Source organism: Enterococcus hailinensis (assembly GCF_045862035.1).
GTDB lineage: Bacteria > Bacillota > Bacilli > Lactobacillales > Enterococcaceae > Enterococcus_A > Enterococcus_A hailinensis.
Genome location: NZ_BAAFRV010000018.1, coordinates 1 through 40,600, shown reverse-complemented (window position 1 = coordinate 40,600; position 40,600 = coordinate 1). Strand labels below are relative to the sequence as shown.

Below are 40,600 nucleotides of genomic sequence, written 5' to 3'. Positions count from 1 at the left end.
CCACCTATATATTGTTCCTCTACTTGGGATATTAAATTCTTCCCGAAGGGAGGAACCTGATTCTCCGGATAATAATTATGTTTTGCCATTAGAAAAACACCTCCAAATTTATTTTACTAAATTTGAGGTGCTCTTTTTTAATTGTATCTAATTATAGTGTCAGTTCCTAAATTTAAGCTTGATCTTCTTTTATTGCTTCTTCGATTGCTTGCCAAGCTTCTTCTTTTCCTTGTTTTGTTTCTGAAGAGAAAAGAATAAAGGTGTCATTGTTATCAAAGTTCAATTTCTTTTTGATTGCACTAGTGTGCTTATTCCATTTGCCACGAGGAATTTTATCCGCTTTTGTTGCCACCACGATGACTGGAATATCATAGTATTTAAGGAATTCATACATTTGGATATCTTCTTTACTTGGATCATGACGAACATCGACTAACGATACGACCGCTCTTAATTGCTGACGGCTCGTAATATATGTTTCAATCATCTTTCCCCATTTTGCTCGTTCCGTTTTAGAAACCTTCGCATATCCATAACCTGGAACATCGACAAAATGCAATGCATCTTCAATCAAATAAAAGTTTAACGTTTGAGTCTTTCCGGGTTTTCCGGAAGTCCGTGCTAAATTTTTACGCTCGATCAATGTATTGATAAACGATGATTTCCCTACGTTTGAGCGTCCAGCTAAAGCAATTTCTGGTAAATCTGTTTCAGGATATTGCGCTGGAGAAACAGCACTGATTACGATATCCGCATTATTGACTTTCATTTTTTCACGCCTTTCAAAAAGGGTCCACAAATTATTTTGTGAACCCTCCATTTGCTAACCTGCTTTTTTTTCGTCATTTTGGTATTGAATCAACGGTTCGCCTAGTCCTTCGACAGAATCTTTTGTTACAGTAACTTTTTCGATTGTTTCATCAGAAGGAATATCAAACATCACGTCCATCATTACATCTTCAATAATAGAACGCAGTCCACGAGCACCAGTATTGCGCTCAATTGCCTTATCCGCGATTGCTCGTAAAGCATCCTCATCAAAGACTAATTCTGTTTCATCGTAAGATAGTAATTTTTGATATTGTTTTACTAAAGCATTCTTAGGTTCTGTTAAAATCCGAACCAAATCTTCAGTCGTTAATTTTTCCAAAGCAGTCGTTACAGGTAAACGTCCGATAAATTCAGGAATCAAACCAAACTTCAATAAGTCTTCCGGAATGATTTGTTGCATGATACTTGCTTCTTCATCGATTTTTTTATTATTTGTACCAAAACCGATTGTTTTTTCACCTAGACGATTTTTTACGATCGTTTCGATCCCATCAAACGCTCCGCCAACAATAAATAAGATATTTGTCGTATCGATTTGAATAAATTCTTGATGCGGATGTTTACGTCCACCTTGTGGCGGAACACTTGCAACAGTGCCTTCAAGAATTTTAAGTAATGCTTGTTGGACGCCTTCACCAGAAACATCACGTGTGATCGATACATTTTCGCTCTTACGAGTGATTTTATCGATTTCATCGATATAGATGATTCCTTTTTCTGCACGCTCAACATTGTAGTCAGCTGATTGCAATAATTTCAAAAGAATATTTTCTACATCTTCCCCGACATAGCCCGCTTCAGTCAAACTAGTTGCATCTGCAATCGCAAATGGAACATTCAACGTTCTCGCTAAGGTTTGGGCCAAGAATGTTTTACCTGAACCTGTCGGCCCGATCAAACAGATATTACTTTTTTGCAATTCGACTTCATCGACTTCTTCAGCTTCTGTATTCACACGTTTATAGTGGTTATATACTGCAACTGATAAAGCTCTTTTAGCACGATCTTGTCCAATAACATATTGATTCAACACATCAAGTAATTCTTTTGGCTTAGGTACATCGATAAACTCACGAATAGCTTCTTCGTGGAATTCTTCATCTATGATTTCTTTACAAAGGTCGATACATTCATTACAAATATATACTCCCGGACCTGCAACAACTTTTTTTACTTCTTCTTGGGTTTTGCCGCAAAATGAACAACGAACTGTTTCCCCTGCGCCTGTGCTCTCATACATGGCTTTCACCTCTTGCTTCTTTATCTACAAGTGTTTCCACGATTGCAGTCTTTATCTATAATACCACAATAGCTCTAAAAGACAAATAAACCATTTGGAATTACAAGGATTTCTAAAGAAAAAAGTTCTCGTATGACGAGAACTTTTTTCTTTATTTAGCATACCAACCGATACCTTCGTAACGCCAGCCTTTTTTCACTAAATTATCTTTTTCATTTGTATTCAATGTGTAGTGATGGGTCCCAGTTTTAGCATTTGGATTATACAAACGCAATAGTTTGTTTGATCCACCGGAGTACCAAGAGATTCCTTCATAACGCCAGCCTTTTTTCACTAAATTATCACGTTCATAGGAATTCATTGTATAGTGATGATCGCCTGCATTTTTATTATATAGACGATAGACCGGGCTACCCGATGTAGGCGCATTCCAACCTATTCCCTCATAACGCCAACCTTTAGACACAAGATTGTTTTTTTCTGCCACATTTTGCGTGTAGAAATGTTCTCCGCTATTCGGATTGTATACTCGATACATTTGAACACTGTTCACAGGTGTAGTATTGGGGCTACTAAACGTTGAAGTATAATCAGCATTAATATCAAAATTACCACTTATTCCAGGAAATGATAGTATTGAAGACCACTGCCATGCTCCGTACTGTGTATATAAGTTAGTGCTTGAAAGATTATAAGGATATGCTGCTACCCATATATTTTTATTTCCAATAGTTGTAGCATTGATTTTATTTGTTGTAATCCAGTTTAGTCCGATGTAATGACGCACATTACCGTAACCTAAATTTTTTAGTTGATTTTCAAATGCACGTGAATTATTTGTATGATTTCCTTGGCCAGCAATTTGCGGTTCTTCAATATCATTGACCATCACTGTACCACTACTTAGCCCAAAGCTTTTAGCTGCCTTCGCAAAATAATTGGCTTCTGCGACAGCTTCTGCATCTGTTTTAAACCAACTATAATGATAGGCAGAAACTTTCAAACCAGCTGTCATAGCATTATTTATTTGGCTTTGAGCATAGGGATTAATATAACTCGTTGACTCTGTCAATTTAATAACTACACCTGTCACACCGTAGCTCTTCATTTTTTGAAAATCAGCAACAGAAATCGTTCCATTATGAGAAGAAATATCAATAAAACTTTTACTTGGTGTATTTGTATTAGTCACTGAGACCGCAGGGATTGCGCTAAAAAGTTGAATAGATGGATATAAATCTGAACGACTCCTCAATGTCGGCATGATGCCTACATCACCTGTGTATCCACCAGTATTCCCCTCCGCATCATCACTGCTATTCACTGTACTTTGTTCCGTCATTTGCTCTGCAGTCTCTTCTGATACAGAAGATGAATTAGATGTCGATTGTTCTATGGATTCATTCGTTTGTGCAATAGTTTCATCAGTAGCTACTTCTGTAGTACTTGCTGTTTTTACCTCACTAGCGATTGTCTCTTCTGCTTTAACTGTAGTAGAGAGTGCTAAACAAGCCACTGTCAAAAAACCTAATCCTAAAATTGTTTTTTTCATTTTTTCCTCCAAATTAATTTATAAAGATTTTTCTTATAAAATAAATACAAGTTAGCTGAAATTATCAAATCATTAATCATATTGTATCAAATTAAGAGACTGTTTTAAAGAGATTAATTATTTCCAAATTTTTAAGCAAAAAAAAAGAGCGGATCTCTCCGCTCTCTAAAAATACAATTATTTTTCTACTGCTGTACCTGTTACGATTTCAACAGCTTTTTTCATTTTGATATCGTGTTCTAACATATCTTCTGTTAAGACGCGACGGATTTGTTCTTCTGGCATTTGGTACATGTCAGCTAATTCTTTGATTTCAGCAGCAACATCTTCCGCTGAAGCTTCGATTTTTTCAGCTTCAACGATTGCTTCCATCACTAAGTTTGTTTTAACACGGCTTTCAGCTTCGCCTTCAAATTGTGTATGAAGATCTTCTTCTGTAGAGCCAGTTAATTGATAGTACATTTCAGGAGAGATTCCTTGACGTTGCATGTTGTTCAAGAATTCATCCATTGAACGGTGTACTTCGTCATGTACCATTGAATGTGGAAGTTCAACGATTTCAGCATTTTCGACTGCTTGTTTAATCGCAGCTTCGTCTTTTGCTTCTTTAGCAGCTTCTGCTTTTTGTTTTGTTAATTCATCACGGTATTTTGTTTTTAATTCGTCTAAAGAATTTACTTCTTCATCAACGTCTTTAGCAAAATCATCATCTAATTCAGGTAATTCTTTTGCTTTTACTTCATGGATTGTTACTTTGAAGACTGCTTCTTTACCAGCTAAATCTTCTGCTTGGTAATCTTCAGGGAAAGTAACAGTTACATCTAAGCTTTCACCGGCTTTATGGCCAACTAATTGTTCTTCAAATCCTGGGATAAATGAACCAGAACCTAATTCAAGTGAATAGTTTTCACCTTTTCCGCCTTCGAATGCTTCGTCGCCGACGAATCCTTCAAAGTCGATAACAGTTGTGTCGCCATTTTCAGCAGCAGTATCTTCTTTAATAACTAATTCAGCTTGTGCTTCTTGTTCAGATTTCAAACGTGCATCAACATCTGCTTCTGAAACTTCCACTTCTTGTTTAGGAACTTCAAGTTCTTTGTAATCACCTAATTTAACTTCAGGTTTTACAGTAACTTCAGCTTTGATAACCCATGCTTCGCCTTTTTCCATGCTTTCAACATCGATTTTTGGTTGAGAAACAGGATCGATTCCCGCTTCTTTTACCGCAGCTTCATAAGCAACTGGTAATACGTCGTTCAAAGCATCTTCGTACAATGCTTCTTCGCCGTACATACGGTTAAATACTTGGCGAGATACTTTTCCTTTACGGAAACCAGGTACGTTAAGATTTTTTTTCACTTTGTTGAATGCATTTGTTAAGCCTTTTTGAATCTCAGTTTGTTCAATTGAGAAAGTTAACACACCATCATTGGTGCCTGTTTTTTCAAATTTTGCAGTCAAGTTTGTTCCCTCCGAATACTAATATACTTGCATTTTGCATACTATTAAATATTACACTACTGATTGTGAAAAGTAAATATAAAGCTTTTACTCTCAACGCTTTTTAATGATAACCCAACATCAGTTCTTTTATCTTTTGACGTAGTGCTTCAATTTGCGGATTTAAGTCTGCTTCAATTCCGGCATAATCAACTAGATAGCTATTCACCCATGCTTGTGCGTCATTATAAGAACTTTGTAAAGGATAAAGAAATACCATCTCTAAATTGACTTGTTCTATCAAATTACTTAATAAAACAGGGTCTTCATCCAGCAAAATTGTGGTCAATAACTCATCAATTGTTTGCTGAAGCGTCGTATCAAACCCGGTATCCACAGGAATTAATTCTACGACTTCTTCCTGAAACGTTAAATAGCGAAATCTTTCATTTACGCCTAGACGCGCCAAACTTTCAAATAAATAGCTACGAACCAATGGGGACACTGCCGAGTTCAACATAAAATCAGCAGCCCAAAATTTCAACCGTTCATTGGTCAGACCCCTAACTTTACGGATCAACAACAACTGTTCCATATTGCTTAGCTTTGGTAACTCTTTTAATTCATCTTCAATTACTTTCATCGCTGCTTGCTGCTGTTTTTGATAAAAATCTTCTTGGTCATCGATTCGAAATAACCATAGATTCTTCTGCTCTTCGGTAATCGATTTTACTTTTTGGGCTTGCCATAAAAACTCCCGCGCTGCAAAAAAACGATGCACCAATAGTTGTATTTGTATATATAGATCAATGGATTCAACACTTTCCAAATAATCTTCAGCTGCTTCTTTAGCATATTCCATAGCAACCCCGAATTCACCTTGTTCGACTGCTAAACTTGCAATCAAACGATTTAATTTGGGCGATGGGTTCTCTTGATACGCTAATTTATAATTTTCTAATGCTATTTTGTCTTCACCATTAGCAAAAGCTTCTTCAGCTAATGTTAAGTAATAATGATCGTTATTCGGAAATTCGATCGGTTTCATTCGTATATAATTCCTCTCTAGCTGCTAACAAGTTTATCGTAACGACACTCGTGTCTGAAAAATAATCCCCGATGTGCTGTTTATTTGGCGTAAAAATCGTCACTAGATAACCTAGCATGAACAATGATCCTCGTAAGATAAAACGACAAGCACCTTCTCGTACAAAGATTGTTTTCCAACTCAACGTTGCCTCATTAAAGCAAACTACTTGAATACCAAAAATCATCTTACCAATCGTTTGTCCATGATTCATTTTAGTCATTACGATAAAATAAACTAAATAGATTACTAATGCCAGCGCACCATAAATAGTTGTTAGCTCAGAACTTTTATCCCAACCAATAAAATAAGCTGGAAGCCCTAGCGCAACTGATTGAATTGCTGTAATGCAAAGTAAATCGATCAAATAGGCAAACAAACGTATCCAAAATCCTGCATAAAAATAATTGGGATACTGATGAAATTCAGGCTTCTGCATCTTTTTTTTCAGTAATGTTTCGACCGGCCCAACAGCTGGACGCTGGCGTGTTTCTTCGACCATCTTTATTCACCTCCATAAAGATACATTGCTTTAGGAGCTTGAGGTGTACCTACACTCTCAACAATCTTTTTCACTAAGTCTTCTTGGGAAGGTTTAATTCCTTGAAATTCTGCCAAACTACTGCCTAGCCATGTATTGATAAAGTTTGTAGCACCTGTTGTATAAGTCACAACTTGCGCATCACTTAATTTTTTATCTTTTTTCAATGCTTGTAGCGCCTGATCGGGATAACCGATTTCGTCCACTAATCCATTATCTACAGCTTGAGACCCATCATAGATACGACCATCTGCTAACTTACGGACATCCGTTTCATTCATCTTTCGGCCTTCAGCGACTACTTTTACAAATCGTCCATACATACTGTCAACAAAAGCTTGCAAGACTTCTTTATCTTGTTCAGTTTGTGGTCTTGAAGACGAACCAATATCTTTTAACGCTCCACTTTTGATGGTTGAATCAGCAATTCCTAATTTCTCCATTAACCCTGAATAGTTCATGCTAGACATGATCACACCGATCGACCCCGTCATGGTGTCTTCCGTTGCAAAAATTTTGTCAGAACTTGCAGCAATATAGTACCCACCGCTAGCAGCTTGACCTTCCATCGTTGCATAAATCGGAATTTTTTTATCCTTTTGAATGTCCTTTAATGCCCGTGTTATTTCAGCAGTCTCATAGACAGATCCGCCAGGCGAATTAATTTCCAGTAAAATACCCTTTACTTGTGGATCTGCTTTTATAGCAGCTAATTGTTTCATAAATAATTCATGGTTATAACCACCTGAAGAAAACAATCCGCTTGTTCCATCATCCACGATTGTTCCTTCAACTACTAATTTAACGATTTTCTGATCACTTGTTCCTGCTTCTTCGACTTGTTCTTGGACATCATCGTTTCCATAAAGCAACTCATTTATTTGTCCCATCTGCTTTTCATTTTCTGATTTTTGCGTAATCGATGACGATACGATTGAAAATACCAACAATACAACTGCAATAATAATTGCTACCCAACGCCGTTTATTCATTTCATTCCTCCTAATTTAATATAAATTACGAATAACCAATACTTTTTCGATTGGTCCATTACTGTTCATTTTTTCAGCCTTTTCTGTTAGTGAATATCCGCCAAAAGATTCGTGAGTTAATGGATCTTCAATTTGAAAAGATTGTGCCTCTTCGACACTCAAGGCGTCAGGGCTGATTTCTTGGATACTGTCCCATCCAGTGTCCAAAAATATTTTCATTTCATCGTTTATTTCTGGCTCATTTTCAAGTTGCGCCAAAAATTTACGTAATTCTCCTACAGTTAAATTATCCGGTTGATTCATTTATTTTCCCTCCTTGATTTAGATCGTTCCGATAGAATCAATGTATGACTAGATCAGCTACTTATTACCCATCCAGTGTACCATACCATTTTAGCTTATTCTTCGATCAGAAGAAATGAAAAAATCTCTTCCCTTTCGTGTAACAAAAACTAATAAATCGTATATACCAATTCAATTAAAATAAAAAAATATTTGACTTACCCAAGCATTTATATTATATTATTGTTTGTTTCCGGTATTAAAAAAATGAAATCTTAAATGTACCAATAAGATAGCGCCAGGCCTTATAACAGGTGACGAGGATGAAGTTTATCGAAAGATTCGGCGGATGACTTCAGGGTTGCTGTGCTCTAAAGATTATTTTAAAAACTTGATAAAAGAACAAAAAAATAATCAGACAGCTCGGAAACATATAATGATAGGAAAGTAGGAAAACATTATGTGTGGAATCGTAGGGATCGTAGGCAATCAACAAGCAACTAGTATTTTAGTGAATGGATTAGAAAAACTTGAGTATCGTGGATATGACTCAGCTGGTATTTTTGTAGCAGACCAAAGCGAAGATTTCTTGATTAAATCGCAAGGACGAATTAAAGAACTATCTGACAAAATTAGTGAAGACGTTCATGGTACTATCGGCATTGGACATACTCGCTGGGCTACTCACGGTGAACCGAGTGAAAAAAATGCTCATCCGCACACTTCACAAAGCAAGCGCTTCGTTTTAGTTCATAATGGCGTAATTGAAAATTATGATGACTTAAAAAACAATTTTTTATCAGAAGATCATTTCTATGGCGAAACAGACACCGAGATTGTTGTTCATTTGATCGAACATTTTGCTGATCAAGGATTAACTACAAAAGAAGCTTTTCGTAAAGCCTTAGCAGAAATCCACGGCTCATACGCCTTTGGATTGATCGACAAAGAAGATCGCGAAACAATTTTTGTCGCTAAAAATAAAAGCCCCTTATTGATCGGACTTGGAGATGGTTTTAACGTAATCTGCAGTGATGCAATGGCGATGTTGGAGCAAACAAATCAATTTGTTGAAATCAACGATGGCGAAATGGTCATTGTCACAGAAGATCATGTTGAAATCGAAGATGCTGCTGGTAATGAGATTCAACGTGCCCCTTATGAAGCAAAAATTGACCTTTCTGATATGGAAAAGGGCACTTATCCTTACTACATGTTAAAAGAAATCGATGAACAACCTGCTACAATGCGTCGGATCATTAGTGAATATACTGATGAAACAGGAACTGTCGTTATTGAAAAAGCGTTGTTACAAAGTTTATTGGATAGTGACCGAATCTATATCGTGGCCTGCGGGACAAGTAATAATGCTGGCTGGGCAAGTAAACAAATTATTGAAAGCTTAGCCAACATTCCCGTAGAAATTCATTTATCAAGCGAATTTGGTTATAATATGCCATTACTCTCAGAAAAACCATTCTTTATCTATTTGACTCAAAGTGGTGAAACTGCAGATAGCCGTCAAGTATTAGTCAAAACGAATGAACTAGGACACCCTTCACTTACAGTCACAAACGTCCCAGGCTCGACATTATCTCGTGAAGCTAGTTATACGATGTTATTACACGCTGGCCCCGAAATTGCTGTTGCATCTACAAAAGCATATACGGCACAAATTGCTGCTTTAACTGTTCTAGCAAAAGCTGTCGGTGAAGCTAAAGCCATCAGTGCAGCTAAAGAATTTGATTTAACAAAAGAATTAGGAATTGCCGCAAATGCAATGGATGTCATGATTGCTGAAAAAGCCATGATTGAAGAAATAGCTGAAGAATACTTAGCAACGACTCGTAATGCGTTTTATATCGGACGCGCTGAAGATTACTACGTCTCAATGGAAGTTGCGCTAAAATTAAAAGAGATTTCATACATCCAGGCAGAAGGATTTGCTGCTGGTGAATTAAAACATGGAACGATTGCCTTGATTGAAGAAGGAACACCCGTTATTGGTATTATTACCGAAGCTGTGACAGCCCCACATACTCGTGGCAATTTACGTGAAGTAGAAAGTCGTGGAGCACATACTTTAGTTATCGCATCAGAAGAATTGAGCAAAGAAGGCGATCAAATTGCGCTTCCAGTTGTTCATCAATTTTTACGTCCGCTAGTATCTGTCATTCCAGGACAATTGATCGCTTATTACGCGACACTTTTACGTGGCTATGACGTTGATAAACCTCGAAATCTAGCAAAATCCGTTACCGTCGAATAAGCAAAAAGGTTGAGAAAATTTCTCAACCTTTTTTTATTAAAAAAATAGCACCTTGATCAAAATGATCAAGGTGCTATTTCAATTAATCTAATCCGATTTCTGCTCGAACAACAGCAGCAATTTTTTCGACATAGTAATCGACTTTTTCGTCCGTTGGCGCTTCAGCCATTACGCGTAATAACGGTTCTGTTCCTGAAGGGCGAACTAAAATACGACCGTCGCCATTCATTTCAGCTTCTGCTTCTTCAATGGCTTGTTTGATTGCTGGGACATCCATCGCGCCATATTTGTCACTCACACGAATATTCACAAGTTTTTGCGGATAAATCGTTACTTCACTAGCTAATTCAGATAATTTTTTCCCAGATTGTTTCATGATGTTCAGTAATTGGATTCCAGTTAACATCCCATCGCCTGTAGTATTATAATCTAGGAATAAAACGTGTCCTGATTGTTCTCCACCGAGATTATAATCATTTTTACGCATTTCCTCAACAACGTAGCGGTCACCGACTTGCGTAATCACATCTTCTAAACCAATATCTTCGATCGCTTTATGAAAACCTAGATTACTCATTACTGTTGTGACAACAGTATTTTTCTTCAGACGTTTACGCCCGGCTAAATATTTGGCACAAATAAACATAATGCGATCACCATCGATGATATTACCTAATTCATCTACTGCGATCACGCGGTCGCCATCTCCATCGAAAGCTAAACCAGCATCTGCTCCTTTTTCAACGACCATCTTAGCCAATTCTTCAGGATGGGTCGAACCAACACCGGCGTTGATATTCAACCCATTTGGTGAAGTCCCCATTGTATAAAAATCAGTTTCTAAATCGGCAAATAAACGATTGACACTTGTAGCAGTTGCTCCATTAGCTGCATCTACACAGACTGTCACGCCTGATAAATCTCCAGAGATTGTTTGAACCAAAAATTGAGAATATTTCAACAGACCTTCATGGAATTCATCTAATGTACCTAAGCCATCAGCTGATGGACGTGGCAACGTGTCTTCTTCCGCATCGATTAATGCTTCGATCTCTGCTTCTTGTTCATCGACTAATTTGAAACCATCTCCACCAAAGAATTTAATTCCGTTATCTTCTGCTGGATTGTGAGAAGCTGAAATCATAACGCCGGCTGAAGCTTTTTGCAATCTTGTTAAATAAGCAACTCCTGGCGTTGAGATGACACCTAATTGAAAGACTTCGATTCCGACTGATAATAGTCCAGAAATCAAAGCTGTTTCTAATAGCTCGCCTGAAATACGCGTATCTCTTCCGACTAACACTCTTGGACGACCATCACTTTCATGATGCTGACTTAAAACATATCCGCCGCAGCGACCTAGTTTAAAAGCTAATTCTGGTGTTAACTCTTTATTCGCGATTCCGCGTACCCCATCTGTTCCAAAATATTTACCCATTAATTTATAATTCCCTTCTTCATCTAGTTAATTGGTTGATTGAACTGTTCTCTCTTGAGAGACACTGGTTGTAGTAGTTGTCGTAGAACTCTCAACTGTAGTAGAACTTGATTTTTCACTTGAAGAATCATTTCCAGTTGAGTGATTCGACTCACTCACCATTGAACTAGAATGATTCGTACTGCTTGATTCTGTTTCTTGTGTTTCTTTGAATGTCGGTGCTACTTGGGCACTCACTGTCTTAGGATCCACTTGGAAATCACCAGATACAGGTACATCAATAAACTTCTTGACTGTTCCTTGTATCTGACTGACATCAACTGGAATGCCGATCGAATCAATCTTATCGATCACTGATTGTGCTCCACTAATCGTTGCCGTCGTCCGATTTAAATCGATTTGGACACTATCGACATTTGAAGGAAGATTCCCTTCTTGAATCGGATATAAAGATACTTCTTTACTAGGTGTTTCGATTTCAAAAGTAACAACTACATTTTGTGGATTCGATTGGATCGCCAAAGCTTCACCGCTAGAGTTCAACGCTTGGACTTGTGCTTCAATGCTGTCTTGATCCGTTGTTAATTTACTACTGTCCACCGATGCCACTACACGATCGATTTGTTTCATCGTATCCTCACCCGTAGTGATTTTTACTTTACTGGGTTTAACGGACATTTCACCGATTTTTAAGCCATCATTACTAGTTGTACTGCTTAAAACAGGCGAAACACTGTATTCTTCGGTCTTTTTCTTTTCAATAGTTACAGAAATAGTTTTTGGTTCGATCTGCGCATATAATGAGCTCGATAAATTTTTAGTTTTCAATTTAACTTCATGCGTTCCTGGACCAAGATTTGACAGATCAGCAACGATCGTAAAATCGCGTGTATCTGAATCAACTTCTTTATTTAATTGAATTCTATTTGCTCCGTTTAATTTAACAGAAACAGTAGAAGAAAAACCATGAACAAAATATTTATCCGAATCATATTGCACATCAATTGGTACATTATCGATCGATTTTTCATAGTTAGTATCCGAAGAAAAAACTTGACTAACATTTTGACTATTCACGTTGAAGAATAAAATCAAACTAAATAATAAAGAAATCAACATATACGGCAAGTTGCTTTTTTTAAATTTAATTTTCATTTTTTGCCTCCTTTAGTCAATCCTTCCAAAAAGGTTTGTAAGAGACTTCTTTTGTTCAGATCTTTTTCATCCGGTAATAATTCCCGACGCATCACTGCTAAATATTCTTCTTGCGATAAATCATGCATGAAATCATTATTCAACGTGATACTAACACCGCCAGTTTCTTCAGAAACAATAAAAGTTAATGCATCACTGACTTCACTGATACCGACTGCGGCACGATGACGTGTCCCAAACTCCTTTGGAATCAGCATACTATCTGACAATGGTAAATAAGCGGAAGCAACAGCGATTTTTCCATTTTTTACAATTACAGCACCATCATGCAACGGCGTGTTAGGAATAAAGATATTGATCAACAATTCGCCAGTGATGTCTGCATCGAGATCAATCCCAGTTTCAATATATTCTTCCAAGCCAGTAAAACGCTGAATTGTTACTAAAGCACCAATTTTACGTTTTGACATGTACTGGATCGCTTTATCGAAAGCTAGAATCATCCGTTCGTCATCGCGCTCTTCTTTCTTGCTTGGTTTGAAAAACGAACTTCGACCTAAATGCTCCAAGCCTCGTCGAACTTCCGGTTGGAAGATGACGATTGCTGCAATCACTCCATAAGTGATGATTTGATTCATCAACCAAGATAGCGTATGTAGACCAATCAATTCTGCTAGGATTCTTATTCCAATGAAAATTGCGACACCTTTGATCAATTGGACAGCTTTTGTTCCACGAACAATTTCAAACAAGCGATAAATTAAATACCAAACGACAAAAATATCTAGCAGGTTAACGATAATATCCCAAGTTGAAAGATTCTCAGAAAAAAGGCTCAGCCAATAATCAGCTTTAAATAATTCCATTAGATGACTAGGCATATGTAACCTCTCTTTCTATCTAAAATTCTCTACAATTATACCACAGTGGCTTAAGTCTAGCATAAAATTTAAGAAGGAAAAGAGCCTTAGAAGACTAAGGCTCTTACTAATTAGTTATTATGATTTATTACGTTTTTCAGCTCGAGCTGCTCTGCGGGCTGCACGACGAGCTTCTGCCTCAGGATCGATTTTCTTTTCCCGTTTTGACTTTACTGCTACAGCTGTTTTTTCAACAGTTTCTGCCGTTCCAGCTAATTTTGCACGGATTTTTTCTTCTTGTCCAGCTAAGCGTGCGTAATTATAAAAACGTGTTTCCGCATCATTGACGGTTTTTTGATACAAGCGTTGGGCATCATCTGGTTGGATACGTTCTAAAGCAGAGAATCGATTTTGTTGTTTCATAAACCCGATCATTTCACTAAAATCCGGCTTCTTATAATCTAAAGTCATTGGATTTTTGCCTTTTTCTCGTTGTGCTGGGTTGTAACGATACAATGACCAATAACCAGACTCTACCGCTTCTTTCGCTTCACGTAATGTTTGACTCATCCCACCACGCAATCCGTGATTGATACATGGAGTATACGCAATGATCAATGAAGGTCCAGGGAATTTTTCAGCTTCTTCTAAGGCTTTAATCGTCTGCATTTGGTTGGCACCAGATGCAATTTGAGCAACATACACATTGCCATAAGTCATCGCCATCATACCTAAATCTTTTTTAGATTGGTATTTTCCGCCCGCCGAAAATTTTGCGATTGCAGAAGCAGGTGTTGCTTTTGATGTTTGTCCCCCGGTATTAGAATAAACTTCATTATCCATTACTAAGATATTGACATCCGCACCGCTGGCTAAGATATGATCGATACCACCAAAACCGATATCATAAGCCCAGCCATCGCCACCAAACATCCATTGACTTGTTTTAACAAATAAATCACGATCATCATAAATAGCTGCCAATTGAGGATTAGTCAAACCTTCCTCTTCCAATGCTGCAGTCAACTTGGTTGCACGCTGTTGTGTGCCTTCGGACTCAAACATGTGATCCATCCAATCTTCCATCAGTTCACGAAGATCTTCAGAAACAATATCTAATACATTATTGATCTTATCTGCTAATTCTTTTCTTCTGGTTTGATTAGCTAAAAACATCCCATAACCGAATTCTGCATTGTCTTCGAATAATGAATTGGACCACGCTGGACCTTGGCCTTTGTCATTTGTTGTATAAGGACTGACTGGTGCTGCCGCTCCCCAAATCGAAGAACAACCAGTAGCATTTGCGATCATCATCCGATCACCAAACATTTGCGTCATTAATTTTACGTAAGGCGTTTCTCCACAACCAGCACAAGCACCTGAAAATTCTAATAATGGTTTATTGAATTGAGAGCCTAATACTGAGTTCGTTTTGGCTGGATTTGCTTTTTGTTTCAGTGTCATTGAAAATGCCCAATTGATTGCTTGTTCTTTCTCTTCTTCATATGGCTTCATGACTAACGCTTTTTCTTTTGCGGGGCAAGCTTCCACACAAAGACCGCAACCGGTACAATCTTCAATCGATACTTGGATCCGATATTTTAACCCGTCAGCACCTCGCATCTCGCGAACAATATAACCTTCTGGGGCTTCGCCCAATTCTTCTTCATCCGCCAAGAATGGACGAATCGCTGCATGTGGACAAACGAATGAACATTCATTACACATCGTACAACGATCGCTGATCCAATGAGGCACTTCTAATGCTACACCACGTTTTTCAAACGTCGTTGTACCTGTTGGGATCGTCCCATCAGTCATTCCGTTTTTAATTAAGTCATTGACGGTTAAATCATTTCCTCGCATTGAATTGACGGGTTCAAGAATTTCTTCGACATATTGAGAAACAGGTGTTTTACGTACCTTCTCTGGAATCTCAACTGTGCGCCAAGTTTCAGGAACTTGGACTTGGTGTAATAATTCGACGGTTTGGTCGATTGCTGCTTGGTTTTTTTCAACAATCTCGACTGATTTACGGCGATAACTCTTATCCGCTTCTTCTTTTAAGATACCTAAAACTTCATCAAATGGAATAATACCTGTCAAGCTGAAGAAAGCCGTTTCCATTACTGTATTGATCCGTTGACCTAACCCGACTTCCATTGCCAACTTCGCCGCATTGATCGTATAAAATTTGATATCATTTTCAGCAATGTATCGTTTCATTCTTGCTGGTAATAATTTATCCATTTGGGTATCATTCCACATCGTATTCATCAAGAAAATACCGCCTGGTTTCAAGCCTTTTAATAAATCATACGTATGAATATAGGCTGGTGTATGACAAGCAATGAAATCAGCACTTTCTACTAAATAAGTCGAACGGATCGGTGTATCTCCAAAACGTAAATGTGAAACCGTCAACCCACCTGATTTTTTAGAATCATAATAAAAATATCCTTGAGCATACTTGTCCGTATGATCACCGATGATTTTGATTGCTGATTTATTGGCACCCACAGTCCCGTCAGAACCAAAGCCCCAGAATTTAGCTTGGAAGGTCTTAGGATTCGTTAGATCGACGATTTTTTTGCTTTCTAAAGACATATATGTGACATCATCAACAATACCGATTGTAAAACGTTTCTTCGCGGATTGTTTGTCTTTTAATAATTCATCGTAAACAGCAATGATTTGATCTGGTGTTACATCTTTAGAGCCAAGGCCAAAGCGACCACCAATAATTTTAGGACGGACATCTGATTCATACATGGCACTTTGGATATCTAATAGTAAAGGTTCACCATCAGCACCAGGCTCCTTAGAACGATCTAAAACAGCAATTGATTTTACAGACGCTGGTAATTTTTCTAAAAAGTTCTCCGTTGGGAATGGACGATAAAGATGGATATTCAAGAAACCAACTTTACGACCATTTGCATTCAAATAATCAACCGTTTGTTCAATCGTTTGAGCGACTGAACCCATCGCAACGATGACTTCTTCTGCATCTTCTGCTCCATAGTAAGTGACCAGATCATAATTTGTTCCACGTAATTTATTGATTTCAAACATATATTTTTGCACAATCATCGGTAAATCTTCATAATAACGATTGACTGTTTCTCTTTGTTGAAAATGGATGTCAGGATTTTGGTTAGTTCCGCTGATAGTAGGATGGTTAGGGTTCATACTACGTTTACGGAATGCCTTCAATTTCTCTTGATCTATCAACGGTGCTAATTCATCATATTCGATGACTTCAACTTTTTGAATTTCATGACTCGTTCTAAATCCATCAAAGAAATTCATAAATGGAACACTGCCTTCAATCGCAGCTAAATGAGCGACTGCTGATAAGTCCATTACTTCTTGGACACTGCTTTCTTGCAACATAGCAAAACCGGTTTGACGAGCAGCCATCACATCGCCATGATCCCCAAAGATATTTAATGCATTGGTTGTTAGTGCACGACTGGCAACATGAAAAACGCCAGGTAACAATTCACCAGCAATTTTATACATATTCGGAATCATTAATAACAATCCTTGCGAAGCGGTATAAGTTGTAGTCAGTGCACCCGTTTTTAATGCGCCATGTACCACACCGGCCGCTCCTGCCTCTGATTGCATTTCCGTGATCGATACAGGCTGACCAAAAATATTTTTCTTTCCTTGGGTTGCCCATTGATCAACTAATTCAGCCATTGTTGAACTAGGAGTAATTGGATAGATTGCTGCTAACTCAGTGAACGCATACGAGATATATGCCGCCGCTGTATTGCCATCCATCGTTTTTTTCTTACGCATGATTTTCCTCCTTAAATATTTTACCTATGAATGGAACAAATGCTCTTTTTAACAAACTAAAAAAAGACAACATTCGTATAAACTTTATAATGACGCACTTATTATAAACCACTGCAACAAAATTTAAAATAATACTTTCGTTCTTTTCATTTGAATAGTTAAAAAAGTTTTGTTTTCTATTCATTTTTTTGTACACTAGTAATAGAAAGGACGTGTTTTTGTGGATATTTCTGTAATCAAAGCATCACTTGTTAATGACTTCAACGGAATCAAAATTGGTTCGGATGATGCGCCGAAAAAAATCATCGAATTTATGAATCTGCGCTGTCCCTACTGTAAACAATGGTTTGAGGAATCGCGTGCAACACTCGATCAAGCAGTTGCTGATGGAAAAGTTCAACGGATCATTAAATTGTTAGACAAAGACAAAATCAGCTTACAGCGCGGTAATGTCATGCACGAATACATTAGCCCGGATGCTGACAAAGCATTGATACAAATCCAACAAGCCTATGATACTCAAGATACTTGGGGTGACTTTGAGCTTGAAGATGTGGCGAAATACGCTGAGAATACTTTGCATTTTGAACAACAAGCCAACCGTGAACTTCAACAAGAGATTCGCAACGAAGCGGACCAAGCAACTATCAAGTTCGTTCCGACCGTAGTGATTGGCGAACATATTTTTGATGAATCAATTGATGAAGCCACTTTAACAAGTTACTTGACTGAATAAAAATGAAAAAAACCGTTTGTTGATCAAACGGTTTTTTTTCTTAGGTTATCCGCAAAATCATTGATTTTTCGAACGCGATGATTGATACCTGATTTAGAAATCGAGCCAGAAGGAATCATCTCTCCTAATTCTTTCAGACTAATCTCAGGATTTTGCATTCGTAGCTCCGCAATTTCTTGCAGTTTCTCGGGCAATGCTTGTAATCCCACCGTCGATTCTATAAAACGAATGTTATCGATTTGCTTCGAAGCAGCATCGATCGTTTTATTCATATTCGCCGTCTCACAATTTACTAAGCGATTCACTGAATTTCGCATATCACGAACAATACGAGCGTCTTCAAATTTCAACATTGAATTGGTCGCACCGATCAATGTCAAAAAGTCCGCAATTTTTTCCGCACCCTTCAAATAGGTGATAAAACCATTTCTGCGTTCAAGTGTTCGCGCATTTAAATCAAATTGATTCAACAAATCACAGATATCTTGATTGTGCTCTTCGTAAATTGAAGATATTTCTAAATGATAGCGACTAACTTCAGGATTATTCACCGAACCGGAAGCTAAAAATGCTCCCCGTAAATAAGCCCGCGTTTTTTCATCAGAATTTTTGATATCTGGCGCAATATTAGGTTGGAACATTAGACCATCCATGATATCCAAGTCTAATAATATTCTTTGGGTCTCTTGTTTAAGTCGTACAATGTAAACATTGTTTTTCTTTAATTTCATTTTTCGACGCACGAGTAATTCACTCCGGACGCCATAATGTTCTTTCATTAAAGTAAAAATTCGTCGAGCAATCGCTGCATTTTCTGTTTGGACATTCAAAACAAATTGATGATTGCTCAAGCTGAGAGAGCCGTTCATTCGAATCAAAGCAGACAACTCAGCTTGTGCGAGATTTTTTTTGACTTCAAGACCCGTTAATTCTTTTTTAACTTCCGCTGCAAAAGACATGACGAGTCCTCCTTCTTAAATTTTCGCTCCAAAAACGATACGGAACAATTCATCAACTACTTTGTCGCCATCATGAAAGACGCCGCCATCACGAAGTTCTAGAAAATCGGTCGAAACGACCCGACAGCCTTCTTCTCTTAGCCCATTGAAATCATGAGTGACTTGTACTAGATATTCATCGTAAACCTCTGGATCCATATATCCATCAGGGACATGTTCTGTGTTTACTAGAACTGTATCGATAAATTTACTTTGTAAATGTTTGTGAAGCACCCGGATATGGTCTGCATCACTAAAATGTTCCGTTTCCCCTTTTTGTGTCATGATATTACAAATATAAACAACTTCAGCAGCTGTTTTACGAACCGCCTCGCCAATTTCTTCAATCACTAAATTAGGCAAGATACTTGTGAACAACGATCCAGGACCTAATACGACCATGTCGGCTTCTTCGATCGCCGCAACAACTTTGCGAGCAGCACGAACAGCACGGTCTCCATTTTTTTCCGTTACATAAACATGGTCGATCGTTTTTCGATCAAGAGCGATTTTAGATTCTCCAACCACACTTGTTCCATCAGTAAATTCTGCATGCAATACTAATGGGGTTTCAGAAGACGGATAAATATGTCCGTCCACATGAAGCATTTTCGATAGTAGTTGAATCGCTTCATAAGTACTATTGCGCATTTCAGATAATGCAGCAATCAAAAGGTTACCAATCGTATGATTAGCTAGAAAATTATCACTTGCTTGGAAGCGATATTGAAAAAGATCTTCATACAATTTCGGCATATCAGACAGCGCAGCTAGCACATTACGCAAATCGCCTGGCGGTGCCATATCAATCGAATTACGCAATTCACCACTGCTGCCGCCATCGTCTGCTACGGTTACGACTGCAGTGATTTCGGCACTTTGATTGCGCAAACTTTTCAAAATAACGGGCAGACCGGTTCCTCCGCCGATCACAACAATTTTCGGTTTGCGAATACGGTACGTTTTCATTTTCATGAGCGATTCACCGTCTCTTTCCGTTTATCTTTGTCGCGGTGCGTGATATTCACTTTGTAATCTGCTTCTTTGATCGCTTTGCCAATACGTTCCGATAATGCCACCGAACGATGTTGTCCACCAGTACAGCCGATGGCGATCGTCAAAGAACTTTTTCCTTCTTTGATATAGCCCGGCAAAATATCCATGATCAAACGAACAAAATTGGAATAAAATCCTTCTGTCTCTGGAAAAGACATCACATAATCATAGACCGGTTGATCTAAGCCCGTCTGCGGTCGCAATTCAGGAATATAATGAGGATTTGGCAAAAAACGCACATCCATCACAATATCTGCATCGATGGGCAGGCCGTATTTAAAACCAAAGGAGAGCATTTCAACGTGGAATCCCGCATCATCTTTTTGTTTAAATGATTGATTGATTTGTTCTCGCAATTGACGTGGAGTCAATTCAGTCGTATCGATCGTAAGCGTTGCGCGCATTTTTAAATCTTCCAGAATAGCTCGTTCTTTACGAATCCCTTCCGTCACCAAACCATCCATCGCTAGCGGATGAGCTCGACGGGTTTCTTTATAACGAGAAACTAATTCTTCATCTGAACAATCTAAAAATAAAATACTCGTGTCAATGAATCCGGTATTCTCGATCTCTACTAGCATTCTTTGAATATCTTCAAAAAATGAACGAGAACGTAAATCGACTACTAAAGCAATCTTGGTTACTTTTCCAGATTCACGGATCAATTCCCAAAATTTTGGAATCAAGCCCGGAGGCATATTATCTACACAGAAATATCCCATATCTTCAAAACTTTGAATCGCAACGGTTTTCCCGGCACCGCTCATACCAGTGATGACTACCAAATGTAAACTTTCAGTCATTTGTGTCACTCCTCTCTAATTTAAGCACTATTCAAATCATAGCTGAAAAAAATTCCGCTACATATACTCTCTATAAATCGATCCATTGAATCGATACGAACATTTTATTGTTTAATCATTTTTGCATGAAAAAAAGGCAAACTTCTTTGCCTTCTAAAAAATTATAACACTCCTGGCGTGTCTTTGCTACTTTTTTATTGTTCTTTCACTTTTTTAAGTAAAAAAACAGACCTTCTAGTTAGAAGATCTGTTTTTCAAAGCTAATTCAATTGTACGATCAGCTAAGATCGATTGAGCATCGATCACTGGATATGGCACATCCTTCGTTAGTTCTTGTACTAAGGATAATTCTGTACAGCCTAAAATCGCATTTTGACAACCGCATTTTTCCATTGCATCTGAAAGAATCTCTAAATACAACTCGCTGTTGATAAAATCATTTTCTTTTACATCATGATAAATCAAATGATTGATTTTTGCTTGCAAATCATTATCAGGCACCAAAACTTCGAAGCCTCTTGCTTCTAAAGCTGTTTGATAAACTTTAGCAGTCATGGTGCCAGCAGTAGCTAACACAGCTATCTTGTCTCCCGCTTGATGACGTTTCGCCACTTCATTGACTGCTTCACGCGGCATGTGAACTAACGGGATCTCAGTAGCTGCTTGTAATTCATCAAAAAAGTAATGTGCTGTATTGCAAGTCAACACAATAAATTCGGGCTTTAACAGATTTTGCTTTTCAATATCGTCCATTAAAAATGGTAAGGGATTATCAGCCGAATGGTCTAAGATGTATGAAGTTCTATCAGGTACCGTTGCATGATTGAACATGACATAATTCAAATATTCTTGATCATTATGGGCGTTAGTTCGTTGATTCAAAATACGAACAAAACTTTCTGTTGCCATTGTTCCCATACCGCCGAGAATACTAAAGAAATTCTCCATCTCTATCCTTCTTTCTCTTTAAAGAATAAATCAAAACGTCCTTTGTATTTGCTGAACATATATTTCATTAAAATCCAACGCATGATCGACATATCTTTTTTATAAAAGACAGTGGTGCCCCAATGATCATTTTTGATCATCTCTAAGGCTTTTTCTTTGTCTGCGTTGTTGCGAGCAAATTTTTCAAAAACGCCTTTAGGTACGCCCATCCATAACATCGATGTTTTAGGCTCTGCTTTCCCATAAATCGTTTCTGTAAATGGTTTTTCAAAGACCCGATCTTCAGTAACATATTGAGCCAAGTTAAAACCGTTCAAGGTCACGAAGAAACTGCTGCGGCCTTGTCGCAAATTGATTTCGAATAATTTATACTCACCATCACGAGGGTCATATTTCATATCAAAATTTGCAAAACCAGTATAGTCGATTTTCTCAAGGAAGCCTTTGATCGTTTGATAGATTTTTTTATTGTAATCCGGCATGATCGTCACATAATTTCCGATTGCTTCAGGTGAAGGATCTTCTAATAGCGGATGACCTAGACACATCATGCGAACTTGATGATTTTGATCCACATAAGCATTCAATACACGCATATTGCTGTCATCACCAGGAATAAAGTCTTGGGCGATCATTTCGCTCGTATAGCCTGCTTGGTAAATCCGTTCAATAATGACATCAAATTCATCACGTGTGTCCAAAATAAAGGCCTTTTTACGTCCTTCAAAGTCGATTGATAGCCATTCGACACTGTTTGCGGGTTTCAATGCGACTGGAAAATCAAATGGTAAATCTTGTTTCAATTTCCCAGCTTCCAACATGTCTTCCGTAATGATAAACGTATTTGGATAAGGCAGATCGTAAGTTTCGCAAATTTCATAGAAGCTTACTTTACTGATTAAACGTTGCAAAAGATCAAAGTTGATATAAGGGCAAATAAACCATTCAGAAAGCTCTTCTTTATGTTGTGAAACTAGTTCTGCGTACCCGTCACCACAAGCGATCAAAAGATATTTAGTCGCAGGATCATTGTAAGTATTTTTTCCTAATTCACGCATCTGTTCTAAGAACACTGGATCCTTATCAAAACCAGGCACCACGTGAACATTGACGATTTTACTATATTTTGTCGGTGCTAATTGCAAGCCTGCATAAGCTTCCGAAATAATTCCGTAAGCTTCATGAAAGGAACGAGCCATCCCGTAAACGTTGATGTCGCTTCCTAACAAAATCGGTACAAATTTTTGTTTTTCAGTCATATTATTTTTACACCTTCTCATTCTAAATCCTTGATAATCATACCATAAAGAAAAATGCAAGCAAAGAAGAATCCTTTACTTGCATTAAGCTTTATCAGTTATTTATTTTTTAACACTCGTTTTAAGTAATGACCCGTATAACTTTCAGGTACTGCCGCAATTTCTTCCGGCGTTCCAGTAGCTAAAATCGTTCCGCCGCCATCGCCGCCTTCTGGACCTAAGTCGATCACGTAGTCTGCTGATTTGATTACATCAAGATTATGCTCAATGACTAAAACAGTATTTCCAGCATCAACAAAACGTTCCAAGACTTTCAATAAACGAGCAATATCATCTGTATGCAATCCTGTTGTCGGTTCATCCAAAATGTAAAAGTTTTTTCCGTTAGAATTTTTATGCAACTCACTAGCTAACTTCATTCGTTGGGCTTCCCCACCTGACAAAGTCGTAGCCGGTTGTCCCATCGTCACATAACCTAAACCAACATCGACGATCGTTTGCAATTTCCGGTGGATCTTTGGAATATGTTTGAAGAATTCGACTGCATCTTCAACCGTCATTTCTAAAATATCAGCAATATTTTTCCCTTTATAATGAACTTCCAATGTTTCTGAATTGTATCGTTTGCCATGACAAACTTCACAAGGGACATACACATCTGGTAAAAAGTGCATCTCGATTTTGATGATTCCATCGCCCCGACAGGCTTCACAACGCCCGCCTTTAACATTAAAACTAAAACGGCCTTTTTTATATCCGCGAATCTTCGCTTCATTGGTTTGCGCAAATAAATCACGAATGTCATCAAACACACTCGTATACGTTGCCGGGTTACTGCGGGGAGTTCGACCGATCGGACTTTGATCGATGTCTACAAGTTTTTCAATATGCTTATAGCCAGTGATTTTTTTGAACTTACCAGGTTTATTAGAATTACGATTCAACTTTTGTGCTAATGATTTTTTCAAAATTTGATTCACTAATGTTGATTTACCCGAACCTGAAACCCCAGTCACAGCAACAAATTTTCCTAATGGAAATTCTACATCGACATTCTTTAAATTGTTCTCTGCCGCACCGGTTACTTTTATTTTCTTACCATTGCCTTCGCGACGCTCTTTTGGCACCGAAATTTCTCGTTTACCTGATAGATACTGTCCTGTTAGGGAATTTGGATTAGCTTCGACTTCTTTTGGTGTTCCGGCAGCAACGATTTCTCCACCTTGATCACCTGCTCCAGGACCAACATCAATTAAATAATCCGCTGCACGCATCGTATCTTCATCGTGTTCTACCACGATTAATGTATTTCCTAAATCCCGCATTTTTTTCAATGATTCGATCAAGCGATCATTGTCTCGTTGATGCAACCCAATCGACGGTTCATCTAAGATATATAGGACACCTGATAAATTAGAACCAATTTGCGTAGCTAAACGGATCCGTTGAGCCTCTCCGCCAGATAAGGTACCTGCTGCTCGACTCAATGTCAGATAATCCAATCCGACATTGCGCAAGAAACTCAAACGATCTTTGATTTCTTTTAAGATCGGTTTTGCGATCACTTTTTCTTGTTCACTTAAAATAACCGTTTCAAAAAATTCTAACGTTCCATTGATTGAGTCTTCACTGACTTGACCAATATTGGTATCGTTGATTTGAACTGACAAGGCTTGAGGATTCAAGCGATAACCATGACACGTTTGACAAGTCAATTCCGTCATATACAAACGCATTTGATCGCGCGTAAAATCACTATTTGTTTCTTTATAACGGCGATTGATATTATTGATAATTCCTTCAAATGGAACCTCGACATCTCGCACGCCACCAAAATCATTCTCATAATGGAAATGGAAATTTTCGCCATTCGATCCATTTAAAATAATCTCTTGTTGCTCTTTTGGTAATTCTTCGAAGGGTGTATCCATATCGATATTGAAACTTTGACAGGCTTGTTCTAACATTTGCGGATAATATTGCGAACTGATGGGATTCCAAGGAATCAGCGCGCCTTCACGTAATGTTTTACTTTGATCAGGAATTACTAAATCCATATCGACTTCTAATTTCACACCTAAGCCATCACAGTCTGGGCACGCGCCAAAAGGTGCATTAAATGAAAACAAACGTGGTTCTAGTTCACCAACAGTAAAGCCACAGTAAGGACAAGCATAGTGTTCGCTGAACAACATTTCTTTTTCACCGATCACATCGACGATCGCATACCCTTCTGCCAGACGTAATGCTGCTTCGAATGAATCAAATAGTCTTGAGCGTATGCCATCTTTTACTACGATCCGGTCAACAATGATTTCGATATCATGCTTTTTATTTTTCGTTAATTCCGGTGCTTCGGTCACATCATAAAGTTCACCATCAACACGCATCCGAACATATCCTTCGCGTTGGATCATTTCAAATACCTTTTTGTGCTGACCTTTTTTCTTAGCCACAACCGGTGCTAAGATTTGGATTTTTGTACGTTCAGGCAGCTCCAATACTTTATCAACCATCTGTTCCACCGATTGAGAAGTAATTTCAATATGATCGTTTGGACAGATTGGATGCCCCACTCGTGCGAATAACAAACGTAAGTAGTCATTGATCTCAGTTACCGTTCCAACAGTCGAGCGAGGATTTTTACTTGTCGTTTTTTGATCGATTGAAATAGCCGGACTAAGGCCATCGATACTATCAACATCCGGTTTATCCATTTGACCTAAAAATTGGCGTGCATATGCAGATAAACTTTCCACATAACGGCGTTGGCCTTCAGCATATAGCGTATCAAAGGCTAATGAACTTTTCCCAGAACCAGACAAACCAGTAACAACTACCATCTTGTCACGAGGGATCGTGACATCGACGTTTTTTAAATTATGCGCACGCGCTCCATGAATCACTATTTTATCATTTGCCATTTATTTCTCCCATTTCATTTTTAATTTCGTTTTTCTTCTATTATATAGAGCATTTTTTAACAAGATTTCTTAGTATACTGAGAAATAAAAAATAGTCAATAAACTGAAACCAGCCGATAGTCTATTCGGCTGCCTTCAGTTCTAAAATCGTATCTCTCAATGTTGCAGCTGTTTCAAAATCTAAAGCCTTAGCTGCTTCACGCATTTCTTCTTCCATCTTCGCAAGTAATTCTTTACGTTCTTCTTTAGACAGGTCTTCATAAGAAGTCGTATCATAGTCAGCTGACTTTTCAGCCACCTTGCTGATTGAGATCAAATCACGAATCTCTTTAATAATCGTTTTTGGTTCGATTCCATGCTCTTCATTATAAGCTTCTTGAATGCTTCGACGACGCGTCGTTTCATCCATCGCACGTTGCATTGAATCAGTAATTTTATCTGCATACATGATTACTTTACCCTCAGAATTTCGAGCCGCCCGTCCAATCGTTTGGACTAGCGAACGCTCGCTCCGCAAGAAACCTTCTTTATCTGCATCTAAAATAGCTACTAATGAAACTTCCGGAACATCGATACCCTCACGTAATAAGTTAATTCCGATCAAAACATCAAATTTACCTAAACGCAGATCTCGAATAATTTCAGTTCGTTCTAACGTTTTAATATCACTATGCAAGTATTTTACTTTGATGCCTAATTCTTTAAAGTAATCTGTCAAGTCTTCTGACATTTTTTTCGTCAAAGTCGTGACAAAGACCCGTTCATTCCGTTCTGCTCGTTCGTTAATTTCTCCAACTAGGTCATCGATTTGTCCCATAATCGGGCGAACATCGATCACTGGATCTAATAAACCAGTCGGCCGAATGATTTGTTCAACAACAGTGTCCGTTTCTTCATGTTCATAAGGACCGGGCGTAGCTGAGACGTAAACGATTTGATTAACTCGTTCTTCAAATTCTTCCAAGCGTAATGGACGATTATCTAGAGCGGACGGTAGGCGGAATCCATAATCAACTAACATTTGTTTTCGTGCTCGGTCACCGTTATACATTCCGCGAACTTGAGGCATCGTCACATGCGATTCATCGATTACCATCAAGAAATCATCTGGAAAGAAATCAATCAACGTATACGGCGGCTCTCCTTCTTTACGTCCATCCATATGGCGCGAATAATTTTCGATGCCTGAAGTATAGCCCATTTCCCGCAACATTTCGATATCATAATTTGTTCGTTGCTCTAATCGTTGAGCTTCTAGCAACTTATTTTCACTATTCAAGACTTCTAAGCGATCAGCAAGTTCTGCTTGGATATTACTGATGGCATGTTCTAAATGATCTTCATTCGTTAAAAAGTGAGTCGCTGGAAAAATCGCCACATGCTCCGTTTCGCCGGTAATTTCACCGGTCAATGCATCGACTTCTCGAATACGTTCGATTTCGTCACCAAAAAACTCTACGCGTAGCGCATGTTCATCACGAGAAGCAGGAAAAATCTCTACTACATCCCCACGAACACGAAAACGTCCCCGTTGAAAATCAATGTCATTTCGCTCAAATTGAATGTCGATGAGTTTGCGGAGTAATTGATTTCGATCCATTTCCATCCCAACACGTAACGAAACAACTTGTTCCATATATTCTTTCGGTGATCCTAAACCAAAAATACACGAAACCGAGGCAACTACGATCACATCATTTCGTTCAAGTAATGAACTGGTAGCTGAGTGACGGAGTTTATCGATTTCGTCATTGACACTAGAATCTTTTTCTATATACGTATCACTTGAAGGCACATAAGCCTCAGGTTGGTAATAATCATAATAACTGACAAAATATTCTACAGCATTGTTGGGGAAAAATTCTTTGAATTCTCCATACAACTGTCCAGCTAATGTTTTATTATGAGCAATGATCAAAGTTGGCTTGTTAACTTCTTTGATCACATTTGAAATGGTATATGTTTTCCCAGTACCCGTAGCACCTAACAGTATTTGTGCTTTTTTTCCATTGACGACACCTTCGGTCAATTGCGAAATAGCTTCCGGTTGATCGCCAGCAGGCTGATATTTTGAATGGAGGTCAAACTCATTATCTGTTACTCTTTCAATCACGCAAAAACCCTCCTTTTAATAGTAAGATAAATAATCTCTTATCCAAAAATTATAGCATACCGAACATATTTTCGCTATTTATTCTCCTTGTGCTAAACGATTTCTTAAACTACTCATGTTAACTTTCCTTACATTTCGTGTCATCAAAATTCAGATTTTTTTCACATAGACAGTCCAGCTACTTGTATTTTAGTATTAGGCTAACTTATAATAAACGAATGATAAGTATATAGGAGGATTACTATGAGAAAAAACAAATTAATTCCTTTCGTATTTTTCTTAGTGGCAAGTCTTTTAACACTCGGCTTCACTACGAAAACTCACGCGGCGGAAAAAACTTATAAAATTGGGACTGACTTAACGTTCGCTCCTTTTGAGTTTCAAAATTCTGACGGGGAATATATCGGGATCGATGTTGATTTACTTAAAGAAATTGCAAAGGATCAAGGTTTCAAAGTGGACTTGAATCCTTTAGGTTTTGATAGTTCGATCCAAGGAGTTCAATCAGATCAATTAGATGGTATGATCGCGGGCATGAGTATTACTGATGAACGTAAAAAAACTTTCGATTTTTCTGATTCTTATTTTGATAGCGGAATTCAAATGGCTGTTAAAAATGACAATAACGATATCAAAGATTATGCTGATTTAAAAGGTAAAACAGTTTCTGCAAAAATTGGGACTGAAAGTGCTACTTTCTTAGAAGATAACAAAGATAAATACGGTTATGAAGTCAAATTATACGAAGCTGCCGATGCTATGTATAATGCTTTAAGTAACGGAAATTCTGAAGCAATTTTTGATGACTATCCAGTATTAGGCTACGCCGTGTCAAATGGACAACCTTTCAAACTTGTCGGTGAACCTGAAGAAGGCAGTGCTTATGGCTTTGCTGTTAAAAAGGGTGAAAATCAAGAATTATTGAAAAAATTCAATGCTGGATTGAAAGATTTAAAAGAAAATGGAACTTATGACAAAATCGTCAGCAAATATATTTCAAGTGGCTCAAGCGATAGTACTTCTACGAGCCAAATGAAAAAAATTGAACCGAAAAAAGATGTGTATGTTATCGCCAGCGATTCAGCTTTTGCACCTTTTGAATATAAAGACAGTGACGGAAAATACAAAGGGATCGATGTTGATTTATTAACTCGAATCGCTGAACTTCAAGGATTCAAGATCGATTTCAAATTTATTGGCTTCTCCTCTGCTATGCAAGCATTAGAATCTGGTCAAGCTGACGGTATGATCGCCGGTATGACTATGACTGATGAACGAAAAGCAAATTATGATTTTTCAGATCCTTATTTCCAAAGTGGAATTCAATTAGCAGTTGCTAAAGACAATAAAGATATTAAAGAATATAAAGATTTAAAAGGCAAAACAGTTGGTGCTAAAGTTGGTACGGAAAGTGCTGACTTCTTAGAGGCTCATAAAAAAGAATATGGCTACACAATTAAGAGTTTCGATGCAGCTGACCAATTATACGATGCCTTAAAAGTCGGTTCGATCGACGCTATGATGGATGATTATCCGGTTATCGGTTATGCCGTTCAACAAGGCCAAGACCTAAAAACACCAATCAAGCGCGAAGTCGGCGGTGAATATGGTTTTGCTGTTAAAAAAGGTGAAAATCCTGAACTTCGGGAAATGTTTACAGAAGGTTTGAAAGAATTAAAACGAACTGGTGAATACGATAAGATCGTTGATAAATATATTGGTTCAGGCAGCGAAGAGAAAAAAGATGCTGTCGATGAATCCACAATCACTGGTTTATTGAAAAATAACTATAAATCATTATTAGAAGGTTTATGGAAAACAATCGTCTTAGCTTTAGTTTCATTTGCTTTAGCTTTAGTAGTAGGTGTAATTTTCGGTTTGTTCCGTGTCTCTCCTTCACGCCCATTACGATTATTAGCAGGTATCTATATCGATATTATCCGCGGGATTCCAATGATGGTATTAGCCTTCTTCATTTTCTTCGGCTTGCCAGGAATCACAGGAATCAAAATTCCAGACTTTGCAGCCGGGATCATTACATTAACGTTGAATGCTAGTGCCTATATCGCCGAAATCGTACGTGGTGGTATCAATGCAGTGCCCGTTGGTCAAATGGAAGCCTCTCGTAGTTTAGGTTTGCCATACAATCGAACCATGCAAAAAATTATCTTACCGCAAGCAGTTAAAATTATGATCCCTTCTTTCATCAATCAATTCGTTATCAGTTTGAAAGATACAACGATTATTTCTGCTATCGGTGTTGTAGAGCTTCTGCAAACTGGTAAAATCATCGTGGCTAGAACAACTCAAAGTTCATACGTTTACTTGATCATCGCGATCATGTACTTGATCTTGATTACGATCCTAACTAAATTAGCTAACCGTTTAGATAAGAAGGTGAAATAAATGGAAAATACAATGGATAAAAAAATCGTCGTAAATCATTTAGTCAAAAAATTTGGTGATAACACTGTCTTGAATGACTTGAATATCAGTATTAGTGAAGGTGAAGTTGTTTGTATCATCGGACCTTCAGGTTCAGGTAAAAGTACTTTCTTACGTTGTATGAATCGTTTAGAAGATCCAACTTCTGGTGAGATCATTATTGATGGACAAGATTTGACAGACAAACATACCGATATCAATTTAGTCCGTCAACATATCGGGATGGTATTCCAACATTTCAATCTGTTCCCGCATCTTACTGTGCTACAAAATATCACTTTAGCTCCTATCGATCGTAAAGGTGAAAAGAAAGATGCCGCTGAAAAACGCGGCATCGAATTGCTAGGTCAAGTTGGACTAGCTGAGAAAAAAGATGTTTACCCAGATAGCTTATCGGGTGGACAAAAGCAACGGGTTGCTATTGCTCGAGCATTAGCAATGAATCCAGACATTATGTTATTCGATGAACCCACTTCTGCTCTTGACCCTGAAATGGTCGGTGATGTGCTGAAAGTTATGAAAGATTTAGCACTTCAAGGAATGACGATGGTGATCGTAACTCATGAAATGGGCTTTGCTAAAGAAGTAGCTGACCGTGTCATCTTTACTGATGGTGGAAAGATCTTAGAAGATGGTACACCAGAACAAGTCTTCAGTAATCCACAAAATCCAAGAACCCAAGACTTCTTGAACAAAGTTTTGAACGTATAATCCAAAAAAAACCGCGAAATCATTTAGATTTCGCGGTTTTTTTCAATAATTTCTCAATACATGAAAAATAGCCTCTTGATCAATCTCAATACGACTACGAACAATCCCATCGTCACTTGAAAGTGCCTTTTCAGCAATCATTTGTAGTTCTGCTGGTGTCGGGAAAATTGATAGTACTTCATAGCTAGTTGGTGTCGTCACTACCATATTGACTCCTTCATTTTCTCTTACCGTTCTTGCTTCGATAAACGGTAATAATCATCAACTATTCTTGCTATTAGACAATTAGTTGGACTATTAATCAAAATATCCATTCTGGTACATTGTAGATATCCTATATCTTTTTGCACAAAAAAACGTAACGCATGGCTGCGCTACGTTTTTTATTATGCTTCAATCTCGGTAACGATACCAGAACCAACAGTCCGTCCGCCTTCACGAATAGAGAAAGTAGTTCCCTTTTCCACTGCGATTGGATGGATCAATTCAACATCGATCGTTACATTATCGCCTGGCATAACCATCTCAGTACCTTCAGGTAACACGATATTCCCTGTTACGTCAGTTGTACGGAAATAAAATTGTGGACGATAGTTATTAAAGAACGGTGTATGACGTCCGCCTTCTTCTTTCGTTAATACATACACTTCAGCTTGGAATTTAGTATGAGGTGTGATTGAACCTGGTTTAGCTAATACTTGACCACGTTCGATTTCATCACGAGTAATTCCACGTAATAATACACCGACATTATCACCAGCTTCACCATAGTCTAATGTTTTACGGAACATTTCAAGTCCGGTAACGACTGCTTTTTGAACTTCAGGTTTGATCCCGATAATTTCAATTTCATCGCCGACTTTGACTTCCCCACGATCGATACGTCCAGAAGCAACAGTTCCGCGACCAGTAATTGAAAAGACATCTTCAACTGGTAACAAGAAAGGTTTGTCTGTATCACGTTCAGGTGTTGGGATATATTCATCAACAGTATCCATTAAGTCCAAAATAACTTGTTCTTGTTCAGGATCACCTTCCAAAGCTTTCAATGCAGACCCTTTAAGTACAGGAATATCATCACCTGGGAAACCATATTCAGAAAGTAATTCACGTACTTCCATTTCCACTAAATCAATCAATTCTTCATCATCAACTAAATCAACTTTATTTAAGAAAACAATCAAATGTTTTACTCCAACTTGACGTGATAACAAAATATGTTCACGTGTTTGGGGCATTGGGCCATCAGTTGCTGATACAACCAAGATCGCACCATCCATTTGAGCAGCACCAGTAATCATATTTTTTACGTAGTCCGCATGTCCTGGAGCATCAATATGTGCATAGTGACGTTTTTCTGTTTCATACTCCACGTGTGCCGTGTTAATTGTGATTCCACGTTCACGTTCTTCCGGTGCAGCATCGATACTAGCATAGTCCTGAGGGTTTGCTAGACCTTTCTTGCCTAATACCGTTGTAATTGCTGCCGTTAATGTTGTTTTACCGTGATCGACGTGACCAATGGTACCAATATTAACATGTGGTTTACTTCTATCATAATGTTCTTTTGCCATAATAAACAAACCTCCTAAAAAATAAAAACTTTTACGGATATAGTGTAAATCATTTTTTGCTAAATGAAAAAGATTAACACTTTTACTTTTTGTAAGTAATTAACTATCCGAAGTCATCATACATCAGAATTGGTCAAACTCCAAATATTTTGTCTCTCATTTACTGGACGATAGAAATTTTTTCAGACATAATGGATTCAAACACTCATTTGTTAAGGAGTTGACCACGATGGTTTCGTTTGAAAAAAGGATTTCTCAAGTACCACAAGAAATACAGCAAGCTTGGAGTACGGGGTTTGTTTTTATGTATAATGGGAAAAATTTTCAGCATTTCCCTGCTCGCCAATGGACCGATGAGCAAATAAAAAATTATTTTGTTGAACATTTTAACGCCCAATCAAGAATTATTTTACATCCTGAACTACAGCTCAAAGAATTACAACTTAATGATCATCCTGAATTATTAGTGATCATTCCTTACTAAAAAAAGCGAACGCTGCAACGTTCGCTTTCCTGAAATTTATTAAATTTATTATGGTAAGAAACTAGTTTGTCAGTCTAATCTTTATGTCCTACAAAAGGCATCATTTTTCTTAATTCACTACCCACAGCTTCAATTTGATGCCCGCCATTTTTAGCACGCATTTCTTTGAATTTCGGGAATCCATTTTGGTTGTCTGCAATAAAACCTTCGGCAAATTTTCCGTTTTGGATATCTGTTAAAACAGCTTTCATATTGGCTTTTGTTTCCGAAGTGATTACTCGTGGACCAGAAACATAATCACCATATTCGGCTGTATTTGAGATAGAATGGCGCATATTAGCAAATCCACCTTCATAAATCAAATCAACAATCAATTTCATTTCATGACAAACTTCAAAATAAGCTAATTCTGGTTGATAACCTGCTTCGACCAAGGTTTCAAAACCGGCTTCGATCATGCTCGTCAAACCACCACACAAGACCGCTTGTTCACCAAATAAATCTGTTTCGGTCTCTTCTTTGAAAGTTGTTTCCAAGACTCCTACTCTAGTTGCACCAATTCCTTTTGAATAAGATAGTGCTAATTCTCGAGCAGTTCCTGTTGCGTCTTGATGAACAGCAAATAAACAAGGGACTGCAAAACCTTCAACAAATGTCCGGCGAACTAAATGTCCTGGTCCTTTTGGTGCGACTAAAAAGATGTCGACGTTCTTAGGCGGTTTGATTACATCAAAATGAATATTAAACCCATGAGCAAATGCTAATGCATCGCCTTCATCCAAATTAGGGGCAATCTCTTTTTCATATAAACTCCCTTGAATTTCATCTGGAGCTAAAATCATGGTCACTTGTGCAGCTTTTGTCGCTTCTGATACTGGACTTACATTAAAGCCATCTTTTCTAGCAGCATCCGCTGATTTTCCTTCACGTACGCCGATCACTACTTGATGTCCTGTATCTCTAAGATTTTGTGCATGTGCATGGCCCTGTGAGCCATAACCTATGATTGCAATTGTTTTCCCTTCTAAAGCATCTTTTTCTACTGCGTCATCATAATAAACTTTAACCATGAATTATTCCTCCAATTTTTTTCTAATTTTCTAATCTATTAAAAGCAATAATTTGCGATTAACCTCTACTAAAACCAGTAATACCGGTTCGTGCTAATTGTTTGATTCCATAAGGCCTTAAGACATCGATGCACGTATTGACCTTTTCATCAGAACCAGCTACTTGAACGACAATTGTTTTCAAACTAACATCGACGACATCTGCTCGAAAAGGATCGATCATTGCTTGAATTTCTGATCGAATTGCCGCCGGAGCATTGACCTTGATTAAGGCCAGTTCTCTTTCCAAATGCGGTTCATCTGAAATATCAGATACTTTGATTACATCAATCTGCTTATTCAATTGTTTTGTTACTTGTTCAGCATCAGCCAAATTGTCTGCCCGAATCATAATCGTCATGCGTGATTCTCCTGCTATTTCAGTTCAACCAACAGAAATACTTTCAATATTAACTTGTCTTCTATTCAATACACTGGAGATACGACTCAAAACACCTGCTTTGTCTCGCACCATTGCCGTAATCATTCTTTTCATCAATCAGTCAACCCCTAGCATTTTATCATTTGGCATCCCTGCCGGTACCATGGGCAGTACATGTTCTTTATCTGAGACAACTACTTCAATCAACATTGGCCCTTTAACTGAAAAAGCAGTTGCTAAATCTTCTGATAAAGTGGCCGGATCACTAATCTTAGTACTCGAAATTCCATAAGCTTCAGCTAATTTCATAAAATCAGGTTGTTCGTCGAATACTGAACGAGATCTTCTCTGATTAAAAAATGTTTCTTGCCACTGACGAACCATGCCTAAAGAATGATTATTCAATAAAACAAATTTAATATCTAAATTATTCAGATTTAAAATAGCTAGTTCTTGATTTGTCATTTGAAATCCACCATCTCCAACAAAAACAACGACAGAATCTTCTGGCTTGGCGATTTTCACGCCAATACCTGCTGGGATACCATAGCCCATCGTTCCAAGCCCACCACTTGTGATCAATTGTTTGGGAAAGTTAAATGGATAAAATTGTGCCGCCCACATTTGGTGTTGGCCTACATCTGTAACCACATAAGAAGAGCCTCCTGTAATCTCACCAACACGCTCAATAACTTCTTGCGGCTTAATAACTCCTGATTCAAAAGAATACTTTAACGGATACTTTGCTCTCCTCTTTTGACATAAATCACGCCAGGCCTCACAATCAATCGAAATCTCATCGCAGGCAAGCAGTTGTTCTAAAGCAATCCGTGCATCCCCAACAATAGGAACATCTGTCGTAATAACTTTTCCAATCTCTGCAGGATCAATATCAATATGAACGATTTTGGCATACGGAGCAAATGACTCTGGCGAACAAGCTAATCGATCATCAAAACGACTACCAATATTAATCAACAGATCCGTTTCCATCAATGCCATGTTTGCTGCATAAGTGCCATGCATCCCACCCATTCCTAATAATTGTGGATGATCATGAGGCAATAGTCCTAAGCCAAGTAAAGTACAAACAGTTGGTATTTTATATCGTTCAACAAATTGGCGAAGTTCGTCTGCTCCTTCTGCTGCTATCACTCCTGCACCTATCAGCAGGACTGGTTTTTTAGCTTTCTTCAGCAGACCCATCAAACGTTCAATCTGTAAAACTGCCGGTGTCACTGTAGGTTGATAGCTATCCAATTTGACCACATTGTCAATTTTGGGGAATGTTTTCGAGATAGTCATATCCTTAGGTAAGTCAATCAATACAGGTCCTTTTCTTCCAGTTGTTGCAATATGAAAAGCCTCATTTACAATTTTCGGTAATTCGGTGACATCTCTAACTTGAAAATTATGTTTAGTGATTGGTAAAGTAATCCCCAGCATATCTGCCTCTTGAAAAGCATCTTTTCCTATCCCGTCAGTTGCTACTTGCCCTGTAATAACAACTAATGGAACAGAGTCACTCATAGCATCCGCGATTCCTGTGACAACATTTGTCGCACCTGGACCACTAGTGACAACCACTACCCCAGGTTTTCCAGTTGCTTTAGCATATCCTTCTGCTGCATGAACGGCTCCTTGCTCATGCCTAGTCAAAACATTAGGGATTTTTTCGTCATACAATGCATCATATAATGGCAAGACTGCACCACCAGGATAACCAAATATTAGTTCCACCCCTTGATTTGCTAGACAGTCTAATAATAAATTGGCTCCAGAAATTTTTTTATCTTCTGCGTTCATTTGTTTAATAGTTTCCATTCACAGTCCTCCTATTCAGGTAATCTCATAACCCCGCCAGTATGTGCTGAGGTAACCAATGCTGAATAACGTGCTAACCATCCCTTTTTGACTTTAGGATAGAATTTTTCCAATTTTTCTCTCCGTTGATTTAATTCTTCTTCTGAAATTTCAACGTTCAGTGTGCGATTGGTTAAATCAATTGTAATTTCATCTCCATTTTGAACTAAAGCGATTGGTCCGCCCGCTGCTGCCTCAGGAGAGATATGTCCAACGGCAATTCCTCTTGTTGCACCTGAAAAGCGTCCATCAGTAATCAATGCCACGTCTTTACCCAATCCGCGGCCAACGATACTTGAAGTAGGTGCCAACATTTCTGGCATACCAGGTCCTCCCTTAGGTCCTTCATAGCGAATCACAACGACATGGCCTTTCTTAACTGTATGATTATCAATTGCATCAACCGCCTCGTCATGAGAAGAGAAACAAATTGCTTTACCTTTAAAGACCTTAATGCTAGGATCGACACCACCAACTTTAATGACACTTCCTTCAGGAGCAATATTCCCATATAAAATTGAAAGCCCGCCTACGTTACTATATGGATTACTCTTTGGATGGATCACTTCAGGATTATTAATTTTTGCATCCGCTACATTTCCTCGAATCGTTTTTCCTGTTACCGTTATTCGGTCTGGATGGATAGCCCCTTCGATAGAAACTAATTCATGAATGATTGCTGAAACACCACCAGCTTCATGGACGTCATGCATCGAATAACTAGAAGAAGGAGCAATTTTTGAGAGATACGGCACACGTTTCGCAATCTCATTGATGTCTGCTTGGTTATAAGGAATTTCTGCTTCATTAGCAATTGCTAGTGTGTGTAAAACAGTATTTGTCGATCCTCCCATAGCCATATCTAATGCAAAGGCATCATCGATTGCTTCTTTTGTCACGATATCTCGCGGCTTAATTTGTTTTTCGACTAACTCCATTAAGTGTTTTGCTGATTTACGAACTAATTCACGACGCTCATCAGAAACAGCCAATACAGTTCCATTCCCTGGTAAAGCCAAGCCTAATACTTCTAACAAGCAATTCATTGAATTAGCAGTAAACATACCCGCACAAGAACCACAAGTCGGACAAGCGTTTTGCTCCATAAATTGAAAATCATTTTTTGTCATTTGACCGTCTTTATATGCTCCTACAGCTTCAAACATTGAAGATAGTGTGGCCTGATGTCCACGAGGATCAATTCCAGCCTTCATTGGGCCTCCAGAGCAAAATATTGCCGGTACATTTGTTCTAACAGCTGCCATAATCATCCCTGGTGTGATTTTGTCACAATTAGGAATATAGAATACTCCATCAAACCAATGTGCATTGATCACTGTTTCTGCAGAATCAGCTATCAGTTCCCGACTAGGCAGAGAATACCGCATACCAATATGACCCATGGCAATACCATCATCAACACCAATCGTATTAAATTCAAACGGAATTCCTCCTGCTTCACGAATTGCCTCTTTTGCTATATCTGCCAACTCACGTAAATGTACATGCCCAGGAACAATATCGATATAAGAATTGCAGATAGCAATAAAGGGTTTATCCATATCTTTTATATTTTTTACTTGACCTGTTGCATATAATAAACTTCTAGCCGGTGCTGCATCGATACCTTTTTTGATTTGATCGCTTCTCATAAATACATCTCCTTAAATAAAAAAGTATCCCATCAATAATTGATGGGATACTTTAGCAAGAATCCCATTCGTAACACAAACAGGACTCAAAATAACGGTTTAAAACTACCGCGTTCTAAGTCCTGGACATAATAATTAATAAGACGTATTGGCTAAAATCATTGTGTCTGTTCTTGCGCATAAAAATCTTCTCCTTGCTTTTCTAACAATTCTTTAATTATTTTTTTATACTATAATGCTTTAAAAATTAAAAGTCAATGAAATTTATTGAATTATTTTTGATAATTTTAATTAACTTCCTTACAAAACAAAAAAGCCTCAACAATTGTTGAGGCTTCTAAAACTTTTTAATACTAAATAAACATTAAACCCTTCTCAAATTAGTTATAAGAACTAGGTCTAAGCATGAACACTCTCTTATTTCATCGAATTTCTATTTTACTGAGTCATAAATAAAATAGAAATCAATAATGCTAGTATTCTTATAATAACAAATAATTATAAGATTTATTTGTGCATGTTTACTTATATTTTGATAAATAAAAAAAGACAAAGTACTAAATATTAGCACTTTGTCTAAATTTGAAACTCAAAAACTCCTGAGTTTTTTAGGGCGAACGATGGGAATCGAACCCACGAGTGCCGGAGCCACAATCCGGTGCGTTAACCACTTCGCCACGATCGCCATATTACCTATTCAATTTCAAATAAAAAACTAAGATGAAATAACATCTTAGCTCTTTAATACCGGCGGCCGGGGTCGAACCGGCACGCCCGTGAGGGCACTGGATTTTGAGTCCAGCGCGTCTGCCAATTCCGCCACGCCGGCATGTCTATAATACTATTGCTATTTTAGTACTAAGGCGGTAACCGGATTTGAACCGGTGATGAAGGTTTTGCAGACCTCTGCCTTACCACTTGGCTATACCGCCATTATACTATTTTTTTCTTCTCAGAACAATAATTGTCAAGAAAATTTCTTAACCTTTTCTGAGAAAACTGGGGTAGCTGGATTCGAACCAACGCATGAGGGAGTCAAAGTCCCTTGCCTTACCGCTTGGCTATACCCCAATGAAAAGGGCGATCGATGGGAATCGAACCCACGAGTGCCGGAGCCACAATCCGGTGCGTTAACCACTTCGCCACGATCGCCATATTAGAAAAACAGGGGCAGCAGGAATTGAACCCACACTAACGGTTTTGGAGACCGCTGTTCTACCTTTAAACTATGCCCCTGAAACAAATGGAGGAGAGTGGATTCGAACCACTGAACCCTAAGGAACGGATTTACAGTCCGTCGCGTTTAGCCACTTCGCTACTCCTCCATGGTGGCGCGGGACAGAATCGAACTGCCGACACACGGAGCTTCAATCCGTTGCTCTACCAACTGAGCTACCGCGCCATAAATAATAGCTTAAAGTTTTTATTTTTAATTAAATGGCGGTCCCGACGGGATTTGAACCCGCGATCTCCTGCGTGACAGGCAGGCATGTTAACCCCTACACCACGGAACCGAATGGAGGTTAACGGGATCGAACCGCTGACCCTCTGCTTGTAAGGCAGATGCTCTCCCAGCTGAGCTAAACCTCCATATTTAATTAAATGACCCGTACGGGACTCGAACCCGTGTTACCGCCGTGAAAGGGCGGTGTCTTAACCGCTTGACCAACGGGCCAGTAAAATTTGTGTTACGGAGAGTAAGGGATTCGAACCCTTGAGACAGGATTACCCGTCTACATGATTTCCAATCATGCTCCTTCGGCCACTCGGACAACTCTCCAAGAAAGGAGCACAAAGGCCCAATACTCTATAAATTCTCTTTCGAGAAACTCCGGCAGTAGGACTCGAACCTACGACATCATGATTAACAGTCATGCGCTACTACCAACTGAGCTATGCCGGAATAATTACAGCGCGGCGACGTCCTAATCTCACAAGGGGCAACCCCTCACTACAATCGGCGCTAAGAAGCTTAACTTCTGTGTTCGACATGGGAACAGGTGTATCCTTCTCGCTATCGCCACCACACTATTTGTTTGAGTA

General features: G+C 38.3%; 29 protein-coding genes, 13 tRNA genes, 1 rRNA gene and 1 pseudogene. 5 read left to right on the top strand and 39 right to left on the bottom strand.

Annotated features, from left to right (window positions below; all coding sequences use genetic code 11):
• Window positions 1-172: 172 nt before the first annotated feature.
• The 8 genes from yihA to ACKTSC_RS11325 all read right to left on the bottom strand — a co-directional run bounded on the left by yihA (window position 173) and on the right by ACKTSC_RS11325 (window position 7,986).
• Entirely contained in the window at window positions 173-769 is a 597-nt protein-coding gene (yihA, locus tag ACKTSC_RS11360) for a ribosome biogenesis GTP-binding protein YihA/YsxC (RefSeq protein ID WP_407857637.1), read from the bottom strand.
• A gap of 54 nt (window positions 770-823) precedes the next feature.
• Window positions 824-2,071: an ATP-dependent Clp protease ATP-binding subunit ClpX gene (gene clpX, locus ACKTSC_RS11355; RefSeq protein ID WP_332581052.1), complete on the bottom strand. Its 1,248-nt coding sequence runs from the start codon at window positions 2,069-2,071 to the stop codon at window positions 824-826.
• Window positions 2,072-2,222: 151 nt separating this feature from the next.
• Complete coding sequence (locus ACKTSC_RS11350; protein WP_407857636.1) at window positions 2,223-3,623, bottom strand: GH25 family lysozyme; 1,401 nt, start codon at window positions 3,621-3,623, stop codon at window positions 2,223-2,225.
• A 177-nt stretch (window positions 3,624-3,800) separates the two neighbouring features.
• Complete coding sequence (tig, locus tag ACKTSC_RS11345; RefSeq protein ID WP_407856300.1) at window positions 3,801-5,084, bottom strand: trigger factor; 1,284 nt, start codon at window positions 5,082-5,084, stop codon at window positions 3,801-3,803.
• Window positions 5,085-5,187: 103 nt separating this feature from the next.
• A complete protein-coding gene (locus ACKTSC_RS11340; protein ID WP_407857635.1) occupies window positions 5,188-6,111 on the bottom strand; it encodes a tetratricopeptide repeat protein in 924 nt (307 codons plus the stop codon).
• Window positions 6,086-6,652: an RDD family protein gene (locus ACKTSC_RS11335; protein WP_407857634.1), complete on the bottom strand. Its 567-nt coding sequence runs from the start codon at window positions 6,650-6,652 to the stop codon at window positions 6,086-6,088. Before ACKTSC_RS11335 ends, ACKTSC_RS11340 begins: the two co-directional genes overlap by 26 nt.
• Window positions 6,653-6,654: 2 nt before the next feature.
• Window positions 6,655-7,683 carry a signal peptide peptidase SppA gene (sppA, locus tag ACKTSC_RS11330; RefSeq protein WP_407857633.1) on the bottom strand — a complete coding sequence of 343 codons (1,029 nt, stop codon included), beginning with the start codon at window positions 7,681-7,683 and terminating at the stop codon, window positions 6,655-6,657.
• 15 nt (window positions 7,684-7,698) lie between these two features.
• The gene (locus ACKTSC_RS11325) at window positions 7,699-7,986 is read right to left on the bottom strand and encodes a hypothetical protein (RefSeq protein WP_407857632.1); all 288 of its coding nucleotides are present in this window, start codon (window positions 7,984-7,986) and stop codon (window positions 7,699-7,701) included.
• 439 nt (window positions 7,987-8,425) lie between these two features.
• On the opposite strand from ACKTSC_RS11325, the gene glmS reads away from it, so the two are divergent.
• A complete protein-coding gene (gene glmS / locus ACKTSC_RS11320) occupies window positions 8,426-10,234 on the top strand; it encodes a glutamine--fructose-6-phosphate transaminase (isomerizing) (protein WP_407857631.1) in 1,809 nt (602 codons plus the stop codon).
• Between the two features lie 82 nt (window positions 10,235-10,316).
• Here the strand turns inward: glmS and glmM are convergent, their stop codons facing one another.
• From glmM to nifJ, 4 genes are all read right to left on the bottom strand, one after another.
• Window positions 10,317-11,672, bottom strand: a complete 1,356-nt coding sequence (gene glmM / locus ACKTSC_RS11315; protein WP_332581059.1) for a phosphoglucosamine mutase — start codon at window positions 11,670-11,672, stop codon at window positions 10,317-10,319.
• A gap of 27 nt (window positions 11,673-11,699) precedes the next feature.
• Window positions 11,700-12,827, bottom strand: a complete 1,128-nt coding sequence (locus ACKTSC_RS11310; protein WP_407857630.1) for a CdaR family protein — start codon at window positions 12,825-12,827, stop codon at window positions 11,700-11,702.
• Window positions 12,824-13,708 carry a diadenylate cyclase CdaA gene (gene cdaA / locus ACKTSC_RS11305; RefSeq protein ID WP_407857629.1) on the bottom strand — a complete coding sequence of 295 codons (885 nt, stop codon included), beginning with the start codon at window positions 13,706-13,708 and terminating at the stop codon, window positions 12,824-12,826. Before cdaA ends, ACKTSC_RS11310 begins: the two co-directional genes overlap by 4 nt.
• Window positions 13,709-13,825: 117 nt before the next feature.
• A complete protein-coding gene (gene nifJ, locus ACKTSC_RS11300; protein ID WP_407857628.1) occupies window positions 13,826-17,500 on the bottom strand; it encodes a pyruvate:ferredoxin (flavodoxin) oxidoreductase in 3,675 nt (1,224 codons plus the stop codon).
• A 220-nt stretch (window positions 17,501-17,720) separates the two neighbouring features.
• Here nifJ and ACKTSC_RS11295 point away from each other — a divergent pair, with 220 nt between their 5' ends.
• Window positions 17,721-18,236 (top strand): thioredoxin domain-containing protein, encoded by a 516-nt coding sequence (locus ACKTSC_RS11295; protein WP_332581063.1) that lies wholly within the window; start codon window positions 17,721-17,723, stop codon window positions 18,234-18,236.
• Window positions 18,237-18,259: 23 nt separating this feature from the next.
• Here the strand turns inward: ACKTSC_RS11295 and whiA are convergent, their stop codons facing one another.
• From whiA to uvrB, 7 genes are all read right to left on the bottom strand, one after another.
• Complete coding sequence (gene whiA / locus ACKTSC_RS11290; RefSeq protein WP_332581064.1) at window positions 18,260-19,195, bottom strand: DNA-binding protein WhiA; 936 nt, start codon at window positions 19,193-19,195, stop codon at window positions 18,260-18,262.
• 15 nt (window positions 19,196-19,210) lie between these two features.
• Complete coding sequence (locus tag ACKTSC_RS11285; protein WP_332581065.1) at window positions 19,211-20,209, bottom strand: gluconeogenesis factor YvcK family protein; 999 nt, start codon at window positions 20,207-20,209, stop codon at window positions 19,211-19,213.
• Entirely contained in the window at window positions 20,206-21,093 is an 888-nt protein-coding gene (gene rapZ / locus ACKTSC_RS11280; RefSeq protein ID WP_332581066.1) for an RNase adapter RapZ, read from the bottom strand. Before rapZ ends, ACKTSC_RS11285 begins: the two co-directional genes overlap by 4 nt.
• A 234-nt stretch (window positions 21,094-21,327) precedes the next feature.
• Window positions 21,328-22,041 (bottom strand): amino acid racemase, encoded by a 714-nt coding sequence (locus ACKTSC_RS11275; RefSeq protein ID WP_407856309.1) that lies wholly within the window; start codon window positions 22,039-22,041, stop codon window positions 21,328-21,330.
• A 2-nt stretch (window positions 22,042-22,043) separates the two neighbouring features.
• Window positions 22,044-23,300 (bottom strand): carboxylate--amine ligase, encoded by a 1,257-nt coding sequence (locus ACKTSC_RS11270; RefSeq protein WP_407857627.1) that lies wholly within the window; start codon window positions 23,298-23,300, stop codon window positions 22,044-22,046.
• 98 nt (window positions 23,301-23,398) lie between these two features.
• Complete coding sequence (gene uvrA / locus ACKTSC_RS11265; protein WP_407856311.1) at window positions 23,399-26,224, bottom strand: excinuclease ABC subunit UvrA; 2,826 nt, start codon at window positions 26,222-26,224, stop codon at window positions 23,399-23,401.
• Window positions 26,225-26,345: 121 nt separating this feature from the next.
• Window positions 26,346-28,337, bottom strand: coding sequence for an excinuclease ABC subunit UvrB (uvrB, locus tag ACKTSC_RS11260; protein WP_407856312.1), 1,992 nt, complete (start codon window positions 28,335-28,337; stop codon window positions 26,346-26,348).
• A gap of 243 nt (window positions 28,338-28,580) precedes the next feature.
• On the opposite strand from uvrB, the gene ACKTSC_RS11255 reads away from it, so the two are divergent.
• On the top strand, window positions 28,581-30,743 hold the full coding sequence (locus ACKTSC_RS11255) for an amino acid ABC transporter substrate-binding protein/permease (RefSeq protein WP_332581071.1): 2,163 nt from the start codon (window positions 28,581-28,583) through the stop codon (window positions 30,741-30,743).
• A gap of 12 nt (window positions 30,744-30,755) precedes the next feature.
• The gene (locus ACKTSC_RS11250; protein ID WP_332581080.1) at window positions 30,756-31,493 is read left to right on the top strand and encodes an amino acid ABC transporter ATP-binding protein; all 738 of its coding nucleotides are present in this window, start codon (window positions 30,756-30,758) and stop codon (window positions 31,491-31,493) included.
• 42 nt (window positions 31,494-31,535) lie between these two features.
• Here ACKTSC_RS11250 and ACKTSC_RS11245 read toward each other — a convergent pair whose 3' ends face one another.
• Both ACKTSC_RS11245 and tuf read right to left on the bottom strand, forming a co-directional pair.
• On the bottom strand, window positions 31,536-31,700 hold the full coding sequence (locus ACKTSC_RS11245; protein ID WP_332581072.1) for a hypothetical protein: 165 nt from the start codon (window positions 31,698-31,700) through the stop codon (window positions 31,536-31,538).
• A 179-nt stretch (window positions 31,701-31,879) separates the two neighbouring features.
• The gene (gene tuf, locus ACKTSC_RS11240; RefSeq protein WP_332581073.1) at window positions 31,880-33,067 is read right to left on the bottom strand and encodes an elongation factor Tu; all 1,188 of its coding nucleotides are present in this window, start codon (window positions 33,065-33,067) and stop codon (window positions 31,880-31,882) included.
• Between the two features lie 229 nt (window positions 33,068-33,296).
• On the opposite strand from tuf, the gene ACKTSC_RS11235 reads away from it, so the two are divergent.
• On the top strand, window positions 33,297-33,551 hold the full coding sequence (locus ACKTSC_RS11235; protein WP_407856315.1) for a hypothetical protein: 255 nt from the start codon (window positions 33,297-33,299) through the stop codon (window positions 33,549-33,551).
• A gap of 74 nt (window positions 33,552-33,625) precedes the next feature.
• Here ACKTSC_RS11235 and ilvC read toward each other — a convergent pair whose 3' ends face one another.
• The 18 genes and pseudogenes from ilvC to rrf form a co-directional block, all read right to left on the bottom strand.
• Window positions 33,626-34,621, bottom strand: a complete 996-nt coding sequence (ilvC, locus tag ACKTSC_RS11230; RefSeq protein ID WP_407857626.1) for a ketol-acid reductoisomerase — start codon at window positions 34,619-34,621, stop codon at window positions 33,626-33,628.
• A 58-nt stretch (window positions 34,622-34,679) separates the two neighbouring features.
• Window positions 34,680-35,156 (bottom strand): annotated as a pseudogene (gene ilvN, locus ACKTSC_RS11225) (acetolactate synthase small subunit).
• Window positions 35,157-35,159: 3 nt separating this feature from the next.
• On the bottom strand, window positions 35,160-36,866 hold the full coding sequence (ilvB, locus tag ACKTSC_RS11220; RefSeq protein WP_407857625.1) for a biosynthetic-type acetolactate synthase large subunit: 1,707 nt from the start codon (window positions 36,864-36,866) through the stop codon (window positions 35,160-35,162).
• A gap of 11 nt (window positions 36,867-36,877) precedes the next feature.
• Window positions 36,878-38,557, bottom strand: a complete 1,680-nt coding sequence (gene ilvD, locus ACKTSC_RS11215; protein WP_407857624.1) for a dihydroxy-acid dehydratase — start codon at window positions 38,555-38,557, stop codon at window positions 36,878-36,880.
• 612 nt (window positions 38,558-39,169) lie between these two features.
• Window positions 39,170-39,242 (bottom strand) — tRNA-His (locus ACKTSC_RS11210).
• 60 nt (window positions 39,243-39,302) lie between these two features.
• Window positions 39,303-39,386 (bottom strand) — tRNA-Leu (locus ACKTSC_RS11205).
• Between the two features lie 32 nt (window positions 39,387-39,418).
• Window positions 39,419-39,489 (bottom strand) — tRNA-Cys (locus ACKTSC_RS11200).
• Between the two features lie 67 nt (window positions 39,490-39,556).
• Window positions 39,557-39,628, bottom strand: a tRNA-Gln gene (locus ACKTSC_RS11195).
• A gap of 8 nt (window positions 39,629-39,636) precedes the next feature.
• Window positions 39,637-39,709: transfer RNA gene (locus ACKTSC_RS11190), tRNA-His, on the bottom strand.
• A gap of 13 nt (window positions 39,710-39,722) precedes the next feature.
• Window positions 39,723-39,793 (bottom strand) — tRNA-Trp (locus ACKTSC_RS11185).
• Window positions 39,794-39,801: 8 nt separating this feature from the next.
• Window positions 39,802-39,882, bottom strand: a tRNA-Tyr gene (locus ACKTSC_RS11180).
• 1 nt (window position 39,883) lies between these two features.
• Window positions 39,884-39,959: transfer RNA gene (locus ACKTSC_RS11175), tRNA-Phe, on the bottom strand.
• Window positions 39,960-39,995: 36 nt separating this feature from the next.
• Window positions 39,996-40,071, bottom strand: a tRNA-Asp gene (locus ACKTSC_RS11170).
• A gap of 3 nt (window positions 40,072-40,074) precedes the next feature.
• Window positions 40,075-40,147: transfer RNA gene (locus tag ACKTSC_RS11165), tRNA-Val, on the bottom strand.
• A 13-nt stretch (window positions 40,148-40,160) separates the two neighbouring features.
• Window positions 40,161-40,232 (bottom strand) — tRNA-Glu (locus ACKTSC_RS11160).
• A gap of 16 nt (window positions 40,233-40,248) precedes the next feature.
• Window positions 40,249-40,337: transfer RNA gene (locus ACKTSC_RS11155), tRNA-Ser, on the bottom strand.
• A 49-nt stretch (window positions 40,338-40,386) separates the two neighbouring features.
• A tRNA-Asn gene (locus tag ACKTSC_RS11150) sits at window positions 40,387-40,460 on the bottom strand.
• A gap of 9 nt (window positions 40,461-40,469) precedes the next feature.
• Window positions 40,470-40,585: ribosomal RNA gene (rrf, locus tag ACKTSC_RS11145) — 5S ribosomal RNA — on the bottom strand.
• Window positions 40,586-40,600: the final 15 nt, after the last annotated feature.

Excerpts from the sequence above, each read along its gene's own strand:
- yihA (WP_407857637.1), bottom strand. The coding sequence starts at position 769 with ATGAAAGTCAATAATGCGGATATCGTAATCAGTGCTGTTTCTCCAGCG.
- clpX (WP_332581052.1), bottom strand. The coding sequence starts at position 2,071 with ATGTATGAGAGCACAGGCGCAGGGGAAACAGTTCGTTGTTCATTTTGC.
- ACKTSC_RS11350 (WP_407857636.1), bottom strand. The coding sequence starts at position 3,623 with ATGAAAAAAACAATTTTAGGATTAGGTTTTTTGACAGTGGCTTGTTTA.
- ACKTSC_RS11340 (WP_407857635.1), bottom strand. The coding sequence starts at position 6,111 with ATGAAACCGATCGAATTTCCGAATAACGATCATTATTACTTAACATTA.
- ACKTSC_RS11335 (WP_407857634.1), bottom strand. The coding sequence starts at position 6,652 with ATGGTCGAAGAAACACGCCAGCGTCCAGCTGTTGGGCCGGTCGAAACA.
- sppA (WP_407857633.1), bottom strand. The coding sequence starts at position 7,683 with ATGAATAAACGGCGTTGGGTAGCAATTATTATTGCAGTTGTATTGTTG.
- ACKTSC_RS11325 (WP_407857632.1), bottom strand. The coding sequence starts at position 7,986 with ATGAATCAACCGGATAATTTAACTGTAGGAGAATTACGTAAATTTTTG.
- glmS (WP_407857631.1), top strand. The coding sequence starts at position 8,426 with ATGTGTGGAATCGTAGGGATCGTAGGCAATCAACAAGCAACTAGTATT.
- glmM (WP_332581059.1), bottom strand. The coding sequence starts at position 11,672 with ATGGGTAAATATTTTGGAACAGATGGGGTACGCGGAATCGCGAATAAA.
- ACKTSC_RS11310 (WP_407857630.1), bottom strand. The coding sequence starts at position 12,827 with ATGAAAATTAAATTTAAAAAAAGCAACTTGCCGTATATGTTGATTTCT.
- cdaA (WP_407857629.1), bottom strand. The coding sequence starts at position 13,708 with ATGCCTAGTCATCTAATGGAATTATTTAAAGCTGATTATTGGCTGAGC.
- nifJ (WP_407857628.1), bottom strand. The coding sequence starts at position 17,500 with ATGCGTAAGAAAAAAACGATGGATGGCAATACAGCGGCGGCATATATC.
- whiA (WP_332581064.1), bottom strand. The coding sequence starts at position 19,195 with ATGTCTTTTGCAGCGGAAGTTAAAAAAGAATTAACGGGTCTTGAAGTC.
- ACKTSC_RS11285 (WP_332581065.1), bottom strand. The coding sequence starts at position 20,209 with ATGAAAATGAAAACGTACCGTATTCGCAAACCGAAAATTGTTGTGATC.
- rapZ (WP_332581066.1), bottom strand. The coding sequence starts at position 21,093 with ATGACTGAAAGTTTACATTTGGTAGTCATCACTGGTATGAGCGGTGCC.
- ACKTSC_RS11275 (WP_407856309.1), bottom strand. The coding sequence starts at position 22,041 with ATGGAGAATTTCTTTAGTATTCTCGGCGGTATGGGAACAATGGCAACA.
- ACKTSC_RS11270 (WP_407857627.1), bottom strand. The coding sequence starts at position 23,300 with ATGACTGAAAAACAAAAATTTGTACCGATTTTGTTAGGAAGCGACATC.
- uvrA (WP_407856311.1), bottom strand. The coding sequence starts at position 26,224 with ATGGCAAATGATAAAATAGTGATTCATGGAGCGCGTGCGCATAATTTA.
- ACKTSC_RS11255 (WP_332581071.1), top strand. The coding sequence starts at position 28,581 with ATGAGAAAAAACAAATTAATTCCTTTCGTATTTTTCTTAGTGGCAAGT.
- ACKTSC_RS11250 (WP_332581080.1), top strand. The coding sequence starts at position 30,756 with ATGGATAAAAAAATCGTCGTAAATCATTTAGTCAAAAAATTTGGTGAT.
- ACKTSC_RS11245 (WP_332581072.1), bottom strand. The coding sequence starts at position 31,700 with ATGGTAGTGACGACACCAACTAGCTATGAAGTACTATCAATTTTCCCG.
- tuf (WP_332581073.1), bottom strand. The coding sequence starts at position 33,067 with ATGGCAAAAGAACATTATGATAGAAGTAAACCACATGTTAATATTGGT.
- ACKTSC_RS11235 (WP_407856315.1), top strand. The coding sequence starts at position 33,297 with ATGGTTTCGTTTGAAAAAAGGATTTCTCAAGTACCACAAGAAATACAG.
- ilvC (WP_407857626.1), bottom strand. The coding sequence starts at position 34,621 with ATGGTTAAAGTTTATTATGATGACGCAGTAGAAAAAGATGCTTTAGAA.
- ilvB (WP_407857625.1), bottom strand. The coding sequence starts at position 36,866 with ATGGAAACTATTAAACAAATGAACGCAGAAGATAAAAAAATTTCTGGA.
- ilvD (WP_407857624.1), bottom strand. The coding sequence starts at position 38,557 with ATGAGAAGCGATCAAATCAAAAAAGGTATCGATGCAGCACCGGCTAGA.